This window comes from Paenibacillus sp. PAMC21692 (genome assembly GCF_014303795.1).
GTDB classification, from domain to species: Bacteria; Bacillota; Bacilli; order Paenibacillales; family Paenibacillaceae; genus Pristimantibacillus; species Pristimantibacillus agaridevorans.
On the sequence record NZ_CP060293.1, the window covers coordinates 744,385 to 802,055 of the forward strand.

39 protein-coding genes and 2 pseudogenes (2 of these 41 only partly in view) are annotated in these 57,671 nt (G+C 49.1%); 7 read left to right on the forward strand and 34 right to left on the reverse strand.

Features of this window, described 5'->3' with window-relative positions; all coding sequences use genetic code 11:
- From H7F31_RS02945 to H7F31_RS02985, 9 genes are all read right to left on the reverse strand, one after another.
- Positions 1–1,164, reverse strand: partial view of a glycosyl hydrolase gene (locus H7F31_RS02945; RefSeq protein WP_187102980.1) — the 5' end (the start) only. It extends 2,490 nt beyond the left edge of the window; 1,164 of the gene's 3,654 nt are visible here — the first part of the coding sequence; its start codon is at positions 1,162–1,164; its stop codon lies off the left edge, out of view.
- Between the two features lie 5 nt (positions 1,165–1,169).
- Positions 1,170–2,000 carry a carbohydrate ABC transporter permease gene (locus H7F31_RS02950; RefSeq protein ID WP_187102981.1) on the reverse strand — a complete coding sequence of 277 codons (831 nt, stop codon included), beginning with the start codon at positions 1,998–2,000 and terminating at the stop codon, positions 1,170–1,172.
- Positions 2,001–2,010: 10 nt separating this feature from the next.
- Positions 2,011–2,919 (reverse strand): carbohydrate ABC transporter permease, encoded by a 909-nt coding sequence (locus H7F31_RS02955; RefSeq protein ID WP_187102982.1) that lies wholly within the window; start codon positions 2,917–2,919, stop codon positions 2,011–2,013.
- Positions 2,920–3,019: 100 nt separating this feature from the next.
- Entirely contained in the window at positions 3,020–4,429 is a 1,410-nt protein-coding gene (locus tag H7F31_RS02960; protein ID WP_187102983.1) for an ABC transporter substrate-binding protein, read from the reverse strand.
- Positions 4,430–4,617: 188 nt separating this feature from the next.
- Positions 4,618–5,991 carry a carbohydrate ABC transporter substrate-binding protein gene (locus H7F31_RS02965; RefSeq protein WP_315970548.1) on the reverse strand — a complete coding sequence of 458 codons (1,374 nt, stop codon included), beginning with the start codon at positions 5,989–5,991 and terminating at the stop codon, positions 4,618–4,620.
- Positions 5,992–6,007: 16 nt separating this feature from the next.
- Entirely contained in the window at positions 6,008–7,651 is a 1,644-nt protein-coding gene (locus tag H7F31_RS02970; RefSeq protein WP_187102985.1) for a response regulator transcription factor, read from the reverse strand.
- Positions 7,629–9,449, reverse strand: coding sequence for a cache domain-containing sensor histidine kinase (locus H7F31_RS02975; protein ID WP_187102986.1), 1,821 nt, complete (start codon positions 9,447–9,449; stop codon positions 7,629–7,631). Before H7F31_RS02975 ends, H7F31_RS02970 begins: the two co-directional genes overlap by 23 nt.
- A gap of 112 nt (positions 9,450–9,561) precedes the next feature.
- Positions 9,562–13,632: a discoidin domain-containing protein gene (locus H7F31_RS02980; RefSeq protein WP_187102987.1), complete on the reverse strand. Its 4,071-nt coding sequence runs from the start codon at positions 13,630–13,632 to the stop codon at positions 9,562–9,564.
- A 557-nt stretch (positions 13,633–14,189) separates the two neighbouring features.
- Entirely contained in the window at positions 14,190–15,152 is a 963-nt protein-coding gene (locus tag H7F31_RS02985) for a helix-turn-helix transcriptional regulator (RefSeq protein WP_187102988.1), read from the reverse strand.
- Between the two features lie 102 nt (positions 15,153–15,254).
- Here H7F31_RS02985 and H7F31_RS02990 point away from each other — a divergent pair, with 102 nt between their 5' ends.
- A complete protein-coding gene (locus tag H7F31_RS02990) occupies positions 15,255–15,734 on the forward strand; it encodes a GyrI-like domain-containing protein (RefSeq protein ID WP_108992384.1) in 480 nt (159 codons plus the stop codon).
- A gap of 22 nt (positions 15,735–15,756) precedes the next feature.
- Positions 15,757–16,221, forward strand: a complete 465-nt coding sequence (locus H7F31_RS02995) for a phage tail protein (protein ID WP_187102989.1) — start codon at positions 15,757–15,759, stop codon at positions 16,219–16,221.
- A gap of 181 nt (positions 16,222–16,402) precedes the next feature.
- Here H7F31_RS02995 and H7F31_RS03000 read toward each other — a convergent pair whose 3' ends face one another.
- The 11 genes and pseudogenes from H7F31_RS03000 to H7F31_RS03050 form a co-directional block, all read right to left on the reverse strand.
- Positions 16,403–18,346 carry a DUF4838 domain-containing protein gene (locus tag H7F31_RS03000; protein ID WP_187102990.1) on the reverse strand — a complete coding sequence of 648 codons (1,944 nt, stop codon included), beginning with the start codon at positions 18,344–18,346 and terminating at the stop codon, positions 16,403–16,405.
- Between the two features lie 21 nt (positions 18,347–18,367).
- Complete coding sequence (locus tag H7F31_RS03005; RefSeq protein ID WP_187102991.1) at positions 18,368–24,052, reverse strand: DUF4082 domain-containing protein; 5,685 nt, start codon at positions 24,050–24,052, stop codon at positions 18,368–18,370.
- A gap of 42 nt (positions 24,053–24,094) precedes the next feature.
- Complete coding sequence (locus H7F31_RS03010) at positions 24,095–26,965, reverse strand: alpha-L-rhamnosidase-related protein (RefSeq protein ID WP_187102992.1); 2,871 nt, start codon at positions 26,963–26,965, stop codon at positions 24,095–24,097.
- Positions 26,966–26,979: 14 nt separating this feature from the next.
- The gene (locus tag H7F31_RS03015; RefSeq protein WP_187102993.1) at positions 26,980–27,825 is read right to left on the reverse strand and encodes a carbohydrate ABC transporter permease; all 846 of its coding nucleotides are present in this window, start codon (positions 27,823–27,825) and stop codon (positions 26,980–26,982) included.
- A 14-nt stretch (positions 27,826–27,839) separates the two neighbouring features.
- Positions 27,840–28,727, reverse strand: a complete 888-nt coding sequence (locus H7F31_RS03020; RefSeq protein WP_187102994.1) for a carbohydrate ABC transporter permease — start codon at positions 28,725–28,727, stop codon at positions 27,840–27,842.
- Positions 28,728–28,737: 10 nt separating this feature from the next.
- Positions 28,738–30,153: a carbohydrate ABC transporter substrate-binding protein gene (locus tag H7F31_RS03025; protein ID WP_187102995.1), complete on the reverse strand. Its 1,416-nt coding sequence runs from the start codon at positions 30,151–30,153 to the stop codon at positions 28,738–28,740.
- Between the two features lie 101 nt (positions 30,154–30,254).
- On the reverse strand, positions 30,255–31,883 hold the full coding sequence (locus H7F31_RS03030; protein ID WP_187102996.1) for a response regulator: 1,629 nt from the start codon (positions 31,881–31,883) through the stop codon (positions 30,255–30,257).
- Positions 31,876–33,726, reverse strand: coding sequence for a sensor histidine kinase (locus H7F31_RS03035; protein WP_187102997.1), 1,851 nt, complete (start codon positions 33,724–33,726; stop codon positions 31,876–31,878). The genes H7F31_RS03030 and H7F31_RS03035 overlap by 8 nt, the downstream gene beginning before the upstream one ends.
- A gap of 359 nt (positions 33,727–34,085) precedes the next feature.
- Positions 34,086–34,574 (reverse strand): annotated as a pseudogene (locus H7F31_RS03040) (delta-aminolevulinic acid dehydratase); the annotation flags it as partial.
- A 154-nt stretch (positions 34,575–34,728) separates the two neighbouring features.
- Positions 34,729–37,341, reverse strand: coding sequence for a phosphoenolpyruvate synthase (gene ppsA / locus H7F31_RS03045; RefSeq protein ID WP_187102998.1), 2,613 nt, complete (start codon positions 37,339–37,341; stop codon positions 34,729–34,731).
- 280 nt (positions 37,342–37,621) lie between these two features.
- On the reverse strand, positions 37,622–38,698 hold the full coding sequence (locus tag H7F31_RS03050) for an ankyrin repeat domain-containing protein (protein WP_187102999.1): 1,077 nt from the start codon (positions 38,696–38,698) through the stop codon (positions 37,622–37,624).
- Positions 38,699–39,044: 346 nt separating this feature from the next.
- Here H7F31_RS03050 and H7F31_RS03055 point away from each other — a divergent pair, with 346 nt between their 5' ends.
- The 3 genes from H7F31_RS03055 (at position 39,045) to H7F31_RS03065 (ending at position 45,602) form a co-directional block, all read left to right on the forward strand.
- Positions 39,045–40,316: a cytochrome P450 family protein gene (locus H7F31_RS03055; protein ID WP_187103000.1), complete on the forward strand. Its 1,272-nt coding sequence runs from the start codon at positions 39,045–39,047 to the stop codon at positions 40,314–40,316.
- The gene (locus H7F31_RS03060) at positions 40,313–43,306 is read left to right on the forward strand and encodes a DEAD/DEAH box helicase (protein ID WP_187103001.1); all 2,994 of its coding nucleotides are present in this window, start codon (positions 40,313–40,315) and stop codon (positions 43,304–43,306) included. The genes H7F31_RS03055 and H7F31_RS03060 overlap by 4 nt, the downstream gene beginning before the upstream one ends.
- Positions 43,307–43,415: 109 nt before the next feature.
- Complete coding sequence (locus H7F31_RS03065) at positions 43,416–45,602, forward strand: YhgE/Pip domain-containing protein (RefSeq protein ID WP_315970549.1); 2,187 nt, start codon at positions 43,416–43,418, stop codon at positions 45,600–45,602.
- Positions 45,603–45,664: 62 nt separating this feature from the next.
- Here the strand turns inward: H7F31_RS03065 and H7F31_RS03070 are convergent, their stop codons facing one another.
- Entirely contained in the window at positions 45,665–47,278 is a 1,614-nt protein-coding gene (locus H7F31_RS03070; RefSeq protein WP_187105186.1) for an ABC transporter permease, read from the reverse strand.
- 21 nt (positions 47,279–47,299) lie between these two features.
- A complete protein-coding gene (locus tag H7F31_RS03075) occupies positions 47,300–48,181 on the reverse strand; it encodes an ABC transporter ATP-binding protein (protein WP_187103002.1) in 882 nt (293 codons plus the stop codon).
- Positions 48,182–48,501: 320 nt separating this feature from the next.
- Here H7F31_RS03075 and H7F31_RS03080 point away from each other — a divergent pair, with 320 nt between their 5' ends.
- Positions 48,502–49,098 carry a TetR/AcrR family transcriptional regulator gene (locus H7F31_RS03080; RefSeq protein WP_187103003.1) on the forward strand — a complete coding sequence of 199 codons (597 nt, stop codon included), beginning with the start codon at positions 48,502–48,504 and terminating at the stop codon, positions 49,096–49,098.
- Between the two features lie 61 nt (positions 49,099–49,159).
- Here the strand turns inward: H7F31_RS03080 and H7F31_RS03085 are convergent, their stop codons facing one another.
- Both H7F31_RS03085 and H7F31_RS03090 read right to left on the reverse strand, forming a co-directional pair.
- Positions 49,160–49,933, reverse strand: a complete 774-nt coding sequence (locus tag H7F31_RS03085) for a formylglycine-generating enzyme family protein (RefSeq protein ID WP_187103004.1) — start codon at positions 49,931–49,933, stop codon at positions 49,160–49,162.
- A gap of 235 nt (positions 49,934–50,168) precedes the next feature.
- Positions 50,169–50,975, reverse strand: coding sequence for a helix-turn-helix transcriptional regulator (locus H7F31_RS03090; RefSeq protein WP_187103005.1), 807 nt, complete (start codon positions 50,973–50,975; stop codon positions 50,169–50,171).
- A gap of 150 nt (positions 50,976–51,125) precedes the next feature.
- On the opposite strand from H7F31_RS03090, the pseudogene H7F31_RS03095 reads away from it, so the two are divergent.
- Positions 51,126–51,761, forward strand: a pseudogene (locus tag H7F31_RS03095) (FMN-dependent NADH-azoreductase).
- A 114-nt stretch (positions 51,762–51,875) separates the two neighbouring features.
- Here H7F31_RS03095 and H7F31_RS03100 read toward each other — a convergent pair.
- The 10 genes from H7F31_RS03100 to H7F31_RS03145 all read right to left on the reverse strand — a co-directional run.
- The gene (locus tag H7F31_RS03100) at positions 51,876–52,202 is read right to left on the reverse strand and encodes a type II toxin-antitoxin system RelE/ParE family toxin (RefSeq protein WP_087568410.1); all 327 of its coding nucleotides are present in this window, start codon (positions 52,200–52,202) and stop codon (positions 51,876–51,878) included.
- Positions 52,186–52,458: a type II toxin-antitoxin system Phd/YefM family antitoxin gene (locus H7F31_RS03105; RefSeq protein ID WP_187103006.1), complete on the reverse strand. Its 273-nt coding sequence runs from the start codon at positions 52,456–52,458 to the stop codon at positions 52,186–52,188. The genes H7F31_RS03100 and H7F31_RS03105 overlap by 17 nt, the downstream gene beginning before the upstream one ends.
- A gap of 113 nt (positions 52,459–52,571) precedes the next feature.
- Entirely contained in the window at positions 52,572–52,958 is a 387-nt protein-coding gene (locus H7F31_RS03110) for a hypothetical protein (RefSeq protein WP_187103007.1), read from the reverse strand.
- Between the two features lie 17 nt (positions 52,959–52,975).
- Positions 52,976–54,184 (reverse strand): hypothetical protein, encoded by a 1,209-nt coding sequence (locus tag H7F31_RS03115; RefSeq protein ID WP_187105187.1) that lies wholly within the window; start codon positions 54,182–54,184, stop codon positions 52,976–52,978.
- A 42-nt stretch (positions 54,185–54,226) separates the two neighbouring features.
- Positions 54,227–54,685, reverse strand: a complete 459-nt coding sequence (locus H7F31_RS03120) for an SMI1/KNR4 family protein (RefSeq protein ID WP_187103008.1) — start codon at positions 54,683–54,685, stop codon at positions 54,227–54,229.
- A 43-nt stretch (positions 54,686–54,728) separates the two neighbouring features.
- The gene (locus tag H7F31_RS03125; protein ID WP_187103009.1) at positions 54,729–55,004 is read right to left on the reverse strand and encodes a hypothetical protein; all 276 of its coding nucleotides are present in this window, start codon (positions 55,002–55,004) and stop codon (positions 54,729–54,731) included.
- 41 nt (positions 55,005–55,045) lie between these two features.
- Positions 55,046–56,062 carry a leucine-rich repeat domain-containing protein gene (locus H7F31_RS03130; RefSeq protein ID WP_187103010.1) on the reverse strand — a complete coding sequence of 339 codons (1,017 nt, stop codon included), beginning with the start codon at positions 56,060–56,062 and terminating at the stop codon, positions 55,046–55,048.
- A 12-nt stretch (positions 56,063–56,074) separates the two neighbouring features.
- Positions 56,075–56,620, reverse strand: a complete 546-nt coding sequence (locus tag H7F31_RS03135; RefSeq protein WP_261800284.1) for a hypothetical protein — start codon at positions 56,618–56,620, stop codon at positions 56,075–56,077.
- 58 nt (positions 56,621–56,678) lie between these two features.
- Positions 56,679–57,245, reverse strand: coding sequence for a hypothetical protein (locus tag H7F31_RS03140; RefSeq protein WP_187103012.1), 567 nt, complete (start codon positions 57,243–57,245; stop codon positions 56,679–56,681).
- A gap of 224 nt (positions 57,246–57,469) precedes the next feature.
- On the reverse strand, positions 57,470–57,671 hold the 3' portion of the coding sequence (locus H7F31_RS03145) for a pectinacetylesterase family protein (RefSeq protein ID WP_261800285.1). It continues 998 nt past the right edge of the window; only the last 202 of its 1,200 coding nucleotides appear in the window; the start codon falls outside the window, past its right edge — the gene reads right to left on this strand; the stop codon is at positions 57,470–57,472.

A 57,671-nucleotide genomic window follows, 5' to 3' on the forward strand; every position in this document is an offset into this window, starting at 1 on the left:
TGTCGTTCCCCATCCGCTGCTGTGATACCCTTCCAACCAGGTGCGCGGCCGCTCATTGAGATGGGCGATGGAGCTTGCCACTTTATTTTTGACCAAATCACAAGACAAAGCAGGCTGGTCGCAGCCCGGGCCCTGATTCCATCGTTGCGTGCGGAAATAGTCGCCAAACTCGGCAACTTCCTTGCCTCTGCCGCCATGATCGCACCCGAAGATAATGCCCCGTGCCTGATGCCACTCGTATACCGGCTGAAAATAATTTTTTTCCGACAACGCGACCATTACATCCCCGTAATCCATACGAATTTTCGAAGTGCGCTGGCCGATATCGACAAACAATGCAGCGGCTTCCGGCACAATATCGTAACCCTTGCTGCGTATGAACTCTTCCTGGAATCGATCGTTCCACAGTTGGCCGCGAATGCCGAAATCAAGCTCATCCGAGAAAAAGAAACCAAGCCGCACGCCGGGAATGCCGGCCAATCTGTCTTCGAAGCGCTGGAAAAAGTATTCGACGACTTTGGCTCCGCTTTGCGGATGCATGACATCGATTGAACAAGGGTTCTTCTCCGCAAATACGGCGACGAGTTTCCACTCGCCCTCAGGCTTCTGCCAAATCAGCGTTCCCTCATCCCGATTAAAGGGCAACCCCTGCAGAACCTCGACTTCGCTGCCCGATTCATTATCGATCCCAAGCCGGTAAGCGGTAACACTGATCGTATTGTCGGGAAGTTTGTATTCCCGGTCCCCGTCGTATTCCCATTCCCGATAGGATAGAACGGATCCCGCTATATCCGGATGATGCTTAATGATCTCATCGGTATATCCCCCTTGCCCGGGGGTACAGAGCGTATAATCGCTTAAGCTTACCGACATTCCGTACGCTGCCGCTTTTTGGGCAAACCAGACAAATAACTCCCACCATTCTTCGGAGAATAACGGGGGATCGCTCGGAAACGTAAGCCCGTATGAATTCCCGCCGTGATCATCATGCGCGTAGTTGATCTGCAGGCCTGAGATATGGCTATCCTTCAGCTGCTCCAGCTGCCACTCCAACCGTTCCTTCGTTAGTGGCTCTCCTACCCACCAATAAAAAGGGACTTCGCCATAACCCGGCGGAGGAGATAAGAAGCCTTCGTAAATACTCCCAATCGTTGCTGTTGACATTCTTTTCATCCTTTCACGGAGCCGATCGTAATTCCGGACACGATCTTGCCGGATACGAATAAATACAAAATAAACGTAGGCAAAAACACAATCATCGACGCCGCGAATATCCCAGCATAATTGCCGGTGTTGGCATATCCGTTAACGATAGACTGAAGTGCGAGAGCAAGCGTGTGGGTTTTTTCGTTATTCGCAAATATGAGAGCAAAAAAGTAATCGTTCCAAACGGACATAAAGTTAAAAATCGTAAGCGTCAGTATCCCGGGCTGTGCAATCGGCATAATGATTCGTATAAAGGCCTTAATTGGACCGCATCCGTCGATTGCGGCCGATTCCTCCAGTTCCTTCGGAATCGAGGAGAAGAATCCAGTGAGCAGAAACACGCCGAAAGGTACGTTTGTAAAAATATAGATGAGGACCAAGGTTAGAATGGAACCGGTCAACTTCAACATAACGAACAGTGAAAATAAGGGAATAGAGATTAGCAAGCCAGGGATCGATAAAGCCGAAATGAACATCGTATCTATGAGCCTTTTCCCTCTAAACGTCACCCGACCCAAAATATAAGCGGCGGGGGCCGCAACCGCGACGATACCAAAACATGCCGCCGACGTATAGATGACGCTATTAAGAAAATACCGGCCGATGTTCTCCAATTCGAACAGATTCGTATAATTCGAGAAGTGGAACCCGCTTTGAAGCAAACGGTTCGTGAATATTTCCCTCGTCGTGCTGAAAGAAGCGAGAAACGTATAACCGAACAGCACAAGCGTAAACAACAACCAGGAAACAAGCGGAATATAAGCGACGGCCCGAATCGTTTTATTGTGTCTCACATCGTCCCTCCTAATATTCCAAACGATCTTTGCGGAAAAATAAATTGATTAAATAGGAGCAGAAGAGAATGGCCAACATAATCATTACGCCGATGGTTGCGCCCGCTCCGACATTAAATGCTTCTTGCTGGTATGTGGTTTTATCAGCCCCAAATACCTTTAGATACATATAATAGCCCGGCGTCATTGTTTGGGCGTTCTTTAACCCGAATACGGCCGACCAAACAAAAAAATTGAGCGCCGAAATCGTCCATAGGACCAAGGTCGTTCGAAATACGTCGCGCAGCAGAGGCAGCGTGATCATAAAAAACTTACGAAAAGCCCCTGCTCCTTCAAGCAGTGCCGCTTCGTAATAATCCATAGGAATCCGATCCATTCCCGCTCCAAGGATTAACATGAAATAACCGATGGATCCGAAGCAAAAAGCCAGCAGCATGGATAAGAAAATATGCTGATCATCCGTCCATTGGATGCTTGCAAGCCCTGTCAATCCAATAAACTTAAAAAAGCTGTTTAAAAATCCGAAGCTGGAGTTGAAAATATACTGCAGCCACACGACGGATAACACGACAACCGATACGGTATTAGGGAGGAAGATGAGCGCGCGCCAGAAACCTTTGCCACGAACCCCCGAAGAAATAATGGCCGCGAATAAAAAGGCCAGAGTAAATATGATGAGCCCCCCGGCAATCCATATGACAATGACATTCCACACCGAACCCATAAAGTAGGAATTGCGCATCAAAGCTTCGTAATTCTCGAAACCTATAAAACGCCATTCCGTCATTCTGCTCGATAAAGCGGGAATCTCATAGAAACTCATAAGGGCAGCCCGGATCGTCGGGTATAAAAAAATGGATAAGTAAATCGCAACAGCCGGAAAAAGGAATAGAGCGATTACCGACTTTTTGATTTTCAAAGATAACGCCTCCTAAAACTGCTTACCATAACTCCTCGACACGATATCGATATGCGATAACCATGACGACTATCGCATATCGTAAGACACTGAAGTGAGGTTATGCTCCTGCGTGGTATTTTTTAGCGGCCTCTATCATTTTCGTCACATACTGCTCGGCATTGATTTTACCCGTTACCAATTCCATAAATACGGGTATAATGGACACCGAAGCAAAATCTCCAGCATTGTTGATTCCGCCTCCCCAAGGCAAATTGACCTTCGCGTTCTCAAACGCTACGGCAGCTTCCTTCAGGGTATCTGGCCATTCGGTATCGATCGTAGCCGGAATAGCCAACGCTTCCTTCACCATACCCTCTTGCGCCTTTCTGCTTGCCAGGTATTTGACCAGTTCGAAGGCCGCAGGAATGTTTTCGCTATTTTTATTCATGAATATACTTTGGGAGCCGAAAGTTAGTCCTTGCTGTCCCCCTTTTCCGTTGCCGTTCGGCACATCCGGGAATTGGAACGAACCCCATCTGAAATCCGGCCCCGCCGTATTAGATACTTCGTTTGGCAACCATGTCCCATTCAAATACGTTGCCGATTGTCCGAGAACGAGATCTTGCTGAGCCGCAGGATATTTGCTGCCGGCAATTTTCTCCGAGAAATACCCTTTTTCCCGCATCATCACGATATCATTTGCGAATTGATGAATCATCGGATCGTTCCACATTTCGCCCGTTTTGTCTTTGACCAATTGATCCACCCAATCGCTGCCCATCGCGCTGCTCAGATAACCTCCGATAAACAGGTCGCGGTAGGCGTCATCGAATGTAATCGGTGCGACGCCGGACTTTTTAATCAAATCGCTGACTGCAAGAAACTCGTCCCAAGTGGTCGGGACCGTGGTAACACCGGCCTTCTCGTATACTTCTTTGTTATAGAAGAACAGCACCGCATTGGGCTGATGCGGAATCGCATAGATTCCTTCTTCCAGCCCTACGCTCGAAGATAACGAATGGACCCAGTTCATGAGGCTCGGTTGGATCGAATCCTTTACCGACCCCTCCATACCGATGGCGTTGTCCGATATCAAATCATCGAGCTTAAGAACATGTTCCGTCAAGGTCGCCAATCCGCCGCCACCCGATGGATCCCCTTCCCAAATATCTACTTGTTCGCCGCCATCCAAAGAGGGTTTAATCAGTTTAAACAAATCCCGTCCGTTGAATTTCACTTCAACCGTCACCTCGGGATTAGCTGCATTAAAATCGGCAATCGCCGATTCAATGACTTTGGCTTGCGGTTCCGAACTGCTCCACATGGACCAGAATACGACTTTTCCCTTCAGATCGCCGGCACCCTTCCCGGATTCGGAAGAAGTTGGAGCAGGGCTCCCGGCACTGTCGGCGGAGGCCGTAGGGCTTACATTGTTTGTTGTGTTGGATTGACTGCATGCAGTAAATAGCGATACAAATAGTGCGAGTAACATGGACAACATCGAAATTTTTTTCAACCTTCTGTTCATCTGAATTGCCTCCCGGATTCATCATTTTGCTTACAAGATCAGTATACAAAGACGAACTCCCCCCTTACATTGACGGGATTGTACAAAAATAGCATGAAATTATCCGATTTCTTCGCACGCAAAAAGAGCGCCGCAGATTGTACAATCTGTGCGCTCATTTCCACAAGTATAGCTCTAATTGGGCCGCGTCAGGAGGATAACTCACGAAGCGCGGCAGACGTCTTCTCCAGTTTTTCCTGCCACTGTTCGACGGTAGCCGTCCCATCCATGATATGGCCGATCGTATCCCACAAGTCGTCATTAATGTTCATTGTCGTGCGAGGCGTCATTCTCCATTGGTGGATAATGGGGATCACTCCATGCTCCATAATTTTCATCGAATCATAGAAAACGGAGGATATATAGGGTTTAGCTATCTCCGCGCCATTTTTCAGTGCCACGATATTTTTGGTTTTTTCCGCATTTAGCCTCGCGACATCCTCTTTATATTGATACTTTAGAAACTCCTTAGCCAGTTCGATATTTTTGGCTTTAGCCGGAATGTACATGCTGTCGAAGAAAATCGTCACATACGGCTTATCCCCTTTTTCGAATACCGGTGGGGGGAGGAAACCGAATTCGAATCCGTTTTCCCTAGGAGAATCCTTCATTTCATTTTCGATCCAGGTGCCGCATGGAATGAATAACGCTTTACCCTGGAGAAAATCCGCTTGGGCCTGGATGTGATTAAGCGCCACCGTGCCGGGCATCAAATACCCTTTTCGAGCAATCTCTTCGTAAAGCTCCATCGTTCTTCGCACCGCCTCGGTCTTAAACGCTCCGGGTTCATAATGCTCGGTTTTCCTGATGGCCTCCATTCCGCCTTGGGACGCTACCGCGGGCCAAAATACGGATTCGTTATAACCTGCGTATATGCCTTGATAAGTAAACAGGGAACGTCCATCCTCCTTGGCAATTTCGCCAAGCTCCATAAACTCATCCCAGGTTTCCGGTACTTTCCAGCCTTTTTCCTCAAATAGATTTTTGTTGTATATCAAACCTAGCGATGATGTGTGCAATGGGGCGTAATACATTTTTCCGTCGCCCATCGGCTTTGCATATTCCAATATGCCGTCGATCAGCTTGCTTTTCAACGGTATATCCTCATCAAGCGCCTGATCCTCGAATACTTCCGTCAAATCGAGAAGGAGCTTATCTTCCATCATCGCCTTAATCGTTTGGGTACTCTCGCTCTGGGGGACGTAAATGAAGTCGGGAGGGTTTCCGGTAACGATCTGAGGCTTCAATATTTCCATAATTTTTGGGCTTGAAATCAGATTGACCTTTATGCCCGGGTAATCGTTCTCGAATTTCTGGATGACCGCAATCCAATAGTCCTTGCTTTGCCCGCCTTCGAATACCGCAACGTTCAATTCCTTTTTGGCAAAATCCTTCTTCATCTGCCGAGTGCCCGCCTGATCCGGCTGATCTTGCGTCTTGGAACAAGCTGCAAGGACAAGCAACGCAAGGAGTATAACGTACATACGGAAGGGTATAGCTCTTGTCTTTCCAGGTCGCCGCATCTGATCACCCCTTCTCTTATGGAATGGCGGAAAACTTCTTGCGATATTCGGAGGGACTGACTCCGACCGTTTTCCGGAATAAACGATTGAAATAGACCGGATCGTCGATTCCGACGGAGGCAGCAACCTCTTTGACCCGGCAATCCGGCAATTTCAGCAGTTCCATCGATTGGAGGATTTTGAGTTCGTTCATATATTGAACGATGCTCTTACCGGTATCCCGTTTAAAAACGCGGCACAAATAATTAACGTTTAGATTAACTTCTTTGGCGAGTTGATCGAGCCTAATTCTGCCTTCCCTATTTTCATGCATGATGCTAATGACGCGATTCACTTCTTTCCGAAATGAACTTCTTTTGATCGCTTGAAAATCGCTCAGAATTTCCTGCAAGGCTTGTTCGGTAATCGCTATAAATTGTTCGGCGGTCTCCGCTTGCGTGATAGCCCCTTTTCTCGAATCGGACAGTATGACGATATCGGGCTCCAAGAGCGATCTGTCATCCGTTCCGGTGACCGCTCTCCATTTCATTATCCGATACTCCAGATCCGCGAGCAGCGTCAAGAAGTATTGCTTGATCTTGAGCGGCTCGATCTTCATGGTATGCAGTTGTTCCGCCATGTCGGCCATGCATGCAGATAATCGCTCGGAATCCCCCTCTTCTACCGCGCTCGTGATCGCTTCCGACCACAGTCCCGATGCAATGGGCCATTGGGATAGATCCACTTGCGATGCGATCAGCATCGAGCCGGCGCCGCTATAAAATGTCGCTCGGGATGTACGAAGACAGTGATCATATTGCTCTTGAAGCGCATGAATTCCTTCGAAACGTTCGCTCAAAGTCGAACTAACGCTTAAATTCAAATACAACTTCAATAGACCTACCAGATCGCGGACAAGCATCTGCCAGCTATCCTCGCTAAGCCCGATGTCTTGTTCGTAAATGATGACCGTATAGTTCCCGTTTCCAAGTTCAACGCAATCGCTTCGATATTTATTGGATACCGTTTCTTTAATGATATTGGCGACGGAGAAATCCAGCAGTTTCTTGTTTTTAATCTTTCCGTTGCTTGATGCGTCTTCATAATGATCGATTTTCAAATAAATCAATCTTCCGCGCAGCGTATTCAAATCCAGCCCGTACTGTGTCGCCTCAACCCCTGCGGACAAATCGCCAGGATCCCCATTTTTCAACAACTCTTTCCAGAAGGCATTCTTTTGTTGAAAGTACGCCTCATTCAGCCTGATTTGCATAGAAACGTTTTTTTCCTTGAGCTGCCGCTCCTCCGACAATTGCTCGGAAACCTTGATTAATAACGTCAGCAGCTCTTCCGGCTTTAATGTGATTTTCAGTAAGTAATCTGCGGCGCCCAGCTTCATCGCTTCGCGAACGTATTCGTAATCGTCATAATTGCTGAGTACGATAAATTTCCCCGCATAACTTTGTTCGCGCAGTTTCTGAATCAATTCTATACCGTCCAGATTGGGCATCTTCAGATCCGTAATGATAATGTCGGGTTTGTCCTTGGCGACCTTATCGAGCGCCTGCAACCCGTCTCCTGCCGTACCGATAAGTTCAAATCCGTGTTGTTCCCACTTCATAATCGTTTGGAGCGTAATTCGTACAATTTTTTCGTCGTCAACGACCAACACCCGTATCATGGCTGTCCTCTCCTCCTATCGGCAGAATGAAGGGAATCGTAATGAAGATCGTTGTCCCGCGATCGATCTCGGAAGTGATTTCCAATCCGTAAGGCTCTCCAAAATGCAACTTGATTCTTTCGCGCACGTTGCCGACCCCGATGTTGGCCAACCTGTTTTTATTCGGGTTGCCATCGGACTCCAATAGCAAATTCAATTTGTCTTCCGGAATACCCCTGCCGTTATCCTGCAACATGATCCTCAGCGTATTGCCGATTCGCTCGGCAGAAATAAAAATTCGCGGCTCTCGATCTATGCCTTCGAAGCCATGGATAATCGAGTTCTCGACTAATGGCTGGAGCAGAAATTTAAGGACCTGGGCATCCAATAGCTCATCCGGCACGGCACATTCCATCTTTAATGAAGTCCCGTATCTAACTTGCTGGATAACCAAGTAATGACCAAGGTTTCCAAGCTCGTTCCTGAGGGATATCTTTTCGTCTTTCTGAATAATGGTGCTCCTAAGCAGCTCTGCCAGAGCCCCCAAGCCGTTGCTGACGCTGTCCGCCTGACTTAACATCGCCGTCCACTTCAACGAATTCAGGGTATTGAATAGGAAATGGGGATTAATTTGCGCTTGCAGCATTTGCAGCTCGGTCTCCCGTTTCATGGCTTGTTCCAAATTCGTTTTTTGAATTTGCATGGATAGCTCTTGGGTCATGTTATTGAATTTATCTGCCAGATATCTGATTTCGTCTTGCCCGTCGTCGCTAATCCTGGCATGCAATTTACCGTTCATCACTTGATTCATACCCGAGATGAGTTTCTTTAATGGCATGGAAACGCTTGCGGAGATCAGTATGGTAAATAAAAAAGCGAAAAGGATGCATAGCAGCACGATCCAAAAAATTTCCTTCTGAATATCTTTGGATTCCGTGTTGAGATAATCGTATGGCACTAAGCCGATAATTCGCCAGTCCAGCTCTTCGTTATGCGAATATACGGCAAAATAGGTTCCCGTTTTCGTAGACACTGTTCCCGTCGCTTTCGGCGGCTCCATCCATTTTAGTAGGGGGTCGTCGGACGATACATAATCTCCGGTTGGAAACAGATGATTTTTACTGGACAACAGGGTGCCGGATCCGTTCAAAATCACTTGGTCGCTGCCCTCACCCATATCCACGCTGCCAAAAATAATTTGGGAGAACAAATGTTCATCGATTCCGACGAACAGATAGCCAAGCGGCCCTTCCGTTCCGTTCATCGCCGGTATTCTTCTGATCAGCATGAGGGTGTGTTCACCGTTGGCCATCGTTGCGACCGTCCATGTATCGGCTTTAATATTCCGTTTGGCAAGGTCTAATAATCGCGGAATCTCCCCGTTTTTAAGCTTGCCATAACCGTAGTCGTACAGGACTTGATCGTCGCCTGTCTGAATCTGCAACGTTTTTATCGTCGCAAACAGCCAGAACTTATCCTGAAGCACGGTATTTTCCATGTACCAATGCAGTTCTCTGATCTCCATATCATTTAACTGATCGTAATTCCGCAGCGCGTTTTGAATCTCTGAGTTTAACATGATTTGATCGGCCAGGTTTTCGTACTTCGTCACTTCGGTGCGAATATTGCTCGTCAACAGCCGCAAGATGTCCGAAACGAACGTACTCGTTTTCGCGCTGATTGCTTCATTGAATTTTGTATAAGACAGAACTCCGGTGAAACCCAACGGCAGAATGGATAGGAGCAAAAAAGTAACGATAAGCCGGGCTTGTATGCCCGATTTACGCGAAAGTTTGACGACGCGATGCACGAAATCCATAGGGCTTCCCCCAGTCACAGCCATTCATACTAGATAGTAAATATTGTAACATAAGATAGTAGAGAACCTATAGGACTAGGCTATCTGCTATCTTATGTTAGTTAATCCGAGATTACGGCACTCGTACACCAGCGGTACGATAGATTTTAAACTCATTGATGCCTGGGATCGCAGAAGCCGCATCGACAAGCAATCTCGTTTTATTCGTCGTAAACTCCGGTACATCGATTTCTTTCCTGGCGCCTATCGTCGTTCCCTGATAAACATGGATCCAGGATGAGGACTGATCGTCCCATTGTTGAATGCGGAAAGACGTGATGCTGTTTCCGGATTCCGAAAGCACGATTCGATTCACTTTGGTTTCAACGTCGAACTCTGCTTGAAGCCATGCGCCGTTCGTCTCATTTTTGGCACTCCAAAACGACTCCTCCGTCCCGTCCATCGCCCGCGAAGATTGAACATCGTATCGATAAGTGAAATTGTTCGCCGCCGTGCCGATCAAATAGGTCGTATATCCGTTTGAATTGTAGCTGTTGGAGGACGCAGAGGCCTTCGCCGACATGGCCAGGTTCTGATCCGCAAACAAACCGAACTCTTTAATGGAAGGTTGAGCGAGCATGGAAAGGATCGATAACCTTACTTTCGTCGTTCGGATGTCGGAAAACAGGCTGGTAGCCTGACTGCCGATCGTTGTCCCTGTATAGGCTGATTGCCAAACTTGATTGTCCTCATCCCAATATTGGATCGAATACTCTGTAACGTGATTGCCGGCTTCGGAAATAACGGCCCTGTTTATCGTCGTTTCTCTTGCAAAGCTCACTTCCAACCAAGGCGAAGTATCATCAACTTCCGCCGTCCAACTCGAAGCGACACTACCGTCTACCGCATGCTGACCGGTGTTTATGGCGGACGAAACATGAACCGCCTGGGATAAAGCTTGATTAACAGGACCGGCCTCAGGCATTTCACTGCCGCCCGGCTCCAATACATAAGGCGTGTCGGCAAGAGTTGCGATTGTAACGGCACCATTAACGACAGGAATGCGATCGACGAACGATTGACCAACCTCCGTTAATTCATATCGATCCACGGTAGTTATGCCGGCCCAACTGGATGGCATCGTCCACGATCGTTGATTGCCGGTCTCGCTGTAAACATAGATTTTGTTCTCGTCGTCCGGCGATGGGATAAACCGTTCTCCGCCAATAGCCATAAGAACGTCACCTTGCTTCAACGTAAAAAGGCCGGTTGATTTATCCAATCTGGCAACCAAATCGGTTCCCCAGCGGATCTGGTATTTCGACGCGTCCTCCACATACTGCTGAGCGCTATATTGACGCAGGGTCGCTTGGATCAAATTCCGTAAATAATGATCCTTAACGAGAGAATCGGCCAACAGATTTGCTTTTCCGCTTAAGTTGCCGTACCTCCCCCGACTGGATACCATATAACCGAACAACATATCGTAATCCTCGCCTGGATCTCCGCTGATCACTTCGTCTTCGAGAAAATTGCTTTGCAGAATCGTCACACCTGCATTAATGAAATGATCGATGCGACTCGTAGTTTTATACTTTTTAAAGGAGAATCCGCCATTTCTGCGTTTTTCCGGAGCATAATACTCGGTTGTAGCATACGTTCCGTGCAAAGCCCATTGATCGATTTCCTTTTTCATGGCGTACCACTCGTCGTTGATGGTATATCCGACATCCTCGCTAGTGTGCGGCAGCATCACATCCTGATAGACGATCGTCGGTGACCAGTAAGCATTGACGAAATCATCTATGCGCGACAAAGCCGTCCCTTTCACCAAATCTTTGAAGTGGCTGATATACCAATTGTTCCATCCGAAATAATCATTGGAAAGTTTACGATTGCCTACGGAATCTTTGGCCGCAATGTCGGGGATCGTCTGATAGGAATTGCTTAATTCCGATATATCGTCCGCATTGACATGAAAAGACAGATCCGCATTGTACTTTGCCATTTCCTCGCGCGCCCAATCCATCTCGGAACGTCCGCCTAAAGCCGGGTTGAGAGGCTGGGACGCCCAATCGGGCCAGTTCCAGTCATGTCCTTTATATTGCCAGCCTACCGTCTCGTAGCTTTGCCGGGACAACCCGTCCGTCTCGTAGAACAATTTGCGCTGCTGCGCGACCAGAACGGGGTAACTCGTCATCCTCATCGTCTGTTCCGGGATCGGCTGGTCATCGAAAGGGAAGGCCAAGTGTGTCTGGCTCCAGTTCCCGCCGTTCTGATAATGGGCCTCTAAAGCTGCAGGTAACGGCGGCAGTTCCCCTCTAACCCACAGCGCCCCGTCCTGCCAATCCTTAATTCCGTCCCCATTGATGTCCGTGGAGATATAGGTCTTGCTTTGAAACCAGACGCCCGGCTTGATGGAGTGGAATCGATAGTTATATTCGTTATCATAAATGGCTGCGTATTTGGAAGATCCCGAGCCCGCGATTTGCACCCTGAACGGCGTAATCGTCAGGTTGTTATACGCAGCTCCTACGGCTTCGGAAGTATAAACAAAACTCCAAGGGCTCGATTCGTTGGCCGCGGCAAGGGCGCCGAGAGCGCCGATTTTGTCGATTCCGCCCCCTTCGCCTGCAATGCCGCCGGAATAATAGGCCGCGCTTGCTCCTGTCTGAGCTGCCGTTACCTTCATAATTGGAGATGTAATTCTAATCGTTTGCACATTGGGCTCTCCTGCACCGGTAATCCCCGTAAGGCTCCTTACCAACGCATTGCCCTCCAACGTAAAGCGATAAGCGAGGTCCACCTGGAAATCCGGGATGCTCACGACGTAATCAGCAGAGTCGGGCGTAGAGGAGAAGTCGGTTACAGCTCCGACGTAATCCGTGCCGTTGATATTGATGCGAGGGGATGAAAAACCATCAGCACCGTAAAGCATGGCCCCGCTTGCATTCAGTTTGTACGACAGCGGCTGCGGAAAGTCTTTATCCAAGCTAACGGTTATCGTCCCATTCGTAATATCCTGCATTCTTGCAGGATCCTGAATAGCTTGTTGAACCACGTTTTTAAAACTGGCGTTGCCCTCCGACCAAACGACAAAACCGATCTTGCCTGCCCCGGTTGTCGTCAAGCTTGTCAACGTGCCGGAATATACCTGATTGTTGTTCAACCATACCGTGATTTGTTTTCCAAAAAACTGAACTTTGACATCATACCAGGTACTGCCGTTTAACGGCGGAGTCGTGAAGAATACGTCCGGATGGGAACCCGACGCATCGCGGATTCGCCAATGGCCCGCACTATCCGAATATTCGTAGCCGACCCACATATAGCTGCTTTCAGATGTATATCTGAACATCCCCCCGCCGTTGCCGCTTCCCGGAAGGAAACTGAAGGAGTAGATCCCATTATCCACATCATTAGAATTCATATCGACCACATGGATGTCTTTGTTCAACGGCGCGGCGATATTCATCTTCCCTCCGTTTACGGACACGGTTCCCGGGGCTATGCCTACAGTTGTATTGGTCCAACCGCCCATGCTGTTATTCGCAAAGCTCTGCGAGTAATAAAGCGAGTTCATATCTTGCTGAACCACGTTTTTAAAACCGGCGCTGCCCTCCGACCAAACGACAAAACCGATCTTGCCCGCTCCGGTTGTCGTCAAGCTTGTCAACGTGCCGGAATATACCTGACTGTTGTTCAACCATACCGTGATTTGTTGGCCAATAAACTGGATTTTGACATCATACCAGGTATTGCCGTTTAACGGCGGAGTCGTGAAGAATACGTCCGGCTGAGAGCCCGACGCATCGCGGATTCGCCAATGGCCCGCACTATCCGAATATTCGTAGCCGACCCATATGTAGCTGCTTTCAGATGTATATCTGAGCATCCCTCCGGCGTTGCCAATTCCCGGAAGGAAACTAAAGGAGTAGGTCCCATCATCCACATCATAAGAATTCACATCAACCACATGGATGTCTTTGTTCAACGGCGCGGCGATATTCATCTTCCCTCCGCTTACGGACACGGTTCCCGGAGCAATGCCTACAGTTGTATTGGTCCAACCGCCCATGCTGTTGTCGTCAAAATTCTGCGTGTATGTCGCTGCAAATACAGGCAACGGAACCACAGTCATCGCTAAACCGAGTACCAGCATTATAATTGTAAGCGTTTTCCAGTTTCTGATCGCGAGGCTCATTCCCTATCATCCTCCCTGGATTTGTTCTCCTGATCACTATAAAACAAAAATATTTATATCGACATTCACAAAGATGAGAAAAAATAGTACGATTTTGACTTCTTGAACACTGCATGAGAACTTCCTCGACTGGGCGTTCCCTCGCCCACTCGAAAAAGCTAGCGTCACCGCCCGTGTAATAAAGGTATCAGATCCGCCTTTTCCCCCATCGAAAAAAAGATCGCGTCACCTTGCCGTTTGGCGAAGATGATACGATCTTAAGTATGCTTAAGTTGCTTGAGGCCTTCCTCGTTTTCCTCCAAGGGGGGATGTCCTGCAGGGTACCGAAAGTAGTCAGAGACATCCATTCGCACAGAGCTAATTAACAGAAGGGTTAAAGTTATCAGTGCCAACACGCCTATAATTGCTCGCTTTCTAAAGTTGTTTTCCTTATTCATTAGACCCTTCCTTTCCATTTCCTTAACCGAGGTCTCTTCGAATTCCACAATTCGATGCAGTAAGGCGTTTCCCAAGTATACAGGGTGGAGTTTAAAACCAGTTTAAACCGGAGATCATTCTTATAAGTCGTACTGGGCCAATCGTTCTCGCAGCCCTTCCGCCATTTCCTTGGGCAGCTCCCTTATCTTGATATCTTTGCCCAGAAAAAGCAGCCAGTTGGCGACGTCGGCCAACGCCTCCGAATCGTTAACGTTAACGAAAGTTTTTAATATGGCTCTCGTCTGGAAGGGATCGGTATAGGACAGGGACACCGTTAGCGGATGGTATTTTTTGAACTGGGCAATCGCCTTGGGGCCGAGCTCCAGAACAAGGTTGATGGCCTCCTCCCGCTGGCTTAGCTTCTCCCGTATCTTTTTCCGGCTCAGCCGCTTACTCACGGGATAAGGTTCTACATCGATAAGATGATCGACGGAAAAGACGACTCTCTTTTCTTCCGCCAAGTCGAAGCCTTCGATCAGCCAGAGGCTTTTTTCGCGATATAAGTGCAAGAGATAGACGGGATACGACTTCGTGTCGTTGCCTTCCCGGAGCGTGATCCACAAGTAGTTGTCCGCAAGAAGGATGCCGATCAGCTTCTCCAGAATGGGATGGGGCAGGTCCGACATCTCGAGCAGATCCGGATTATTCGGGTTGGTCCCTTCGAACAGCAGGATCTGATTTAACAGCACAAGATCGTCCTGCTGATTCTGCGAAATGAGTCCCAATAACTTCTCCGCCAAGGACTGACGGCTCTTGAGGTAAGGGAGCTGCTGATTCCTTGTCGCCATAAAGGCGATAAACAGCGCTTTGATCTCGTTATCGGTAAAACGAACGGTCGGCAGGACGGAATTGTTCATGACGAAATAACCCCCGTCCCTGCCCACTTCGGCGACAAGCGGCATCCCCATGGCCTCGATTTCCCTGATGTCCCGAATGGCCGTCGAGCGCGAGATGTTAAATTCCCGCATGATTTCGGAAATGGTAAAGGAAGCGCGGTTGTTGATATACCGCATGATGATATTGATCCGCTCCACTTTTTTCATCGCTGCCTCCTAAACAGTGTCACTTTTTGACATGATTAAAAGTTATTATAAACTCAGCAGGGGAAAAGCAAAACCATTTCATAAAAAAGGATGGATGAAAACATGGCAAACTACACGCTTGAGGAAAAAGAAGGCTTTACCGTATTGGGCATGGGAACGGATCTGAAGAGCGATTATACCGACTATGTCGGCATCAACAAGGAAAAGCTGGACTTCTGGCAAGCGGTCAAACAAGACGGACGGCTTGACGCGCTAAAAGCAGTGGCAGCCAACGACTTCATCTTCGCCGTCAACGAAGCCGTCAACCAAAAAATGATGTATTACGCCGGCGTAATGACGGATACTACATTGCCGGATGCCACTCGGGTGATTCAATTCCCTAAAGGCGAATATCTCGTTGTCCAGGGAGAAGCCGAGACGGCCGACGTGCTGAGCAACCAGCTTACCGGAATCGCCTTCGGTCAAGTGCTGCCGGAAGCCAAGGACTTCGCCTATGTGGGCGGACCGAACGCAACCGTCGAGATGGGACAACGGGACGGCTTGGTGTACGGCGAAGTGTGGATTCCCGTCGTCAGGAAATAAACCGAATACTGGAGGAATGGACATGTCCTACGTAGTGGATTACAAAGAGGTGTCTACGGTTGGCCTGGAGTCTTCGCCCGTGCAAGAAGCGCTTGCCGGTCTACGCGCGAACGAAGCTCGCTACTTCATGAACAAATACAAACATGAATTCACCGTCACGCCGGCTGCCGCAAGCCCGGAGACGTTGGAATACGTAAGCCGGATCCTGAAGGAAGAACGCGGAATCGAATTCGCGGCCAGGCCGCTAGAAACATCGAGCTTCCAAGTGGAGAACATCCGGTGGTCCTTCGTCTTCTACGAGGATGGCCTGGGCGTCAATGTCTTGTATACGATCGATGATCCCAAGAAACGGGCGGTTGGATTTAAGCTTTCCGAGGGAATGGACGTGCCTCCGGAGTTAGAAGGAAAGTTTAAGTTCGCCCGGCAGAAGTCGAAGCTGGCCGGCACGATTCGCGGATCGTTTTTCGTGATCAAAGGGGAGTATTGAGGGTAGGGTACGGCGGTGGACTTTTGAGGCAGGATTTAAGGCCAATAGAATTACGGTCTTCGAATGGCGAAAACTTGTATATTTTTATTTCGGCACACGGCAAACAGCACGCCTCATCAACCTGAGGGTGCTGTTTTTTCTCGAAATACCGCGAAATCAATTTTGAGCAAATAGCTTTTTATCAAAGAACATTAGGATCACGGAGACGATGGGCAAAATGCAAGGCATCCCAACCACGAATCTCCGTTTCGATCTGTAAGGCTTCAGTCAAATCGCTCATCGCTTCTTCCGTCTCTTGACGAATCAGTTTAGATTGCGCGCTGGACTGTTTATCTATGGAACGCAATTTCTGAATAACATAACGAAAATATTGGGTCAGTGCCTGATACAACAGCGTCGATTCGTCGGAATGCGCCCCTTGATGAGCAGCCTTGTGCCAAACGTCCTCCAGTTCCTCGACGATTCGTCTGCTCACTTCGCTTCGCTCAGCCGGAATTTCGGGTTCGTCCTCCTCTTTCGCCCAGGGGCTCACCCCGGTGACTACCGCTTTTCCCTTGGAACGATGGTCTCTAATCCAGACATCCGTGTATCGCAGCTTGAACCATCGGGTGTTGTATACCGTCAGTTGGGCCAATTGTTGCTCTAACGCATACAGCAGCGTTTTTCCCGTATCCCCATGTTGACCGAATGCTGCCCTGCAATATTCATCGATGAGACCGGCCTCGTCCAAAGAGCTGTTCCAAAGCTTGCGGGCAAACATATACAAATTCAACCACATAACCGGCGTCTCCGAATTGAACTCCCGATCTGCCAAGTTGTTTTCGCGCGGCAATCCCATGATTTCTTCTTGCATAATACGCACCGACTTCTCGTACGGCAGCAGCAAACAAATCATTTCCTGCACGCCCATAGAACGGTATTCTTCAATATCCTTGCAAATCGTGCGGGCCAAAGGCGGAAACAGAGACGTCATCATCCAGTAATCCGCATAATATTCGTAAACTGACAGACTGGAATGGTAACGCTGACTGCAAGCTTGTCCCCAATCGGCTACAATTCGACGAAACCGTTCGTCCCGATCGCCGGCAGGCGAGCCGATGGTTTGACGGTAATCCCGCCCCCAGCAAGCAACCATGACGTCAAGCGAAGCCGCTTCGGGCATCGATTCCAGCATTGTCCACTCGATCTGCGCATTATAAGCCAGCATTTGAATTCGGACAGACTGTCCATCTGCCTCAAGCTGATCTCGAACTGTCTCGAGAAATGTCGTATAATTCGATACAAAGCTCTGCGTCGAACAAGATGGACACTGACAGAAATACTTGTTATCGTTCGGGAAGAGGCTCAGCGTGTCCATATCCGGTTCCTGTCTGCAATAATCGACGATGCGGCCAATCAGGAAGGCAATGCCTTCCTGATTGGAGAAGCAAGGTTGAGCTGCAACTCGACCGCCTTCGTACCATGCAAACCACTCCGGGTGTACCTCAAAGTAATCGCCTGGGGACAGGAACCTATCCAAGCTGTGCCCTCCAAGTCCAAGACGCAGTTGTCTCGCCTGCATCTCCGGACGCAACGCCGCTTGATGCTCATCCCAAAATTCAATCGTCATCATAAGCAGATCGCAGCCGTTCTTGCTCATCCAATCGATGACGCCGATCGCATACGATGCGGACTGCACGCCCTCCAGTATTATTCCTCTGCGTCTGAAGTCGGGGCGATCATGCCGCTCTTCTATCCACACCTTGCGATCAGTTGGCTCGTAAATAACCTCATGATCAGGCGTCAACCAACGCATGCCCGCATACAGCTCGAGAAATCTATAGGTGCCGTACAAGACTGATCGAATCCCGTTTCCTTCAATGAACACATTGCCATTCCTGTAGGTGATGGCAAAACCGTCCTCCTCTACGGTCGCCAATCGCTCGGCCATGATGCGGACTACAATCGCATTCTGAGTCGATTCGGACAATACGCCCCTTTGTATCGGAAGGAACATGCCATGCGCCCGTCGCACATACTTTTGCATCTCTTCCGCTGCAAAAGAAAGATCCGTCGTCATTGGCCCGTCAATGATAATTTTGCCGCGTACCTCATCGAATTCAAACCAACAACCATTTCCTATCATTCGGCGAACTTCCTCCTACATCTATCGTTTTGTGAGATACGTTTCGAGCCGATCAATGATCGTGACCGCCTCCGCGCGGGATAACGCCCGCTTGCCTTGGAACGTGCCGTCCGGATAACCCTTGACCAACCCCAGCCCGGACGTAGCTTTAACGAATACCAGCGCCCATGACGAAATCTTGTTTTCATCCGTGAATCGGATCCCTTGATCCAACGCGGCGTCCAGCCTCAAATCCAATACTCGCCCCAGCACCACCGCCATGCTTTCACGATTGATCACATTTTCCGGACCAAAAGACTCGGCATTGTAGCCTTTAATAAATCCAAGTTTCGTCGCGGTTGCAATCGTCGATTCCGCCCAATGCCCTTCTGTATCCGCGAATGAAGCCGTTTGTTTGCCTGCGGGCAAACCAAGCGTCTTCACCAGCATATCCACAAATTCGGCGCGGGTAGCGATTTGATTCGGCTTGAAGTTGCCTTCCGCATCCAGTACGAGCGCCCCCGCCGCAGCCAACTTGGCAATTGCTTCTTTGGCCCAGTTGTTTACTGAATCGGCCGGCATATGTTGAGCAGGTCCAGGTTCAGTCGGCTCCGTAGGCTTGGCTGTCTCGATTGGTCTGATTGTCTCTACTGGCCTGGTTGTCTCGACCGGACTGGTTGGCCGATCCGTTGGCAGAGTTGTAGGCGGAATCGGCCGCGTATCGCTGATCGTGAGATCAAACGCTGCGCTTGGACCGTATTTATACACAAAATACAATTTATTCGCGCCGACATCCAGCGTATTCAGATAGGCTTCCGTCATCGTGACCCCTTCATCGCCCACGGTAAAATCACGATTGTATTGCAAGCTGTGTTTGTCGTCCCGCACAGTTAGGAACTTATTGTTTTTCATATCCAGCGGCACCTGAACAGGCGTAGCGTGATCCGGATTTTTATCGTAGAAGGCCGAATGCGCCAGAATGCCTCCATCCTCCACGGCCGCATACACGTTGCCGGTCCGTTGATAATGGCTTAACGCGCGATGAGCGTCCGAGCCTACCGATTTGAACACGACATCGCGGAAAAAGTTAATATCCGTAAAGCCCGTAGGCTGTGCGCCCAACGTTGTGGATAACACATTCCTAATCGCGGTAACGCCGCCGTATGAAATTTCGCCGTTGGCAAACGCGCCGCGTGTAATGCTGTAGTAGTAGTCCGCGCTGCTGCTAACCGAAGCGGTATACTCTACCCCGCTTTCTACGGGGACGGGGACAGGCAGTTGGAACTCGCGCCAACCTGACACGCCGCGCTCAACATCCCATACGAATGGCCCGGCCATCAATTCGTTAGTCTCCGCGTTCCAAAGGCGAACCATGTGATCTCCGCCTTCTTCGGTCGATGTAAATAGGCGTACCGCCGTAATAAAACCATCTTCGTCCGTTCTAAATTTGATTCCGAGCTCCAGTTGCATCTCGTCGCGCGCCACTTCTTCCGGGAGCTCCGTAAGCAAGCTGCTCTGCAACGTCGTATCAAACACGATATCCCGGAAGTAGTTGTTGCCCAGTCCGCCCCCCAAAGACGGCATAACACCGAGAGCGCCGCTGAAACGCCCTTCCTCGAGATTTAATGGACCAATCTTTCTGCCACCGGCCAGCGATCCTGGAGTGGATGAGAAATAATGATCGGAGCTGGTATCGACGGAAACGACATAACGTTTATTGGCCACGACTGGAAATGATACCGGTAGATGGAACTCTTTCCATCCCTGCGCATTGGTCCCGCCCGGGGCTACCGTCATTGTCGCCCGTCTGCCGGCCGTGCCGCTTGGTACGGAAACCACATATTTTGTATTTGCGGTTACATTCAGTGGCGTGTCCAGGGTAAATTCTTTCCATCCCATCGTGCCCGATGGAATATCCCATTGCCCACTGTAAAGCACGTTTTTGCTGTTATAATCAAAGATTTTTACATGACGGCGTCCTGCATCCATCTCTTCGCCATACATGCGGATTTTCGTAATTTTCCCGTCTACTTTCGGTTCAAAAATACTTCCGTAAAATAACGGCTCGTCGGCGCCGAAGGTTATTTTTGTCGCGTCAATGTCTTCATACATGCTCACTTCTTCGATTTGCCCTCCGTCATCGTATTCCATGACGACATCCCGGAGATAACTCAATGTGTTGTTCACCAAAAACGGACTATTGCCCGGCATGGTGTTGCCACTGCCATCCGAGCCGTATCCGCCGGCAAAAGCTCCGCCGCTAATCGCCCAAAGGCGATCGTCTCTCACCGGATCGGGCGTTAGCTCCCAGGCATATGGGCCTGCAAGCAAATGTCCGGTTTCAGCATCCCAGAATCTTACGGCATGCGTTCCGCCTTCGTTTTTGCCCACATAGATTTTCACTTTTGTTACAGCACCGTTCAAATCCGATGAAAACGCGGTACCCAAATTCAAAGGAATGGAATCCGCTGCATCCAAAGTAACCGGAATCTGATCGTACATCATAGATAATTCATTGGGGATACGAAGCACTACATCCCTGAAGAAGTTTGTGTTTTCGTTTACTGTCGGCCGTTGACCCGCATCTCCTCGAACCGCCTGCAAACCGCTAATATAGGGATTGACCGGCTCGTCGATCGGACCGCCTGCCATGTAGCCTTCAGGAGCGCTCACCGATACCGTATACGTTTTCCCGCTTGTGACGCTAAGCGGTGCCGGCAGCTTGAAGGTTTGCCAACCGGCGTCTTCAGTGACAAGCTCCCAGTTATAAGGACCGCTTACCAGGGCGCCGGACGCATGCTCCCAAATAGAAACGCGATGAACCGCATCCGTATCGGCCGGCGCATACATCCGCACATCCGTTACGGTGCTGCTGAAGGTCGGCTTAAACGTCATGCCCAACTCTTCATCGGTATCGGACGCTTGGAACTGCGCACCTGTCGCATCATTGCCTAGCGCTCGGGTATCCGGGAAAATCTTGTCCGCCTCTTCCGGAAGTTCCGGCGGGGCCAGCGTGCGAATCGCGCGCACTGATGCACCGTACCCGGAGGAACGTTGATCCTTGCGATTCAATACCGTCAGACGAACGGTATGGCTACCCTCCGGCAGTTCTTGCGCCAACACATATTCATTGCCGATTTCATTCTGGGCTTCATACAAATCGATATGGGGATACGTGAGACCATCGATTTCCACCCCCAACCAACCTCGATCAGGACCGCCGTCAGCAATAACAGAAACAAATTTCCCGTCAAAGGCAAAGGTGAGGCTGTCATTGGGCGTAGCGGAGAGAAGGCTGTCCCCGGTATTGACCCAAGCGCCATTCAATACGACCTCTTGATCACTTGCAGGCGTATCTTCTACTTTGCCAGGTATGACCGTAAACAGGTGATTTTGGAGCATTTCGCTGAAAAATTCGAAAGAGAACAAATCGGAACCAATCGTTTTCCGATTGTGCGTATCTACGACATGGCTTGCGAATGGAAGCGAAACGCGCTTATTTCCTCTGCTTCCGCCTGTATAGGCGACAACCGTTTCGTAAGATGCGATGGTGTCGTTGGGTTGCGTTGCATTGCCGACCAAATCCAGATAAGGACTTATTTTGCCGTCTACGGCGTACGCAGGCAGTCCCGCAATATTTTCGATAATATTTTTGAGATACGCGCCTGGAATTAGGAACGATCCGCTGAAGATGGAAGTCCAGTCTCCCATGTCCTTGCGGGCAAACGATGCGTAGGTGCTACCCGAATACGTGCCGATCGTCGCGGCGGCAGGATCGTCTACATAGAAGGATGGTGTAAAAAATTCAGCCGGCTTGAGACCAAATCGGCCAGCTCCAAACGATGACACGCCATGCGAGTTGAAATACAGATTATCCATGACAACCGGGTCGGTCGGGTTGACAATATCTGTGGTCACCTCAGTCATGGCTGTTTTTTTGACGGTCATGCCAATCAATTCGCTGATGTTCTCTGCCGATTGACTGGTTTCGTTAATATAGCCGGGCGCCCGAACAAAGATCAACACGTTGCCGTCCTTCTTTAATGCGTCAAGCTGGGCTTTTTTGGACGCGTCCACATGCCAGGAGGCTGGGAATAGATATACCTTCACGGACGAAGGGATTTTGTCCAAATCTTTTTGCAAATACAGTCCGTAGCTGATGCCCAATGAACGTAGTTGATACTTTTGCTGCACAATGCCGAAATACGTCGTGTTGCCCGAGGTTTCCTTATACGCATGATTGTCTTCGTCAATAATCAACGCTACCTGCGGCGAATAGGCGTTGTCATCCCGATTCAGATTGACGCTGGCATAGGCTGACACCAGAGTCTCCATATCCTGCCATAACGCATCGTCATTAAACCATCCCTGGGCAGTCAAGTCCATCCAATAAAAACCGTGTCCCCTTACCAGTGCACGCACGTAATAATTCCGAAGCGAAGTAATCGTTTCATCCAAGGTGTTTGTTCTGCCGAAACCCGCATCCGACGCGCTCAAATGCGACCGATGGTCAATTTCCTCAATAAACAACTTGCCGTTAGCCATTATGGTGTCCACCGAATGATTATAGCTGGCGCCACTGCCGGGATGCCGGTCATCGTAGTCGACAGGTGTCGAAATCATATCGATATAGGGCGAAGCCATCACCTTGTCCACTGCGAAGGCACCCGTATTGGAAGGAGTCAGCCATTGCGAATAAATATAAGTGTAACCATACATCGCCCCTACAAGCGCTTGATAGTTCGTTTTTTCCTTGAACAATCGCGCGCTATATATGAGCGCTTCCGCGACTACATCCTGATAAAACAATTTGTAATCCAACGCTTGGGCACTATTATGAACCGTATCGAAAAAGTAGCCGTCGCCGGTAAAATCACGCTCGGCCTTTGTCGGGATTTCAGCTGTCGCAAACGTGACTTCTTCGTCTTTCCATGCCTCTTGCAATGAGGCCTCATTGCCGTATTCCGCTTCCAGCCAATCCTGGAATGCCTTCACCATATACGGACTGTAATCGTCATAAGCGCGCTCGCCTACATTGGCCTGAACCCATTCGCCGGATTCCATAAACATGATCTGGAACCCGATGACGCGATCCGCATAAGACTGCTCTTTCAACCAGTCCATGTATTGGTCCACCAATCCGCGCATATGCGTTCTCCAAGTAGGCGAGGTGACGGATGGCCAACCATTGTAGACATCCTTGTTGCTCAGTCCATTATGCGATATTGCCCATTCGTCATCGGGGAAATCGGCAGGCAAATTGTTGTAGCCTGCAAAATTGGTATGATTCCCGCCCAAGTCGATACGGAAAATAAAATGGGCATCCGGATCGTTCTGAAGCACGCGATTCGTTGTTTCGATGTTTGTAGCAAAATCCTGCAAATGGTTATACGTCACGTACATATGCCGGTTGATGGACTGCGATTTGGAAACGGTCGAATATAAATCTTCCAGCTTGGGTCTTGCCATATTCCCAGTGTAACCATACAGAAAGATTGGCAATTGCTTCTCGCCATTGATCCGAAGTACAGGACCGCCCTTCTCCTGGGTAACCGTAGCCGTCACCGGCCACTTGTCTTCCGAAGCGCCGGCAATTATCGGGGATTGCGGTTGAGCTTGAGGTTGAGCTTGCGCCCGGGTAACGCCGGACAGGTCGCCCATGACCAGCGCCGCGCACAGAAGAATCGGTAGACAGGTACTTGCTTTCCTTATTAACCGCTTAAACATCATCAACTTCTCCTTTTCGATATAATGGAATCAATAATGCCTTCAGTTGGTTCGATAAATCCGAATGTCCCAGCCAACGTTATCCTTTACGGTCACGAGGATCGAATCGGGAAGTCGCACTTCCATCGCTTTATCCGCCTTGTTCCAATAACTTTCGATCCGGCCATGCGGCGTAGGTATTGCCCCCTCCGCCCATTCCAGATCCGTGTCAGGCGGACACACCCGGATAGCGTTGAAGCCAGACGTTTCCATTTCGATACCTAGCAGAGTCGTTCCGAACAAATAGGCGGGTGAAGCAGACCACGAGTGCGCGTGACTCCGCGTCAAGCGATTCGGTAGCGCATGAGGGAACGTCTCCCAACAGGTCGTGGCTCCGTATCGCACCATGCCTCCCCATTGCTTGCGAATCATGGCAAGAGCGCGATCCAATCGGTCAAGCTTCCTCATTGCTTCGCAATAATAAAAAGCCATAAACGGCGTAGCGACGTTAACCCACTCTCCCGGCGTGTCGAGCAAACGCTGCGCCACAATGTCCGAAATGTCTTCGGTAACGCAGTCCGACAAGTATACAAGCAAATGCGTTTGCATGCTTCTTGTCTTCGATACGCCTCCTTGACGGTCCAGGCCGTCGAAGTAGCTGCCGGCTTCGGCATCCCATAAATGTTCTCGAAGAGACGTCTTAAGCCTGCAGTATTGGGCATCGAACGCTTGCTTGTCCGCTTCCTCGCCTCTATCTCCCGCCATTTGGCCAACCAATTTGCAGCAATAAGCGAGCATGGCCTGATAGGCTGTTACCGTCCCCGCATAGGGCACGTCCAGCTTCGCCCAATCGAGAAAATTCCAGGCGCTAATGTCGAATAACCCCTTCTCGTTTACGAAAGCAAGGTAGGCTTGCACGATTTTCTTCAGTTGGGGGTAGTTAGTCTCTTCGAATGCCGTATCGCCTGAGTACATGACGTATTCGCGGCACGCAATGACCCAACTGAACGTCCAGAACGGTATGGCTGCTTCCCAGTCGGTAGGATAAAGGGCAGCCAGCAGGGGGCTACGTTCACCCGACCTCGGAACAAGCTCCAGGCAATGGCGCACGAGATCGTAGGAACCGTATACGCTGTAGTTCGACAACGCGCTAATTCGACTGTCTCCTACCCAAAATACTTGTTCGTACGTCGGACAATCCGTGAAAGTATCCTCCATGCAAAGCAGGTGCGTCCTGCGGCTGATCGTCCATATTTCGTTCAGCATCAAATCCGAGCAGCGGAATTTTCCTTCCTCCGACACCGGAAAGCTCGTTCTGCATACGCGGACCTCCCGCAGCGACACGTCATTCCGTAGTCCCCGAAACGTCAACATCAAATAGCGAAAGCCAAACCTCGTTGCCGTTCTGTATGGTTGCACGCCTGCTTTTGTCACGTACCGGAAGCTATTGTTCAGACCCTCCGTAAATTCCATTTCCCCCCGAACCATACTTTCGAAGCCATAACCGTCTATCGTCACCCCCGGTTCCGCCTCGACTTCGAATGCCACGTTGCCAATCGTGATTTCGCCGAAATCGATGATCAGCTCAAGATCGACGCCCGGATCGGAAGCCTTGATTCGGAGCGCCTCACCCGGCGCTCGAAGCATGCGGCCATCGCTCCACAGAAGTGGCCGCCTCTTCAGAATGGTCTTGGACGTTAGAAGCGCAAACACGTATTCGTCGTCCATAACGTTAAATGATGGAACGTCCTGGGTCTCATTCACGTATTTGGAAAACGCTTTCACGTTGCGACAAGTTGCTATTTCCTTCAGACGGTGATGAGCCCGATTCAAGCCGCTGTCTTCCACACCGCCATACACAGGCTGAACGCCATCGGCGACCGGTATCGTTTGTTCGATAGGTCCAAGCGTCACAAATACCGTATCGCCGGCGCTATCCGGAGGGAGCAGCGGATGTGCGAGCTTCACCCGGATAGGAAAATCGAAGAGGATGTGGCAAAACAAATCATCATGCACGCCGCAAATCTCTATCATCATCAAATGGAAACCGATCGACAAGTCAATCACAAATTCTCTGTTGCTGTCATCGAGCGCGTATCGTACGCCCCCAATGATTACATCGCCGTACACACCATTCCACTTGTGACTGGGAAAAGCAATCCGGCCTGAGATCGACTCCGAAACCTCAATCGCCGTGACCAGAAAACCGCTAAATACCCGAGCGTTGGCATCTCTTGCATCGGGGTAGAAATTGTCTCTTGCGTTGACGGTAACGACACGTTTAACCGGAACAACTTCTCGTAATTCGACAATTTGACTCGGATGTTGCTCCCATGACGACATGAGCGGAATATCCCGGGGCCGCGGCAGGCCCCACGGCAGCATACCTGCGGATCCGATAGCTGCGGTCAAGGGCCACTCCGCGTCGTCAAAGGCAAGGTTGATCCATTTTTCATCCCAATCGCGCGCATCGTAATGTTCCATCCAACCCAAGTTGACATTTCGTTTGACCGTATGCTTCCGGTATCCTTCGTTCTTCATCGCTTTCCAGCTCTTGTCGCTGCCAATCAACACCGTGTCGAAGCGGCGATGGATCTCGAGCTGCGCTAGCAACCCGGCACGCGCCTCGATGTACTGGTAATTGGAATGGCCGAAATGCCATACTTCAATCGCGATCAGGTTATCGCCTTTTTGTAGCAGATGGCTCACATCATACGTATCAAAGTACCAGTGTGCAGTCGACGAGCGAATCGGCCCCTCGCCAAGCAGATTCCCGTTGAACCATAACCGATAGCGAGAATCTGCTGTGATGTGCAGCTTTGCCTTTGCAGAGTCGTCTGTCTCTTCCAATTGAAACGATTTCCGGAAACAAACCCGTTCATTGACAGGGCGGTCATCTTGACCCGCCCATATCCACTGTCCTAACCACTTCACTGATTCCATGCCTCCTACCCTTTCAGCCCGCCCATGTTTAACCCCGAAGTGATCTTCCGTTGCAGCAAGGCATACAAGACCAGCGTCGGAATCATGACGATAACCAATCCTGCAAATAGAGCTCCCCAGTCGGTCGCATAACGCTGCACTTCCATCAGGAAAGCGATGCCTAACGTCAATGTTCGCTTGCTTTCGGAAGAGATGAAAGACAAGGCCATGATGTACTCATTCCAAAATGTCATGAAATTAAAAATCGTGACTGTAATGAGTCCGGAACGAGCCATTGGAGCAATGATTCGAAACAACACGCCAAAGTTATTACAGCCGTCCATTCGGGCGGCTTCCTCATACTCCCTTGAAATCGAAGCCAGAAATCCGGTCATCAGGTAAACAGTGAACGGAATCGCACTTGCCGCATACACCAGCACAAGCCCAAATCGATTGTCCAGCAAATGAATTTGGTTCAACATCATGAACAATGGGATGATGCTGAATGCAATCGGAATAAACATCGCAGACATGAAGATTCGTTTCAATAATCCAGAGAAAGGGAACGTATAACGGACGAGAACATATGCCGCGGTAAACGCAAATCCGTTGCATAAGAGAATCGCGAAGACGGATACCGCAACGGAATTCCACATATAGCTCCCGATACTCGCTTCCGTAAATGCCTTAACATAATTCGTGAAGTCGAACACGGTCGGGAACGAAAACGGGCTTGCATAAAACTCTGTTGTCGTTTTGAAAGAAGAAAATACTGTCCATACAAGAGGATATAACACGACGACACTATACAAAACCAGCGGAATACGGGTCAGTATGGATGTGATCTTCCTCATCTGTTTCCGTTCTTTCATCTTAAGTACCTGCCTTAGTATTGTATCGATTCTCTTTTCGTCAATCTGTCGGCGAGCAGCGTAAGGGTGATCGTTACAAGCAACATCAAGATGCCAACCGCCATACCATAGCCGTAGTTCCCATTCGAGAACGCCTGTTTATACATGTAGGTCATCAATACTTCAGAAGCATTATTGGGACCGCCCGCCGTCATAATATTGATGTAAACAAACACCCCGGTAAATACGCCGGACAAAAAAAATACAATGGTAATCCGAATAATGTCCCAGATGAGCGGTAACGTAATGAAGAAAAACCGTTGCACTTCGGTTGCCCCTTCAAGCAATGCCGATTCATACAAATGGGTCGGAACGCCTTCGATTGCGGCGATATAAATAATCATATAGTAGCCGACCGCCTGCCAAACCATGGGCATGGCGATCGCCCATAACACCGTATCCGATTGACCCAGCCAGGCTTGTACCCACTGCTCCAAACCAAGGGCCTCCAGGATCGAGTTGAGAATCCCGAACGTCGGATGATAAATAAATGACCACAGGATAGAAATTACGACAAGCGCCAGCACATTGGGGAAAAAAAACACCGTACGATAAAACATTTTTTCCTTCAGTTGCTTGCGTGTTAACACCACGGCAAAGAGCAAAGAAAGCGACATGGTAAGCAAGGGTACTATTAATAGAAGAAACAGATTATTCTTCAAGGCAATCCAGACGATACGATCATTCCACATGACCTTGAAATGTTCAAAACCAACAAATACACGATTGTCCGTCACGCCGCTCCAATCGTAAAACGCCATAAGCAGCGCTTGCGCGAAAGGATATACGGAAAATGTTCCGAATAACGCAATCGTCGGCAATAAACATATTGCCACAAATAGCACATTTCGTTTTTTATCCATAATTCACCTATTATTTCGATTTGCTGATTGCGTCTCTCAGCCTGGCTGTCGCTTTCTCTATTCGATTCGTCCACTCGTCCACCGTAATATTGCCATTCATCAGATCGGTAATCGGATTGTAAATTTCATCGCCGATCACGATCTCCGTTTTGGGCGCGACTTTCCATTGGAAAATGAGTGGCTTGACACCCTCTTCGAACACTTTAAGCGAGTTATACACCGACTCCGGAATAAATGGTTTGGCCATTTCTGCGCCGTTCTTCACCGCTAATACGCCAAACGATTTCTCAGCATTCAATTCAACAATCGCATCGTTGTATTGATACTTGATAAATTCTTTCGCCAATTCCGGATTTTTCGCCTTGGCCGGGATAAAAAGCGCCTCAAAACTTGTTTGGGCGTACTGTTGTCCACCGGGCTCAAATGCAGGCGGAGCCAAAAATCCAAACTCAAAACCTTCCTCTCTCGGAGCGTCCTTCATCTCGTTTTCAAACCAGTTGCCATTTGGGATAAAAAGCGCTTTGCCTTGCATAAACTCCGTTTGCGCTTGCGTATGATTCAGCGCGACGGTTCCGGGCATCAAGTAGCCTTTTTTCGCGATATCGTCATACACGCCAAATGTTTTAAGTACGGCATCCGATTTGAAGGCGCCTTCTTCGTAATTGCTGATGTTGTCTAACGCTTCCATACCTCCAGCGGAAGCAATAGATGCCAAAATGACAGAATCATTGTATCCAGGGTAAATCCCCTGATAGGTGAACAATGATCTTCCTTCGCTGCGCGCCGTCTCGCCTAATGTAAGGAACGCATCCCACGTCTTCGGTACTCCCCAGCCTTTTTCTGCGAACAGCGTCTGATTGTACCAGAGGCCGAGCGTCGACATATAAAAAGGAGCATAATAGATTTTCCCATCACCTAAGGGCTTGGAGTATTCAAGAATATCCGGAATAATTTTATCCTTCAGGGGCGCATTGTTATCCAACGCCGTGCTTTCGAACAGATCATCCAGCTCCAGCAAACCGCCTTCTTTGAGCAACGATTTGATTGTTCCCGTGTTTTCGTCCGGCGAAGTGTAGATGACGTCCGGTGGGTTACCCGCAACAATCTGCGCTTTGATGGCGTCCATAATTTTCGGATTCGAAATCAAATTGATGACAACGCCCGGATAATCGGCCTTAAAGCGTTCTACTACAGCATCCCAGTAAGCTCTGCCATATCCACCTTCAAATACGGCAACTGTCAGTTCCTGATTCTCAAACTGCTTTTGAGTGGACTCCGGTGTCGTCGCTTCGTTTGGGGTAAGGGCTGCAGTAGGTTCTACGCTCGGTGAAGGTGTCACCCCATTGTTCCCGCACCCTGCCAGCAGGGCGATACTCAACAACGGCAAACAAATGGTTTTCAATGCTTTCGACGTCCAGTTTCTCATTGCATGACCTCCGTTTATGATTGTATGTTTGAACATGTTAATCATAATACAGGCACCTTGCCCGCAAACATGGAGCGTCTCTACTTAAACCTGTAATCTCTCTACTTGTCTTTGCCTCGCGCCTGCTTCATGATTTCGGACGGATTGCGACCAAAATGCTTTTTCATCAGCTTATTGAAATAAAATGGATCATCGATACCTACCGCAACAGCAACATCCTTGACTCTGGCATCCGGGTCGAGGAGCAATTCGTATGCTTTCTCCATCTTCCGCTCGATAATGAACTGGGCGAAATTCACTCCCGTCTCCGACTTAAACAGCCTTGAGAAATAGGCCTCGTTCATATTGACTTCCCGAGCTGCCCTGCCTAATGTGATTTTTTGCGACAAATTGGATTGAACAAAATCAATAGCCTGCTTTATTTCCTTGCGATAGGACCGGCCTTTCAACGAAGATAACCCATTCGTGATTCGTTCCATAAACGCGATGGCTATGGCGAAACATTGTTCAAAAGTCTCCGCTTCAGAAACCTGAGACTGCCATGCGTTACATTCCGCCGCCAACTGCTCATCCCCCTCGACCGCCAAACTTTCCAACTCTTCGAACAGAGTACGAATGTAAAGTTTGACTTCCCGAGGGTGCGCTCTTCCCCGTTTTGCCTCTAGCATAACGCCTTCAAACCATATCCTGCCCTGGGATGCATCCCCGCGGTCTACCACAGTCTTGATATCCCGAAGCATCTGCGAGTAAGCCCCACGCTTCCATGTGCCGAGGCTCCTTACTGCTGTACGAGCGTCCATGATGACGCCCTCTCCATCATAGAATCGAAATTCCGCCGCTTCCCTGCACTCGGCAAACGTATCGCGCAACTCGCTTAACGTCATGCAAAGCTGCCCGTGTACAATACTGACCTGCAATTCAAGATATTGCCGCAACATTTTGGCAATTGTACGCGACAGACGATCGTTGGCCTGGAATGCTTCATCCGCTATATGTCCTTCGAGCTGAAATACGGAAATGAACAGCTCCTTCCTGCTTAACTCCACAATTTCGGTATGTCCTTGTCCGTTCAGCACGTCCTTGACGATGTTGACGACGGCATAAGAAAGCAACTGCGTGTCTTTGAGCTTACCCGTCGATAGGGCTTTCGCATAACCGTCAATGACTATGTACATGGGGAGTCTGGGGACATCTCGCAGCCCGACACCCATTCGTTCAGCTTCCGCCAAGGCAGTCTTGGTGTCATCGTCATTTTCGAGCAACATCTTACGCAAGGCATTTGTCTTCAAAAAGTTAAGATTTTCGCGCTTCGCTATCTCAGATTTCAATGCTTGCTCCAGTTGCTTTTTTTCCCGAAACAATTCCTCCTTGGCTCTGTTCAATAATCCAATCAATGCAGCCGGCTGCAACGTCAGTTTCAACAAATAATCCATCACGCCCATCGTTAGCGCGGTACGAACGAATTCGAAATCATCGTAGTTGCTCAATACAATTATTTTCCCCGCAAACTCGCGTTCTTTTAGCGCCCGGATCAGTTCGATTCCGTTCATCTTCGGCATTTGCAAGTCTGTGAACAAGATATCGGGCGTATCCTTTTCGACTGCTAATAACGCCTTACGCCCATCAGAAGCCGCATCAAGCAGCCGAAATCCATGTTCCTCCCAAGGTATGATCATTTGCATCGCAATTCTCGCAATTTTCTCATCTTCCACGATTAATACTTTAAGCATGTGGGTCCTCCTCTAATCGCAATGGAATGGTGATGGCAACAACCGTCCCCTCTCCAATCTTACTGTCGATGTGTATGCCGTAATCGTCGCCATAATGGAGCCGTATGCGCTCCTGCACATTCGATATGCCAATACCCGACAGCTTCTTTGCATCATTTCCCTCTAACCTTTGCCGCTCAAGCTCGTCCATCCCTTGACCATTATCCTGAACGAGAATTTTTAAATTTTGCCCCTCCCCAGAGCAAATAATCTTCAATTTTCCGTCCACTTCTATCCCATCCATACCATGGATAATGGCATTTTCAACAATGGGCTGCAGCATGAATTTGAGTACCCTTCCGTTAAGCACTTGCTCGTCAATTTCAAATTCGACATCAAACGAATCGCCATATCTGATCTTTTGAATTACGACGTATGATTCTATGTTTTTCAATTCCTCGGCTAGTGTTATGGTCTCCTTTTTGTTAATAATGGTATGTCTTAGCAATTCCGCTAACGCGCCGAGCCCTTCGCTGACGACTACGGCCTGAGACAACACGGCGGTCCATTTCAGCGAACTCAATGTATTAAACAAAAAGTGGGGGTTAATTTGTGCCTGAAGCATCTTCAACTCAATTTCACGCTTCATTTTCTGCTCTTGGCGATTTTGCTCGATTAAGGAACGAATCTGCTTGAGCATTTTCGAAAACGTAGCAGCCATGTAACCGATTTCATCTTTGCCTTGATCGCGTATATTTACTGCAAAATTACCTTCCATTACCTGTCTCATGTTTGAGACGAGATGATTGACCGGTGTCGAGACGCTGCGAGATATAATAAACGTCAGTAACAACGCTACGAGCAAGCAGAGAAGACCAACCATAACAATGTTATGAGCCATTTGGCGCGATTCCGCATTCAGATACGCGTATGGTATCGTACTGACGAGAAACCAATCCGTGCTGAAATCATAAGAGTAGGATACAAGGGAGCTGTCTCTGCCTTCACCATTGTGCATACTAAAAACGTAACTGGGCTTGCTAAGGCGGCGATCTTCTTCAATACCTTTCAAAATTATGTCTCCGTATTTCTCTCCCATAGGAATCGCCGTGTTGTCGCTCGAAATGATAACCCCCTTGGCGTCCATGATAAAAATGTCGGCGCCTTCTCCCATGTTGATATTCCTATAGGTTTGTTTCATAAATAACGCTTCGTCAAAGGCGATGATCATAACGCCCAATTTCTTAAGGGAATAGTCTCTTGCATGTATGGTCCTGACGAAAACAATTGTGTCTTTGCCAAGTCTGGTTTGTGCGTAAGTCCAGACGTCCATACCTTGGCGTGCTTCTGTCAATCGGATGAAGCGCTCGATCACTTGATCCGAGAAGGAATCGTATCCCACATCGTAGAAAACCTGATTATCATTTGTGCGAATTTGGAACATACTGATATTGCTTAATTGCGAATATTTTTCGCGGAGCATTTGGTTCAACATTAACGAGTAGTCCCATTTCACCTTATCGGTCAGTTCATCTACACGTTCTAAGCCGTCTTGCACGATTGCATCCATCATGAACTGATCGGCCAACACTTCAATTTTTTTGGTTTCCACTCTCGCCACTTGTGTCAACAGGGCTGTAACTTCGGTCGAATAGGTACTGATCTTGTTATGGATTGCGGCACTGGAATCCCGATAGGAAACAAACCCACTAACCGTTAAAGGCACGATTGACAAAAAGAGAAAAGAAACAATCAGCCGGTTTTGTATTCTGGATCTCCTAATCGCATTGCCAAATCGAGCGGGAATCGCGGCAATCCTATGTATTGCGCGTTCACTTGGTTTCCCTAGCCCATTTTTCTGCATGTATACTCTCCCCCCGGGTAGATCACTTCACAACCTGTTATATAGAATAATAATTCATCATTGGCATTTGTACAGAAATTTTGTCGTTTTGGAGAACACCCGGTGGTCCTTTGTCTTCTACGAGGGTGGCCTGGGCGTCAACTTCTTGTATACGATCGATGTTTACTTGGATTTCAACACAAATCTAATAGTCGGCCATGGCTGCCTGCTTATTGGTGACCGCGATCGTATACGGTTCATCGTATCATCTCCAAGGCCAAACACTTGTGGCAGATTTCAGTACGTTTTATTGAAGACAAAAAATCAGGGCACCCCGATATGGAATGCCCTGAATTCATGAAATGACTTGTATTCTTGCTTCAGCCGATAGACTGCTGCTCTTTTTCATATAATTGAAACATATCCATACCCGTGTCCAGAGACTTGGCGTTTTGGAAAGCTTCCTTGACGCTTCGTTTGTTCTAAATGAGGTCGTAGAAAAACCTCAGAACAAACATGAGCGCGTCATTTCCGTCTGGATAATCATCTGGCCCGATATAGACTTCGCAACCACTGTCGAGAAATGCTTGTGCAGTCTCTCGTTCGCCCAATGAGCATCCGTTGCTGATTACTGTTTTCTCCGCCAGATTGGCAAAACGTCTGATCTCCTCCGGTCCAAAGTCACCCTTGGGTTCTCCGGTTTCATAGACACTTTCGTCCAGTTCCGGCATGATTAATTGGCCTTCATCGCCATGGAAGCAAAGAACGATCACATCCGTATTCGGATATAGGTCCTTACCGGATAAGATATCAATCAGATCATTCGGTCTGCCAATCCAATAAGCAAATACTCTTGCCCCGAAATATTGATTTTTGTATAACAATATAGATTGCATACATATGGAGGACCTCGGGCTTTGGGACTAGAGGTTATACGTTATATATTTACTCCGATCATCGAAAAACTCCTTCCATAGAAACGATACGGCCGGCTCTTTGCCACTCACATTTTTCGCCGCTGCACTACAATATTTCGATATATCCTTCTGTTCCATGCACGCGAATTCGTTGTCCATCCTTTATCAGTTTGGTGGCATGATCCACTCCGACAACAGCTGGTAAGCCATATTCACGTGCGATCACTGCTCCATGGGTCATCAGTCCACCAACTTCGGTGACAAGTCCTTTTATGGATACAAATAATGGTGTCCAGCCAGGGTCTGTAAAGGAGGTAACTAATATATCTCCATCTTCCAGATCTGCTTCTTCCATATTTAGGATAACACGTGCTCGTCCTTCTATCACTCCGGATGAAACGGGCAAGCCTACAATCGCTTCGGCTGGGAGATTTTCTCGGTTGTACTTACCCATAATGATTTCACCATCAGAGGTGATAACACGCGGGGGAGTTAGTTTTTCATATAATTTATACTCGTCTTTACGTTTGCTGATGATCTGGTAATCAAGTTTATTTGTGCGTACCACTTCGCGAAGTTCTTCAAAAGCGAGATAGTATATATCTTCTTTATCATGAAGAACTCCCGCTTGTACGAGTTGTTCGGCTGCTTTCAATAATGCCTGCTTATAAACGAAGTAGCGATTAATCATGCCGTATTTTGGATATTCACGATAACCAATGAAATTCCGAATTAGGTCGATCATTTGTTTTGTTTCTTTGGCTTTTTGTTCGCCATCTTGGAGTTGTTCCAATCGATCTAATATCTCTTGTTCTTTTTTCAGAGCTTCCTGTCGCCCTTGTTCAAATTTCCGTTTGCCTGAACCAGACTCAGATTCTTTTATGTGATTGAGAATCATGGGAATAAGAGTAGTTGGTTTTTCACACCAACGAGTTTTAGTGATATCGATTTCACCAGCACATCTCATGCCATATTTGTTGAGATAAGCCATCATGGTCTCTTGGGTTTCCCGTCCACCCTTAAACTTAACCAATTCATCCAAAAAGTTATCATCTTTTACATGCTGTAAATAATGAATTACTTCTGGAAAAGGACGAATCACATCTGCAACATCCAACAACTCCAGACCCATTTCCGAAGTAATATTGTTGGGTACAGATTGAGACAGCGTGTCTGCTACGTTTTTTTCACCTAACCACTTGTTCATTTTTTCATTGATCCATGTTGAAGCATCCATAGAAGCTATAATCACGCCTAAACCTTTGGGGTCAAATAAAATCTTCGTTAATTGCTGGATATCTTCTAGAATAAAATCAAATAAATCTGATCCTGATTTCGTTTGGATGTTATGTTTTAACTCTTCGATTGATGATTGACTACTCTTAATCAAATCAGAAACGATTGTCGGATCGTGTTCGATTTGTGCTTGATAACCTGAAGACGCCATACCGTTGTTGCTTTTCTTGGAACCTATTTCTTTTTTATCATTTGATAACACCTTTATAAAGTCTCCACGCTCTATAACGGTCATCAGTGCATCTTTTATGAGTGGATCAGATTCCCCTAAGGCCTTTAAATAAATTTCTCTTTCAGATGAAGACAATTGATTTGTCACATCAACAAACAATCTTCCTCCAGCTTTCCGCATAGGGGCAGGAGTCGTCAAGAGGAAAAAAGACAGCCCCAATGGTTTCATGGGCTCGGTCATCATTTGTTGATGACCGACAGATACATAGACGTGATTTTCTTGATCATTCGCTTCAGGGATCGGGTACAAAGTAGTGATTGGACGACTCTGGACAATATAAAATGTATCATCAACCAAACACCATTCGATATCTTGCGGGCAACCAAAGTATGCTTCGATCTGTCTTCCTGTACGTGCCAGTTGCAAAATCTGCCGATCAGTAAGTGTTTGTATCTTTTGCTGATCGGGATTGATCTGCCGGGTTTCTGTTCCTCCGGCTTTTAGTCCATAGATAGCCAATTTCTTGGTTGCTATCATCTTATCGACGATTTCTTCTTCTTTTACTTTATAACAATCGGCAGATACCAAGCCGGAAACCAGTGCTTCTCCAAGTCCAAAACCGGCATCGATCGATAGCAACTTACGGTTAGAAGTAATCGGATCAGCTGTAAATAAAATCCCTGAAGCCTGTGGCAGAACCATCCTTTGTACGATAACGGATAAATAAACTTGACTGTGGTCAAATCCGTTTTGCATCCGGTAAATTACCGCACGATCCGTAAATAGGGAAGCCCAACATTTGCGTAAATGTTCCAATATGGCTTCTACTCCGACAATATTTAAATACGTGTCGTGTTGACCAGCAAACGAGGCATGCGGTAAATCTTCGGCCGTCGCGCTAGAACGCACGGCATAAGCATGTTTATCGCCATACTGGGTGTGATAGTGAGCAACAGCTTTCACAACATCGGAAGGAATTTCTGCTTCCATAATGATTTGTCTAATCTTCCTGCTGATCTCAGCAATTAGATCTCGATCTCCTGCATTTAGCCGTGATAGTTGATCCAACAAGGATTGCAACGTTTCATTTTGTTTGATGGCTTTTTGATAAGCTTCTGTCGTAACACAAAACCCTTCAGGCACTTGTATTCCTTGAATTTTAGATAATTCCCTTAAATTTAACCCTTTTCCTCCAACGTGCGAAAGCTGCGTTTTCTCCATTTCCTGAAAACCCAGAACCAAAGAACTCAATCAACATCTCTCCTAACCATTAAATTTAGAAAAAACATTTGACAAGAGTTTGCCGGCATGGTACATTTAGAGTATAAGATGCGATTATTTTGCGAATTTCTAAAAAAGTTGTAATTTGATTATATCATCGTGTCCTGTTTATGTACAATAAAAAGAAAAGAACCTGATCATTTTATCAGGTTCTTTTCTTTTTATTGATTTCACCCTCCGTTAAAGGTGCTCACCGGCTTGGAGGCCTACGAATAGGATAGAAGGTTTGTTAAGTCCGACAAGCCGGAGTCTATATAGATCCCTCCATAAACCTGATGAGGTAATCCTCGGGCTTCGCAAGGAAGTCGGAGAAGCTGCACAAATCCGAGTAAGTCTTGTGCTCCACGTCATAACAGCCCAGAACCTTGGTCTTCGGGTTCCACACCAGCTGCAGGTCGGAGTAATTGTCGATGTCGGCCGATAGACGCAGCAGCTTTTGCTTGCCGACTTTCATCTCGATCGTATCGATCCATGCAAAAAAGTCGATATATCGAATGTCATATTCATTTGGCGCCAGCTCCAGGCGTAGCTTGTCCCCTGTAAGAAAGTCGACCAGCTCGCCGGATAGTTTGTACGTTTTAAGCGCCAGCTGCTTGTTAGCGGCATTATGAAAATCGGCGGGCTCCAGCGATTTCAAATAGTCGGCCATGGCTGCCTGCTTATTGCTGACCGCGATCGTATACGGCCTCTCGCCGTCTTTCTCCGCTATCGTGACGTCCGCGCCTCGTTCCACTAGAAACTTGACCATGTCCATCGCTCCCATGCGCGCGGCCACGGTTAGCGGAGTCGCTTGATAAGGATAGACCATATCCGCTTTGTTGTAATTGATGTCCACGCCCTGGTCGAGCAGGTACGTTAGCGTCTTATAATCATGGTCCGACACGGCTTGACGCAAGACGGGACCGCCATGCGCCCGAATATCCAATCCCAGCTCATGAATAAGCGGAATATGGCTTTTGTTGCCATAGTAAGCCTGCGAATAAGCGCCCGACCCCGTGTGATTGGGCTTGTCCATCTTGGCACCGTGCGCCGCAAGGTAACGAACGACGTCCTCCTTGCCGTAGCGAACGGCTCGCAGGAAAGCCGGGTTATGATGGACATTCAGGTTGACGCCATGTTCCACCAGCAGCTTTACGACCTCGAATTTCTGCGATACAAGCGCCAGATCGAGCGGGCTCAGCGTCGTGTGTTTGCTAAGGGCGATACCCTCTTCGATATTCCAGCCAGCCGCAATGGCAGCCTGTAGAGCCGGTATCTCTCCTTTGTAAATGTGCATCGCGATTTCCGGCAGTTGCTCGAATTTCCCTATATCTTTCAGGACGATCATCCGTATCCCTCCTCCATTAATATCCCAATCTACTCCGGCTGAGCGAAACCCGATTCGCCTACGCCCCTACTTCACCCTTATTTGCCCTTACTCTGCCGCTTCCGCCAGCCAGGCCCGCATAGCCGCATACCGAATCCCGCGCCGGCAATCTCTGCCGCCAGCCCTTCTAATTCTTGGGTCGGTATCATGACCGTCACCCCCTTACGATTTCGTTGGAGTACATGAGGCTTATCTCCATTATAAGGAAAGCTTATCCGTTGGGCTGTATGCCATCTTAACCATTTATCGTTATAATGGAGGAATGGATTTACGAGCGGCCAAGCTCTAGAAAGGAATATCCGCCATCATGACGAAAATGGAGACCAATCGAATGACCGAGCTAAGCGTTGCCCAGTGGCAGGAGCTGATCGCCAGCTGCGCCCGGGAAGCGGCGAGCAGCCAGTACGAAAGGAACTATGGAATCGAGGTGCGCTCCAAGATGCGCCCCTTCATGTCGGAAATGACGCCCGAGGAGGCCTGGCTATTCGAGCTAAACGCCTTGCTATTCTTGCTCGGCAAGCAAGCGAACGGCCGCCAATTAAGCTACTCCGCCCAAATGGCTGTATCCGAGACGGTTCATGCGCTCGAGAGTCACCTCCATAGCGGCTTGCTGCCGGAGGTTGCGGTCAAGCAAACGGGGCGACTGCTGGAGACGACCGCGTACATGCGCGAAACGGCGCTCGGGCGTGCATGGACACCACCCTTCTATCTGGATATCTACGCCGAGCTGTGGATTTCCCTCATCTCGTCAAAGGCGGAAGGCCATCGTCTCCTCCAGGAGGAGCTGGCGCATCTGACCGAAGCCGTGGAAACGGCAAACGCTGCGCAGAACGGGGAATTGAGAAACCATGCAAGGTCGGCGGCAGACGTCGGCGCAACGTTTGGCAGTGGATCGAGCAAAGGTAATGGGCTCTTCCCGCTCGTCGCCCGCGCCTGGATGCACTTCTGGCTGGAAGAGGATCAACAGGCTTGGCGGCTGCTCGGAGCGGCGGAGCGGCATGGGCTAGAGCTTGAGCAGGTGTTCCGTTTTCTGCGCCTGCTGGAGAAGAGCGGCAATTGGATCCGGCTTGAAGCCTGGCTGAGCCATTGCGCGAATGAGCAAGTCGGGCGCAGCCCCCGCAGCCTTGGCGAATATGGACGCTACTGGGATGCCGTCGTCGAAGTATTGCCAGAGGCCGAGGAACGAATGTGGAGCGCGCTCGCGAGCCTGCCTCCCTACTGCAGCAGCCTGTACGTGGAGAAATTGATGCGCTATGGCCGCTCACGGCAGTGGATCGATTATCAGCTTAGCCACGGCAGCGATCCGTTCGGCTTTCGAGCGAAGGATCTGCAGCCCATCGAGAAGGAGGCGCCGGAAGCGCTGCTGCCTTTCTACCACCAAGGCGTGGAGAGATACGTGTTGCAGAAAAACCGCGACGGCTACAAGCGGGCGGTCAAGCTGCTCAAACGGCTGGCCAAGCTGTACAAGAAGCTAAAGCGCGAGCAGCGGTGGGAAACGTACATCGAGACATTCGCGGGTCGGCATAGCAGGCTGCGGGCCCTTCAGGAAGAGCTGCGGAAAGGAGGGCTGATTCCATGACATCGGCTACCTTAAACATGGATACCCTGTCGGTTCGGATGATGTTGACGTCGCATGGCGACGCGTTGTTCTTCGCGGACCCGGATTCGCTTCGGGAGTGGACCGGACTTGAACTCAAGCATCGCCTGTTCGCCTGGCACGAGCCGTCCTTCTACGGCACCGAGCTGGAGGTCGTTAAAGTCGGGGAGCTCGAGGCCGTCGTGCTTCCCGCCGAAGAGGTCATCGCCTTCTTCGCTTCGGGGCCGCTCTTGGCGCATATCGAGTGGAAATGGGAGGACGATGCCGCGCGCTTGGCATCATTGGCTCCATTGCTGGGCGAGTGCCTGGAGAAGAGATTGTACGCCCCCGACCTGGCGGCTTACCGCAGCGGCTCGCTGCATTGGAGCTGGGATGCGGCGGCGGCCCTCGCAACCTTCGGACAGGCTCGCCGCGACGAGCTGGATCTGGAGCGCGCTGGCTGGAACGATGAGGCGCGCGCCGGGCTGAAGGCAGCCTTCTCGGCGGCCGTCACGTGCCGTTACTACGGCACGGAGGCGGACGAGGCGGAGCTGCGCCGGGAGTTCCCGGCTCTGTTCGCGCGAGAGCACGCGAGTGCCGCGACGGCGGGGCTCGATGCCGAGTCCTGGCTCGTGCAGATCGGCTGGAAAGCGGATGTCGCGCCTTTCCGCCCCCTACTGCAGCTGATCGAGCCTTGGGAGGGCGACGAGTACCCCCGCTGGCGGCTGCGGTTTGTGCTGCAGGACAAAAGCGATCCCGCTACGCTCCGAAGAGTGCGGCTCAGCGACGGCGGCGAGGCGACCGGCAAGTGGCCCGACGCGTGGGCGGAAGCCATCCGCAGCCGCTCGGCCGGTTGGCTGAAACGGCTGCGAGCCAGCCTTCCGCACGATCGGCTGTCGCGCGGCGAAGACGTGCTCGGCAAGCCGCTTGACGACGAGGCGGCCTGGCGGTTCCTCAACGCAGACAGCCGCCAACTGCTCGAAGCCGGCTGGCAGGTTCTGCTGCCCGCATGGTGGGAAGCGGCCAGCCGCAAGAAGCCGCGGTTGCGCGCGGCGGTGCAGTCGGAGGACGAATCCAAGAAGCGCGGCCGCGGCAAGTCGCTATTCGGACTGGAAGCGATTCTGAACTTCGACTGGCGCATCTCCATCGGCGACGCCGACCTGAACGAGCAGGAGTTCGACGAGCTGCTCGCGCGAGGGGAGCGTCTCGTGAAGTTCCGGGACCGCTGGATCGTGCTCGACCCGGCGCTGATCGCGCAGATCCGGCGCATGATGGAAGGCATGGACAAGAGCCAGGGGCTGAGCTTCCAGGATGTGCTGCAATTGCATCTGCTCTCGCAGAGCGAGGCGGACGGCGTGGCGTCGGACGCTGGTGCAGAGACTTCCGCGGCCGGTGCGGCCCGCGTTGAGCTCGAAGTTGAGCTCAACGCGCATTTGACCGGGCTGATGGCCAAGATCAACCAGCAGAGCGAATGGCCTCGACTGGATCCGCCGGCCGGTCTGCGCGCCGAGCTTCGCAGCTACCAGCAGGATGGATTCGCCTGGCTGGCCTTTCTTCGCCGCTTCGGGCTTGGGGCCTGTCTCGCGGACGACATGGGCCTCGGCAAAACGGTCCAGCTGATCACTTATCTGCTCCACGCCAAGGAGCAAGCGGACGAGGGAATGCGGCTCCCTTCGCTGATCGTCTGCCCCACGTCGGTGCTCGGCAACTGGCAGAAGGAGATCTCCCGCTTCGCCCCGTCCCTTCGGGTGGCGATGCATTACGGCTCCGGGCGAAAGAGCGGCGACGAGTTTCGGCAAGAGGCCTGCAGCGTTGACGTCGTGCTGACCTCCTTTGCTACCGCCTCGCTCGACCAAGAGACGCTGGCCGGGTTCCAATGGGGCGCCGTCTGTTTGGACGAAGCCCAGAATATCAAAAACGCCGGGACCAGACAGGCCGTGGCGGTCAAAAGCTTTCCCGCGCTCCATCACATCGCGCTCACCGGGACGCCGATCGAGAACCGGCTGGCGGAGCTATGGTCGATCTACGATTTTATCGTGCCCACCTACCTCGGGACCGCCAAGGCGTTCCAGGACCGGTTCGCCAATCCGATTGAGCGCGAACAGGACGGGCGTCGCACGGCGGAGCTAAAGAAACTAGTAAAACCGTTTATGCTGCGACGCAAAAAAAAGGATCCCGCCATCCAGCTCGACCTGCCGGACAAAAACGAGATGAAGACGTATGTTCCGCTGACGTCCGAGCAAGCTGCCCTGTACGATAATTGCGTCAAGGAGCTGCTCGAGAAGCTGAAGAAGCTCGACGGCATTCAGCGCAAAGGCGCGATTCTCGGAGCGCTGACGCGGCTCAAGCAGGCATGCGACCATCCGGCTTTGCTGGATGAGGATGCGGGAACGGAGCCGGAGGATGGCCCGCTACAGACGGAGGCGATCGTCGCCCGCTCCTCCAAGCTCGAGAGGCTGCTGGCGATGGTCAAGGAGCTGCGCGAGTCGGACGAGCGCTGCCTCATCTTTACGCAGTACATCGGCATGGGCAAGATGATCCGGGATGTCCTGCAGCGCGAGCTGGGCGAGCCCGTGCTGTACCTAAACGGCAGTACGCCGAAGTTGCAGCGCGACCGGATGGTCGAACGGTTTCAGTCCCGCGACCTTCCGCCGTCCGAGCAGCCGAACGTATTCATCCTCTCCCTCAAAGCGGGCGGCGTCGGGCTTAATTTGACCGCGGCGAACCACGTCTTCCACTTCGATCGCTGGTGGAATCCGGCCGTCGAGAACCAGGCGACCGACCGCGCCTACCGGATGGGCCAGACGCGCGACGTGCAGGTGCATAAATTCATCTCGCTCGGCACCCTCGAGGAGCGCATCGACGAGATGCTGGAGAACAAGCAGCAGCTAAGCGACAACGTCATCTCCAGCTCGGAGGGCTGGATTACCGAGCTTTCCACGGATGCGCTGCGGGAGCTGTTCTCGCTGCGGCGGGACTGGTCGCGCGATTGAGCGGGATTCGCCCAATCATTGATCGCCTTCACCTTCAATCGGATTGTGATAAATTGGATGCCATTGGGCATGCTACTTTATTGTCATCTGGAAGCTTGGAGGGATACGTATGGCGCGGATTCATACAGCTTTGAAGAATATGGGAATGAACAAGATCGGTTTCATATATGTCAACGACATTCGCGGTATTGTCCGGAATTGGGCCGCTCTTGTCATCGTCTTGGGACTTGCCGTCCTGCCTTCTCTTTATGCCTGGTTTAACATTGAGGCATCATGGGATCCATACGGACGCACGGGTGAACTTAAAGTAGCCGTAGTCAACAAGGACAAGAGCGCGACGCTGCGCGGAACGCCGATTAACATCGGGGAAGAAATCATCGCTTCGCTGCAACGAAACCCCGCAATCGGCTGGGTATTCACGGACGAGAGGCAAGCCCTTCAAGGGGTGGAACATGGAAGGTACTACGCCAGCATTACCATACCGGAGAACTTTTCCGCTCGTATTTCCACCGTGCTGTCGGACAACCCCGAGAAAGCCGTACTTGTCTACACCGTCAACGAGAAGATCAACGCGATTGCACCGAAAATAACCGCCCAAGGTGCAAAAGGCGTTATTAATGAAGTCAATCATCAGTTCACCAAGACCGCTTCCGATATCATATTCCGGATATTCAACGAACTCGGGATCGGGCTTGAGAGCAACCTGCCGGACATCGTCAAGATTCGCGATGCCGTCTTTAGCCTGGAATCGATCATTCCGGAGCTGAATCAAACCGTAGACATCATCGCGCGGGATGCATCCATTGCCAATGAACGGATACGCAAGCTGCAAAGCAATCTGCCGATCGTGACGGAGCTCGCTAAGGAAGGAACAGACTTTGCCCAACGCTTGGGCGAATTCCTTGACCACAGCTCGGCTGTTATGGATGAAGCGGCGCCCGCTATCAAGCTGCAGCTTGCCTTGCTACAACAAACGGCGAATGCCGCGGCATCGCTGACGGATATCCTTCGGAACGACCATTCGGACCTGGAGCAGGCGTATCAAACTTTAACCGATCTTTCTCAACGCCTGACCGCCGCTTCCGATAGAGTAGGCAAGCTAATATCCTTGTTCGAACGGCTCGCCCCATTCAGTAATGGCAGCATGCCCTTGCCGGTAACGGATAAATTGCGGGAGATCGAGAATCGCTTCAATCAGCAACGAACATTAGTCGATGGGATCGCAAAGGCCATAGAACAAGGCGCGCAGCCTGCCGATAAACTTTTCGACGAATTGAACAGGATAGCGGGAGAGTCTTCCGACGCTCTCGGAAGCGTCCTTGACCGTTATGATGAAGAAACAACGCCGAGAATAAGCCAGGCCATCGATCATGCGAAACAAAACGTTGCCAAGACTCGAACCCTGCTGGCGGATGCGAACGAAGCGCTTCCCGATGTCGAGCGGATGGTTGCCGATGCAGCCAAGCTTCTGGACGTCGGCGAACAGAAGTTTGCCGATCTGAAGCAAGAGCTGCCCGAAGCCGAATACAAGGTAGGAAAGCTGGCGGACCGGATCCGGGAGCTTGAAAAGATGGGGAGCTTGGACGAGCTTATTGATCTTCTAAAAAACAACAACTCGCTGTTGAGCGACTTTTTTGCCAACCCTATCGTTTTAGAGGAAAAGACGCTGTTTCCGATTCCCAATTACGGCTCGGCTATGTCCCCCTTCTTCACTACGCTTTCTTTATGGGTTGGAGCGCTGTTGCTCGTCTCTCTGCTCACGGTCGAAATCCATCATCCCGATGTACCTTATCGCAGCTATCAGGTTTACTTCGGCCGCTTTCTGAGCTTTCTTACGATAGCTCTATTACAGTCTTTGCTGGTCACGCTTGGGGATATGTGGCTGCTCCGAACATACGTCTTGGATAAGCTATGGTTTATCGTGTTCGGTTTGCTGTTGAGCGCCGTGTTCATGTTGATCGTGTATACGCTCGTCTCGGTATTCGGGAATGTCGGCAAGGCCATGTCGATCGTACTGTTAGTCCTGCAATTGGCCGGTTCCGGCGGGACATTCCCGATCGAGGTGACTCCCGCCTTTTTTCAGGCGATACATCCGTTCCTACCCTTTACCTATGGGATAAGCATGATGAGGGAAGCAGTCGGCGGGATCCTGTGGGACATCGTCCGCCGGGATTTGCTGGCAATGGCCGCTTTTGCCGCAACTGCGCTGTTAGTCGGGCTTGCTTTGAAGGATTCCATCAATCGTATATCCGCCCGTTTCGTACGAAAGGCACGGGAGAGCAAGCTCATTCATTAACGCGCGTCCCCCTCAACAAACGATCGAGCTCATCAGATTTATGATCGACGGGCTGGCCGCCATTAAGCTCCTTCGACCATATCCCTTTTGTGATATCCAATATAGCCAATAACCATCATGGCGATGCTAATCACTGTTATCGCAATAAAGGCTGCTGCATCAAACGTTTCTACCGGCATCCGCGGCAACCAACTTTGAACGGCTGTTTTGGAGAACCATTCCGGCAAGTCCAAAATGCCTTCGAAATAGTTTAAAACAAAAGAATAGCCAAGATAAACATAAACCGCTTTGCCTAGTCTTGGTGCCCAACCTAGAGCCAAAGCGGCAAGACCGATAAAGAACAACACGGAAGGAAGAAAGTTATAGACTGCGGCGATAAAATCGCCCAGCTTCATGAGAGAGCTGCCACCCATCGCAGAAATGGCCGTCCCGCCAAGTCCGTCCGCAGCCAATAGAATGCCAACGACTGCGGCAATGGCGGCCAAACCGACACTCGTCCAATAGAGCTTGGCCCGAGTCACTCTTGTAGAGTATAGCTGGCTTAAATGCAGCCGCACTTCTTCCAAAAAAAGTTTGTTCACGATGGCTATCGGCAGAATGGAAACCAGGCCCATCATAACCATCATAATGGTCCCGGTAAATGCCTCTTCGAGTGAAACGCCGGATATCGTAAACATTTGACTCATCAATTCATTGCCTTCAATGAAGGTCTGCATATCCCCATAAATAGAACCGTAGGCTGCTCCCATAATGACGAAAGCAATCAACCAGCTCACGGTTACGCCTTTGTTAAGCTTGATAAACAAGCCATGTACGGATAGCAATGACTTTTTTGCCGAACCCCGGCCTTCTCTCTCAGGCAAATAACCGGCACCCATATCCCGACCGCCTTCAAGGGCAAAAGCCACGACCAAGACGATGATACTGAAGATTACAGCCAAAATCAGCGGGAACCAGCTGTTGTCTGTAAATGGATAAGTCAGATAAGTCCAGCCCATCGGATTGATCATGGAGAAATCCACATTCGACACATCCGTACCGGCGCGAAAAATATAAAGCAAGCCTACAATTCCCAGCGATGAACCCGTTGCACCGGATGAGGTCGGCATAATTTGCGCCATCATTAATGCGATCACGGCTCCCAAGACCCCAGCCATCCCGATGGATGCGCCAAACAAAAAGGATCCTTCTGCCGAAATCGTATCTACGCCAAAGCTAGTCATAACTCCGCCAATAAGGAGCGCCAATATCGTTTGGATAATGACGACTTCGGTAATCACCGCAAGCGAATTCGCTTGGCGACCAACCTGAAAGGAGCGTACCAGTTCGGTAAGTCCATATTCTTCTTCTTTGCGAGTATGGCTCACTACATGCAGAGCAGCGATAATCATCGCAAACAAACCGCAAAATAACAGCATTTCATGCGCATACATTGCACCCAAAGTATAATCGGCTGCGGCATCAACAGATGTCGGACCAACCATGGATATCATGGCAGGATTTTGCATGGTTTCATACATCCCCTGCAAGCCTTGCTCCTTGCCGATTTCCCCAAATGCCGGAACAAAACCGGCAGAAAACAAACCCAGGCCTAAAATCCAGATGATGATTTTTTTCCAATCGCGTTTCAGATATAGAGCAAACAGTACATCCCAACGTGCAAATTTTTCTTTCATCATCATTGCCCCTTCCCGCTCTTAGACTTCATAATGACGCATGAATAAGTCCTCAAGCGTAGGAGGAATGGCTTCAAACTTCCTAACGCCTAATTTTGCCGCTTCGGATAAAATATCATTCATACATTCATTGTCCGCGGAGAATGTCGCTTGATTTCCTGTTTGCTTGAAATCATGGACACCGTTAACGGAGGCCATTTTGCCCACATCGCCTTCCGTTAATAAGGTAACCGTAGACCGGGTTAAGTGGCGCAATTCATCCAATGTCCCGGTTTCTACCACTTTGCCTTGGCGAATGATTACCACCTTATCGGCTAGACGTTCCACTTCGCTTAAAATATGAGAGGACAGTAAGATGGCTTTCCCCGCATTCTTGATTTTTTCAACCTCGTCTTGAAATACAGCTTCCATCAATGGATCCAGACCGGAAGTCGGTTCATCGAAAATATACAAGTCGGAGTCAACGGACAACGCCGCAATCAAACCGACCTTTTGCCGATTTCCTTTAGAATAGCCTTTGGCTTTCTTCTTAGGATCCAATTCAAAGCGTTTAATCAAATAGTCGCGTTTGTTTTTGTCTCCGCCGCCATGCAATTTGATGAATAAATCGATAATTTCGCCGCCGGTTAAACTGCCCCAAAGGGCTACGTCCCCTGGAACATAAGAAACTCGTTTATGAATCTCAAGGCTATCCTTCCACACATCCTTTCCGAAGATTTTTACATCACCGGCATCCCGATTGATGATTCCGAGCAAGGTACGAATCGTTGTTGACTTTCCAGCGCCGTTTGGCCCGATAAAGCCGACAACTTCCCCGGCATTTATCGAAAATGACACATCATGCAACGCTTTAAGTTTTCCGAACTTTTTTTGCAAGCCTTGAACTTTCACAATTTCTGTCATGGCACTAACACTCCTTCTTTACAGGTCGTATTAACGTGTTTACATGTGTAAGCAAAGCTTCATCTCGCTGACTTATGAACTATTACCTTTGTTTCAGTTCATATATACATGAAATATAGATCGATTAAGACTAAATTTGAGATATATATTCATTTATATACCCATTTATCCATTTAGTCAATTGCCAAAACATTAGTTTAGAACTCCGCGTTGTTTGATCATTCACAACTATTTCTATATACTAAATTAGGAAAGAAAAATATGAACTTGGTTTTCCGGATCTACTCTTATTTAAATTATTTAGAAAGCAGGAGTCAGAAATGAATGGATTTGAAAAGAGGACACAGGAAAAAAAAAATAAAGTTTTGGAAGCAGCATTTCACTTGATTAATGCCAAAGGCGGCATAGATAGTATAACGATGGATGATATCGCCCAAAATTCCAATGTTGGCAAAACAACGATTTTCAAGTATTTTGGGAGCAAAGAGAATCTGATCCATGAAGTGTTTAAGTATTTTCTAAATCAAATGGGGGAAACCGCCCAAAAAATCATGTCGGAAAATAGACCTTTCGAAGAAACCCTCATTGCCATGAGTCAAAATAAGATTCATTATTTGGAGAAAATAAACAAGCAGTTTTATTTGGAGTTAATGAATTTTTTTACGAGTAAGGATGATGAGGGCTTATCTTTGATGATGCAGCAATACACCGATACGAGCTTTGGTCTTATGCTGGATTTATTCCATCGCGGACGTAAAGAAGGGAAGGTTGATCTGAAATATTCGGATGAGTTTCTTCTGGTTTATTTCCAAGCCCTTGTGGAAGGGATCTCCAGCCCGCACATCTACCCATTAATACTCCCTTATACCGCCCAGTGGACAGAATTGATGATTAAAGGTATTGCACCAGGTAAGTAAACAGAGCACCTCCAACAGACCAACCGCCAATTAAGCAATTTCATTATGTATTGGCGGTCGGTTATTTCGCGTCGTCCACAAGCGCTATTCGAAAGCCAAGGTCATCTATCTTGAACTCAGGCATGCTTTTCCTTCTAACCGTTGACCCGCAATTGTTCTCAACCTCAGCCCAACTGCCTCCTCGGAAGACCCTATAGTTCCCATATCGATTAGGATCATATAGATCCCAGCACCATTCCCAAACATTGCCGATCATATCGTAAAGGCCCCAGGGATTGGGCAGCCGCTTTCCGACTTGTTGAGCTGATCCATTGGCGTTTTCTTGATACCATGCGATCTGATCAATTGATGCATACCGATACCCTGTGGTCCCCGCTTTACATGCATATTGCCATTCAGCGTCTGATAGCAGTCGAAAACCGTTCGCCTTGTTGTTATATATTGTGTTCTCGCTTTTTCCGGCGATTGTGTAGCATTCATTCCTGCCAAACCTTCTGGACAATTCGTTGCAAAAAACAAGCGAGTCTATCCACGAAACTTCCGTAACGGGGAGGTTGCGCACGTTCGGTTCTACTTCTACTCCGTGCAATACAAAATGATACATATATTGTGTTACCGGATACTTCATGACAAAGAAAGGTTCGATCGTTTCCATCCATGTAACAACCTTTCTTTCGCGTCCGTTGCCAGGGTCTGATAACGTGTAATCCGAACTAAGCCATTTATTCGTATTTATATAATCGCGTAGTTCAACGGATCCTCCCTCTATTGGCACCATCATATTCATGATGTCTCTTAGAAAACGCGCTTTGTCATTTCCGTATTTTTCGATCATGTTATTCAACCCCTTTGTTTAGCCACTGAGGAGAATTATCTCATAGCGATTGCTCATTTAGAAGGGGTCCGAAGGTTCGACGGTTTCCGAATGCCAAGGATATGTACCGACTCCCGAATTCCATTAAGCCCACGGGCAGGATAGTTTCAAGGGGTTGTTGAAAATTAATGGGTAAGGTGGTTTTAAATCGGAATCGAGGAACTATTTCGAATCATGTTCACACTCCTAAATGATTTTACCATCTGTTTTTTTGTGTTGGGATGTAGACGGTTAGAGCCGTCCCCTGATCTTCACAACGGTAGAACTCATGTGCTTCCAATTGCAGTCTTCCCCCCTTAGGATGCACAATCTCAACCGATCCTGTAAGCTCGCAACGTACGTTGTGATCGATCCACCATTCCCTAAATTCCGCACTTTGTTCTGACAGCGCGGCAATAAATTCTCCGTACCACGGGTCCTCCATATTTCGGGCGTAATAGGTGCGGAATTGCGCCAACAGATTTTTAGCCACACGCTCCCAATGGACGAACATAAGACGAATCTCCGTCATTGTAAACATCCGCCAAATCATATTATTGCTGTACTTCTCTCCGCTACTGAAACTACCGATAACGAGGGGTGCCACCCGGTTCCAGGCGATTATATTCCACCTTTGATCTGAGAAAAAAGCGGGAAAATCGGCAAATTGATCCACGATAATTTGAAAAGACGGAGGGGCCGCAGTACCGGGATTAAGAACTGGGAGAAGAGGGGGGCGCTGATTCGCTAATGTATACAGATAAATTCGTTCGTCCCTATCGAGTTTGAAAGTTCGTACTAAACTTTCGAGGATCTGTTCGGATACCCGGATATCGCGGCCTTGTTCCAGCGCCATGTACCACGGCAAGGAAATGCCGGACAGGACGGCAACTTCCTCCCTGCGCAATCCGGACGTCCGACGCTTTGGACCTACGTAGTTCAATCCCACCTCTTGCGGAGATATCCGGAGACGGTGGGTTTTGAGAAATTTCGCCAACTCTTTACAACGTTGTTCGTCGTTCATTCTAACCGCCTCCCATAACTGATAGTAATTATATTAGTTTACCGACTATTACTATAGATAATATTACTATAAATGCTCATCTTTTTCATTTCCTCCCCAAGGCATATACTGAGTTCGAAACCGAATCTATTTGGAAGGATTGAGCATAGAATGACAACTGTTCTTTACATTACCGCACATCCGCAAAACGGGTCAGAATCGTACTCCATATCGGCTGGAGAAGCGTTTATCGATGAATATCGGACGGTCAATCCCGGGTGTGAGATCATTCACTTGGATTTATATAAAGCCGACGTCCCGTCGCTGGATGCGGATATTATAAACGGGAGGAGCAGGTTAAAAGAGGGGGTGGAACTAGAGTAGTTGCCGGAGATCGAACGAAGCAAAATCGTCCACTTGGAAAAGTTAATCAGTCAATTTATTCAAGCAGATAAATACATTTTTGTAAACCCGATGTGGAATTTCTCATATCCGCCAGTTATGAAAGCCTACATCGACGCCATAACGGTGGCGGGCAAAACGTTCTCATACACGAAAAACGGTCCAATCGGATTACTGCAAAATAAGAAGGTGCTACATATCCAAGCGAGCGGTTGGATCTATTCGGAGGGCCCAGACATCGAGGAAGAAATGAGCCATCGTCATCTGAAATCAATTATGCGTTTTATCGGCATAACCGATTTGCATGCATTATTTATTGAGGGGCATGACCAATATCGCGACAGGGCTAGAGCAATAAAAGCGGAAGGTTTAAAGCGTGCACGCGAACTTGCGGCTACATTCTAGAGATTATCATACGCGTAACATTGCTGAGAATTATAGGTCAAGTATGGAGAAAACTTATACTTTCGTATAATTGCATAAAAAAGCAGCCACTCGCAATCGAGCGGCTGCTTTACATTATTCAAATGAGCCAAACAGCTCACGCAAGTAATCTCTACGCCCATGCAAAATACGGTGGATGACTATTGTTTCATTCATAATCCTGTAAAATATCAGATACGGATTTACTACAATAAATCGATATCCTCGTTGAATAAGGGAATATTCGTCGTCCGATAATACAGAACCTTTATTGGGGAAATCCGCCAAGCTTGAAATACTATAGTTTAATTTATTCAGCATATCCCCCGCCATATCAACATTATCTTGTGAAATATACGAAAAAATCTCGTCCATATCATCAACTGCTGCCGGAGTATATTTGATCTTATTCTTTTGCGGCATCGATCTTCCTCCGCATTCTTTCCATTACCTGATCATGATCAAGTAATTCTGAACCTTCGGCAATCTGCTTTTCCGCTACTAAAAGCTTGGACTGCAACTTGATGCGAGCCTCCATTCGCCGATATGCCTCATGACTCATTACAACTAAATCCGCTTCTCCATTACGTGTCAAAATCACTGGCTCATCTATTTCATGGCAATATTTCGAAAATCCGTTGTAATCATGTCGAATTGTTGTTGAGGGCTTGATATTCATTCTTAACAATCCCTTCCCGAATGACATTATTCTGACTACATTATATCATTTAAAAGACACTTACTGCTATCTTTCGCTTTGCCACTTTGCGATACGGTTTAGCTTAACGTGTCCTACTTATTTATAATTTCCCAGTTTTGTTCGGCAGTCTTTTCCCCAAATAACTGAAGTAGCGCAGATTCAATAAGCGCAAAGTTAACCATGTACTTCTGCGGAAATTCGCAGGCTTGGCCGCCTACCGTCATTTCAACAAACTCGTCTTCTTCCTCCAACGGACCGAGAAGGTTATGAATCGCAGAGTCGGTCTCCACAGTAACGATGAACTCGTGACTTCCGCCGCCGATCATCATCATGTTTTCCTCGTATCGAATCGTGACCAGACTTCGTGTAAAACCATCCATCCGCCGAATGATGTCCAGGCACGTTTCAAGCGATGCATGGGAATGCTCAATCGTATTCGCCACAGCTCCATTCCGCTGTTCCTCATAAACGGTAATCACCGGTCAACACTCCTTAATCAGTAATCTCGAGCCTCATCGAACCAGCGTTGAGCCATCTCCTCTGTTAGAGGCTGCCCAATCTGATGATCGGACTGGCTCAGTTGCCATACGGCTTCGCCAAGGTCCTCTCTCTCGGTGGTTTCGATGCCTTTGAGTGTGTTAAAGCGAACGGTGAAGGCGGTAATGGCCGCCTCGGCTTCGGCAAAGCTGCGGGCTTGAGCCAAAGCTGCCTTTGCATCGTCATAAGCTTCGTTAGCCAGCTTGGCCAGACGTTTGGGCCAGGATGCGAACGGGCGGCCATATTCAGTCGTCCACCACTCAGGCTTTCGTAATTTGCTTATTGAAGTATAGCCGGTCCAAGGACGAGTATTGGCGCGTGTTTTCAGTTGCTGTTTAAGACGCTTGCCCGCGGTCTCTTCCACATTGTAGGCGATAAATCTGTCAAGTAACGGCCACGTATCCAAGGAGGGCAAGTCCTCCAAATCAGGCATAAAGCGCAGCTCCAGATTCGTTAACCCGGTATGCCGAGCCAACAAGTCCATATCGCAGAAGTTCCCCCATAAACTCAGCGAGTTAAGGTTCGGGAAACGGTCAAGGCATTCCAGCGAGATGGGCTGTCCCAGCGGCGTGTTTTGCAGGGTCAGGCTCTCCACTTGGTGCAATTCGCCCAGGTCGGGCAGCATGAAAGGGGGATCATTCCTGCGACGGCCGGTTTGCGGCGCTAGCGTCAGGGAAAACGGCATATCGCCAGTGGCCGAAAAACGCGACAGGTCGCCGGACAGGTTCAGGCGGAAGGGATTTTTCGGAAGCTTCAGGCTCAGGCGACCTTCGGACTGCTCCAGCTCGATATGCAAGCTATGCAAAATGGACGGGCTGGCATCCACCGCCGTATCGGCAGATAGGATCGGAGCCCACGTCATCTCCTCAATGGGACGTTTCTGCGCCCAGTCAAAGAAGCCTGCGTCACTGCCTGCATAGTACAGAAATCGTGGCCAGGGCGAGCCCGCAGGAGTGGCAAAAGCATCGAATACGGTCCAATCGATGCGCGCGCCTTGTTCGACGTGAAGCTCCGCTTTTTTCCCCAATTTCGACGGTCCGATGGATAGACTGCCTACGCCGGGCCGCCTATCAAGAGTGTGGCTGCGGGGACCTGTCAGGTCGATAGAATAACGACCATCTTCCCTAACAGAACCGGAGGAAGGTTGGGCCTGGTTATCATTTGGCATTTCTGTCATCCTCTCTTCTATCTACTCCTCATTCATTCTTATTTATGAACGCTCGTCAATCAGCCGTTCCAGAAACTCCGCAAACGTTGAAGCATACGTGTCGATCAAATCATTCATGAGATCATAACACATGATCGGAAATTCACCCTGTGCATCTCTAGTCGATGTATCAAAATAATAAAGCTCGTCGCTATCCGGAACGAACACGTCCAATCTGTGGGGAAACCGACTAACCAACCATTCCTCGGCTTTATTCAGTCTGTGTATATATAGAATGTCGCCGTCGTATTCATCCCGGTATTCCGGAGGGGCGATCGTTAAAATCTCCCCGCCGCTCAACCGGGCATTCCCGTAATGAGCCAACCACCAGCGATAAGATGGCGGCAGGCGGAATCCTAATTCCTCTTCGACTTCCACTATCCAGCTCTCTTCCGCGCCACGACCGGGAAACCATTTTAACGCGGATGTCGTTTTCAGTTTTTCTGCCAAACGCTCATACATGGGTTCAATTCTCTCCCTCTATACTTGTTTGTTATTGGTTCGATCATTTGCCTCTTTTATAGGCATTAGCCAATTGGACGAGATACCAGACAGCCGCACCCGCAAGGGCAGTTAAGGCAAGATTTATGCAGCCGAACACGATCAGCGACTTCGCTTTGCCGGGGCCGATACGGAAAGCGGCCGCAAGCTGGAAGACGGCGGGGAGAAGAAACGCCAGCCAAGAAACGGTTATAAGCTTTTCTGTTTTGAAGCTCCACCATACCGCCGAACATGATGCAACGAGTAATACCCAAGTGCAGATAAACTTTAATGCAAACATGATTTCGGCCCTCCTCCATTTCCCTTCCTGCATACATAAGTTCAAGTCAACTGAAATCCCAATTTCAATAAAGATTGTTGTATCTCCTGGTCTACTTTGCTTTTGGCCGTCGCGAATATGACTGTAGATAAAGAACTTGGCAGGGACTGATGGATAAAGCCATCGAAATCGACTGCCGTTTTGGAGATGCGAAGCTTGCGAAGAGAAGGCAATTGCTTCAGTCCCGTCACATGGGTTAAAGCTTTGCAATTGGAAATGGAGAGCTCCTCCAACGCTTTCATCTCCCGGTCAAAGGCGATTTCATTCAGTTGAATCTGGTCCTCGACGACAAGTCTCGTGATGGATCGGAAGTTCGCAATGCTGGACAAGTCATGGAAACCGCGGACTCTGCATATCTCCAGGTCGTCGATGTCATTTTCCTCGATTTCCCGGATATGCTCCCGGCCCCCTAACAAGATGCGAAGATGCTTCAGCTTCCTCAACCGGTTAACAAAATGAAACGGCAGTTTGCCGATGGAATGCAGCGCGAGATAGTTTAAGTCCTCCAGCTCGCCTACCGCATCGAGATTTTTTACTTTGCCTCCGACATGCAAGTGCTCCAATTGCGTATAAGCTTTAAAATGTTGTAGATTGAGCGTTTTTTTATCCGACATAATCGTTAGCTCTGTTAGAGATCGCAGCGTTTCAATGTCCAAAATATCCGAATTTTCCAACTCGTATATCCCCACGTGCAAGTTGCGCAAGTGCTCCAGCTTGGCCAATGCTTCCGTGTTATGCGCATTGGCGAGACTATTGATATTCAGCATTTTGACATGGGGAACCCGCAAGAGCGTATGACAATCAAAGGACAGGGAATAGTGGGCGTAGAAACGCACCCCGAAATTCTCATCGTAACGGGCGCAAAGCTCGTCCACTTCCTCCAAGATAGACCCATAAAAGTCCGGGTGGGAGAACTGGACAAAGACTTGGTTGCCGCCATGCAAGTCCTGCTCGATCTGGACCCGGTCCAGCGCAACAGGATCGTTAATCAGAATCTTCCTTTTCCATAGCTTACGCATGAGTGCTCCCTCCTATCGGCCATGGATGACAAGTCCGTATTTGCCGAACATCCACGACCCCTTCAAATCCTGCATCGCATCAGGGCTTATACGCACGGAGGGCTTTTGCTCCTTCATCGCATCCGCATCATGCGCCGAGAAGCGAAGCGGCTTTGTCCTTTTTTTAATAAAACCCGTTATTTCATCGAATAACGTATAGGTGAGCGGCCTATGATCCCGGATATCCTCATAGACATAATACTTCCCTTGTTCATCCTCCACATCCACTTGAAAGCCCTTAGGAAACGAAAGCAGAATGCAAGGCAGCTCATCCTCCGCCCATTGTCCGTAATAGGGAAACGGGACGCCCTCATTTCGCGCAAAAAATCCGGAGCTTTCCTTATCGGCCGTTACAGCAATGGAATAAACAAAGTGCGGGTAATAACCAGTCCCTTTTTCCGCTGTCGCAAAGTGCCGATAAAAGGCCTGGTACGCCTCATACACCTGATTCTGATCATGCTCTGTCCGGGCAGAATTGGTTAGATGAAATTGCGCCTGCTTATCGTTAAACAGCTTCAAAACGCTTTTAAACTCTTCTGGACTTATAAAGAATCTAAGCTTGTAAAATCCGCTGTTCTTAAAACTCATATTTCGCGAAACTTTCTTTGAGCGTTTCTTCGTGCGGTACCCACTCCCAATCACTCCATAGCGTCGTTTTCACGATTGCTGACAGCTTATCTACCGCTTGTTCCGGACTCGTCGTGTTAATGAGATCGTCCAAAGCCTCATTGCCGATACCCAACGCCGTCCGCAAGTAGTCATCATTTATGCGCTCTTCTCGGAGTTGCTCATATTCATCTCTCGTCCATTGCTCGCAAAAGATTTTTTCGGCTTGAATGTCCCCATTCTCGAAAAACGATACCTCGAATAGCTCATCATTCATATAAGCGGTGGTCATCACCGGGCCTTCGATAAGCCCGGACAACGCTTTGCCAGCTTTCTTCACCGTACCCCATCCAAAATATTCGTGAAGCACGCTGATCCAGTTCTCGTTGCTTTGGCTTATGTACATGACTTCTTTAGTCTCTTGTGCCTCTTTTCTGCCCAACACTTTGCCATGCCCTTCGCTCAGCTCTCTAAGTGCTTCAATTGTCTTCTCGAGGTTACTCGACTTAATATGCAAATTTGCGAATGATCTTCCCATGTGATGGCCTCCTGCATTTAAGGTAAGGTTGTTACAAGCTCATACCCCATCTTTTAGCCCTATGTAATATGGGGCTTAACTCTATTATAAGGATTGGTTATATCGATTCTACCGACTTTTTTCCTGAGTTATGGAAAATTAGTCCATTATCGCTCAAAAAAAGAGGGTGTCTCATCGTCGATTAGGACTTGAGACACCTTCAATTGAGCACCTGTCGTTAACAATTATAATTTTAGAGCGCTTTCCCCTTTCTCTACAAAATGCCGCCCCACGGAGTAGTACTCCTCCTTATTCACGGCATCGTCCAGCCACTTCATCAGCTTTACCCCATCCTGTTCGGCTTTGTAGAAATGATTTAATGGAGAGAGCGTATGCGGTGTCCTCCCCGTCTTCTCGTTAAGACCATAATCAGTGATGTAATAATAG

Coding starts and splice junctions, on each gene's coding strand:
- H7F31_RS02980 (WP_187102987.1), bottom strand. CDS start 13,632: ATGAGCCTCGCGATCAGAAACTGGAAAACGCTTACAATTATAATGCTG.
- H7F31_RS02970 (WP_187102985.1), bottom strand. CDS start 7,651: ATGATACGGGTGTTGGTCGTTGACGACGAAAAAATTGTACGAATTACG.
- H7F31_RS02975 (WP_187102986.1), bottom strand. CDS start 9,449: ATGGATTTCGTGCATCGCGTCGTCAAACTTTCGCGTAAATCGGGCATA.
- H7F31_RS03130 (WP_187103010.1), bottom strand. CDS start 56,062: ATGCGTAAGCTATGGAAAAGGAAGATTCTGATTAACGATCCTGTTGCG.
- H7F31_RS03075 (WP_187103002.1), bottom strand. CDS start 48,181: ATGACAGAAATTGTGAAAGTTCAAGGCTTGCAAAAAAAGTTCGGAAAA.
- H7F31_RS03125 (WP_187103009.1), bottom strand. CDS start 55,004: ATGTTTGCATTAAAGTTTATCTGCACTTGGGTATTACTCGTTGCATCA.
- H7F31_RS02990 (WP_108992384.1), top strand. CDS start 15,255: ATGGCAAACTACACGCTTGAGGAAAAAGAAGGCTTTACCGTATTGGGC.
- H7F31_RS03050 (WP_187102999.1), bottom strand. CDS start 38,698: ATGATCGTCCTGAAAGATATAGGGAAATTCGAGCAACTGCCGGAAATC.
- H7F31_RS03100 (WP_087568410.1), bottom strand. CDS start 52,202: ATGCCGCAAAAGAATAAGATCAAATATACTCCGGCAGCAGTTGATGAT.
- H7F31_RS03120 (WP_187103008.1), bottom strand. CDS start 54,685: ATGTATGAGCGTTTGGCAGAAAAACTGAAAACGACATCCGCGTTAAAA.
- H7F31_RS03115 (WP_187105187.1), bottom strand. CDS start 54,184: ATGCCAAATGATAACCAGGCCCAACCTTCCTCCGGTTCTGTTAGGGAA.
- H7F31_RS03140 (WP_187103012.1), bottom strand. CDS start 57,245: ATGGGAAGATCATTCGCAAATTTGCATATTAAGTCGAGTAACCTCGAG.
- H7F31_RS03015 (WP_187102993.1), bottom strand. CDS start 27,825: ATGAAAGAACGGAAACAGATGAGGAAGATCACATCCATACTGACCCGT.
- H7F31_RS03065 (WP_315970549.1), top strand. CDS start 43,416: ATGGCGCGGATTCATACAGCTTTGAAGAATATGGGAATGAACAAGATC.
- H7F31_RS03070 (WP_187105186.1), bottom strand. CDS start 47,278: ATGAAAGAAAAATTTGCACGTTGGGATGTACTGTTTGCTCTATATCTG.
- H7F31_RS03005 (WP_187102991.1), bottom strand. CDS start 24,052: ATGTTTAAGCGGTTAATAAGGAAAGCAAGTACCTGTCTACCGATTCTT.
- H7F31_RS03035 (WP_187102997.1), bottom strand. CDS start 33,726: ATGCAGAAAAATGGGCTAGGGAAACCAAGTGAACGCGCAATACATAGG.
- H7F31_RS02995 (WP_187102989.1), top strand. CDS start 15,757: ATGTCCTACGTAGTGGATTACAAAGAGGTGTCTACGGTTGGCCTGGAG.
- H7F31_RS02985 (WP_187102988.1), bottom strand. CDS start 15,152: ATGAAAAAAGTGGAGCGGATCAATATCATCATGCGGTATATCAACAAC.
- H7F31_RS03080 (WP_187103003.1), top strand. CDS start 48,502: ATGAATGGATTTGAAAAGAGGACACAGGAAAAAAAAAATAAAGTTTTG.
- H7F31_RS03055 (WP_187103000.1), top strand. CDS start 39,045: ATGACGAAAATGGAGACCAATCGAATGACCGAGCTAAGCGTTGCCCAG.
- H7F31_RS03030 (WP_187102996.1), bottom strand. CDS start 31,883: ATGCTTAAAGTATTAATCGTGGAAGATGAGAAAATTGCGAGAATTGCG.
- H7F31_RS03090 (WP_187103005.1), bottom strand. CDS start 50,975: ATGAACGACGAACAACGTTGTAAAGAGTTGGCGAAATTTCTCAAAACC.
- H7F31_RS03000 (WP_187102990.1), bottom strand. CDS start 18,346: ATGATAGGAAATGGTTGTTGGTTTGAATTCGATGAGGTACGCGGCAAA.
- H7F31_RS03085 (WP_187103004.1), bottom strand. CDS start 49,933: ATGATCGAAAAATACGGAAATGACAAAGCGCGTTTTCTAAGAGACATC.
- H7F31_RS03060 (WP_187103001.1), top strand. CDS start 40,313: ATGACATCGGCTACCTTAAACATGGATACCCTGTCGGTTCGGATGATG.
- H7F31_RS03025 (WP_187102995.1), bottom strand. CDS start 30,153: ATGAGAAACTGGACGTCGAAAGCATTGAAAACCATTTGTTTGCCGTTG.
- H7F31_RS03020 (WP_187102994.1), bottom strand. CDS start 28,727: ATGGATAAAAAACGAAATGTGCTATTTGTGGCAATATGTTTATTGCCG.
- H7F31_RS03105 (WP_187103006.1), bottom strand. CDS start 52,458: ATGAATATCAAGCCCTCAACAACAATTCGACATGATTACAACGGATTT.
- H7F31_RS02965 (WP_315970548.1), bottom strand. CDS start 5,991: ATGCGGCGACCTGGAAAGACAAGAGCTATACCCTTCCGTATGTACGTT.
- H7F31_RS02960 (WP_187102983.1), bottom strand. CDS start 4,429: ATGAACAGAAGGTTGAAAAAAATTTCGATGTTGTCCATGTTACTCGCA.